The sequence below is a fragment of the Sphaerisporangium sp. B11E5 genome (assembly GCF_039871875.1).
Lineage (GTDB): Bacteria > Actinomycetota > Actinomycetes > Streptosporangiales > Streptosporangiaceae > Sphaerisporangium.
The window spans coordinates 1-57,671 of sequence record NZ_JBDPMD010000046.1 but is presented as its reverse complement, the minus strand read 5'-3'; the positions used below and the strand labels follow the sequence as shown (position 1 = coordinate 57,671).

The window sequence follows — 57,671 nt, the reverse complement described above, 5'->3', positions numbered from 1 at the left end:
GGCCGCTGCTCGCCGTGGCCTGTGCGCTGGCGGCGGGCGCGATCACCCTGCTGTACCGGGGCATCGACCCGGGGCGTGCGCTGCGCGCGCACGGCGTGCTGGTGCTGGAGCGCACGATCCTGGCCGGGGCGTTCGTCGCACTGGGCACCGGCCCGGCACTCGCGCTGCCGGTCACCTTCGTGTCCCTCGCGGTCACCTGGGCCGCCCAGCACGCCATGCGCGAGCGGTACGAATTCGGTTCCGGCGACCCCCGCGGTGACCACTCGCCTTCGCCGGGTTCCCGTCACGACGTGCTGAGCTACGTGGACGCGCGGCTGGTCGCGCTGGAGGGGCGGCGGCTCACCGCGCTGGACGGCTGGGAGCGGCGGATCGACGTCGAGGTCACCGACCTCGGCCTGCGGATGACCCTGCTCGCCGAGCACGGCGCCATCCGCCGCGTCCCATGCGACGGGGACGGCGCGGGCGCCATGCCCGCACCCGTGGTCACCGGCTCCATGCCCACGGTCACCATCTCCACGACGGCGGGGACGTTCCGCGACATTTTCCTCCTCGGCCGGACGAACCCGCGCCGGGCCTACCTCACCGGGGCGATCAAGATGAACGCCTCCGCCCGCGACATGCTCCACATCAACCAGCTGTTCAACGAGTTCCGGCGGACGGACGCCGGCGCCGTCACGCCGGTGGAGGTGCGCGAGCCCGAGCCGTTCTCCGAGCCGGGCCCTGACGCACTGCCGCCCACGGTGGTCATCAGCGACACCACGCTGCGAGACGGCGAGCAGATGCCGGGTGTGGCGTTCGCGCCGGAGGAGAAGGTCGAGCTGGCCCGTCGGCTGGCCGCCCTGGGCGTGCCGCTCATCGAGGCCGGATACCCGGCCGTCTCGGCCGAGGAGGCGCACGCCGTCCGGGCGATCGTGGACGCCGGGCTCGACGCGGCCGTCCAGGTGATCGCCCGGCCGCTCCCGGCCGACATCGAGGCGGCGGTCGAGTCCGGCGCGCACAGCATCGCGCTGTTCACCGGCACCTCCGAGGCGCACGTACGGGCCAAGCTCCGCACCACCCCCGAGCGGCTCGTGGCCGGGATCCGGGACGCGGTGACCCTGGCCAAGCAGTCCGGCCGCAACGTGGTCTTCGCCGCCGAGGACGCCACCCGCACCGACCCGGCCTTCCTCGTGCAGGTCTACCTCGCGGCGGCCGAGGCCGGGGCGGACGCGATCGGCCTGGCCGACACGGCCGGCGTGGCCACACCCTGGCGGATGGCCGCCCTGGTACGGCACGTCGCCGCGGCCTGCCCGCTGCCGATCGCCGTCCACTGCCACAACGACCTCGGCCTGGCCACCGCCAACTCCGTCGCCGGGCTGCTCGCCGGCGCCTCGGGGGTGCAGTGCTCGGTGCTCGGCGTCGGGGAGCGGGCAGGCAACGCCCCGCTGGAGGAGGTGGTGATGACCCTGGAGGTCGCGTTCGGGCACCGGACCGGCCTGGACCTCACCGCGCTCACCCCGCTCGCCCACCACGTGGCGACGCTCACCGGACACCTCGTGCCGGCCGGCAAGCCGGTGGTGGGCGGGCACGCGTTCGTCCACGAGAGCGGCCTGCACGTGGACGGGATCGTGCGCGACCCCGGCACCTACGAGCCGTACCCGCCGGAGCTGCTGGGACGCGAGCGCAGCTACGTCTTCGGCAAGCACTCCGGGCGCAGCGCGCTGCGCCAGGTGCTGGACTCCCACGCGGTCGGGCTGGAGGAGGGGCAGCTGGCGGCCCTGCTCGCGACCGTCAAGGAAAGGCGGGAAAGGCGTACCGCCGCGCCGCTGGACGAGCACGCGGTGATCGAGATGGCAAGGACACTCCTGACGACGGAGGGACAATCATGATCACCGTCCGCGGACTGGCGAAGCGCTACCGGCGCCGCCGGGTCCTGGAAGACGTCAGCTTCACCGTGCCCCGGGGCATGCTCGTCGGCATCCAGGGAGAGAACGGCGCGGGCAAGTCCACCCTGCTGAAGTGCCTGGTCGGGCTGCTCAAGCCGGACGCCGGCCAGATCACGCTGGACGGCCGCGTCGGCTACTGCCCGCAGGACCCCTCCCTTATCGAGAGCCTGACGCTGAAGGAGCAGTTCCAGCTGTTCGGCGCGGGGTACGGGCTGACGCCCGGCCGCGTCGCCGACCGGTCCCGCGAGCTGATGAACGAGTTCGGGTGCGCGAAGTACGAGACGACGCGGGTGGACCGGCTGTCCGGCGGGACCCGGCAGAAGGTCAACCTGATCGCGGCCCTCCTGCACCAGCCCGACCTGCTGGTCCTGGACGAGCCCTACCAGGGCTTCGACTACGAGACCTACCAGCACTTCTGGGCGTACACCGAGCGGTTCCGCACCGAGGGCGGGTCGGTGATCGTGGTCAGCCACATGCACACCGAGCTCGCCCGCTTCGACGCCATGCTCGACCTCGCCGCCGGTCTGGTCACCGCCAGTGGCCGCCGCGCCGGGGACGTCCTGATCTGACCGGGAGGAACGATGACCGTGCGGTTCGAACCCGCTGCTTCCGACACGGTGCGCGACACGGTGCGCGACACGGTGCGCGACACGCGCCCGTACCGGGCCACCAGGACCGCCACCCGCATGTCGGTGCTGGAACTGCTCCGCCGCTGGCCCTCCATGCTGTTCATGATCTTCATGCCCGCGTCCTACTTCCTGGTCAGCTACCTGACCAGCGACGCGGTCACCGTCGTGCCCGCCAAGGTGTACGACGGGGACGCGCAGACGGTCGCCCAGGTGCTGGACCGGGACTTCAAGGCGCTCTACCTGGCGGTGCTGGGCATCAGCGTGACCGCCTCGTTCGCCGCCATGACGGTCGTGCGGCCGGGCATGACCGCGCTGCGCAGGCTCCGGCTGGTCGGCTACCGGGCGCACCACCTGCTCAGCGCCCGCCTGTACGTCCTGCTCATCATCACGGCCGTGTCGACGGCCGTCTTCATGGTGATCTTCGTGCCGCTCGTCACCCTCAGGTCCGTGGCGCTCGCCGGGGCCGCCCTGCTGCTCGTCGGCCTGGTCGGCGTCGCGCTCGGCACGCTCGTCGGGCTGCTGGTCCCGCGCGAGTTCGAGGCGTCCATGCTGCTCGTCGCGGCGGCCGGGGTGCAGATGGCCCTCGGCCGGGCCGGCGCCGACGCCGAGCGCTTCCTGCCGTACTGGCCCGGCATCGAGGCGCTGAAGTCGGCCGCGTTCGTCCCCGGCGCCGACGTCACCCGGTTCCTCGGCCTCGGCGCGCTCTACGCCCTGGTCCTGTTCGGCCTGTCCCACATCGTCTGGAACCGCCGCACGCGCCTGTGGCGGCGGTAGCAAGGGAAGAGGCGCCATGCAAACCACGCAAACCGGTATGAGCTGGCTCAAGGACTATATGCAGACCGCCAAGTCGGGCGAGCTGGCCGCTCCGCCCTCCGCCTGGTGGATCGTGACCCGGGCCTGCAACCTGAAGTGCTACTACTGCTTCGCGGACGCCCGCAAGCGCGACCCTGACGAGCTGGACACCAACCAGGCCAAGGCCGTGCTCGACGACTTCGCCGACAGCGGCGTGATGTTCGTGACCTTCCTCGGCGGAGAGCCGCTGACCAGGAATGACATCTACCAGCTCGTCGACTACTCCACCGACCTCGGCATCTACACCGCCCTGCTCACCAACGGGCTCAACGTCCGGCCTGAGAAGGTCGACCGGCTGGTCGACGGCGGCCTGGAGATGATCGGCGTCTCCATCGACAGCAAGGACGAGGCCGTCCACGACGCCGTCCGCGGCGTCAAGGGCTCGCTGGCCGGCGCCCGGGGCACGATCAGGCACGCCATCAAGCGCGGCCTGCGCACCAGCATCCGCATCGTCGTCAGCGAGGACAGCTACCCCGCGATCCCCGACCTGTTCCGCTGGGCCATCGACGAGGGCGTCGAGGAACTGATCCTGCTGCCGATCTTCATGGTCGGCCGCGCCGCGGGCGGCGCCGAGGACCGGCGGGCCGACCTCATCGGCAAACAGCTCTTCATGAGCACACTGGAGCGCCTGCGCGACATCGGCGCGCCGCTCGGCATCAGCGTCCCCACCCAGACCCGGCTCGCCTGCCCCCAGGGCATCGAACTGCGCGCACCCGACGACGACCTGCACCACGCCGGGCACGCGGTGGGCTTCGAGCAGAGCGCCGGCTGCAAGGTCGGCCGGTTCATGGTCAGCGTGCAGCCCAACGGCGACGTGTTCTCCTGCCCCTTCGTCCACGCGAAGATCGGCAGCCTGCGCGAGCAGAGCATCACCGACATCTGGCAGGCCCCGCTCCTGCGCAAGGCGCGCGGCGAGGACATGGGCTGCCTGGCACGCTCGATCATCCACACCGGCCAGGCCGACGTGACCGACCCCACCTATGTGCGGCCCGCCGCCGAGATGCTCGCCGAGCTGCCCGACCTCCCGGCCGCGGCGGCGGCCCAACCCCTACCCGCCGCCGACCAGCCCTTCTTCCCCGTGGACGGGCTCTCCCTGGCGTCCTACAAGGCCCGCGCGGTCACCACGACACCGGCGAGGAGCTGACGATGCGAGACACCATGACCGTGCAAGAGGCCGTGGCCGAGCTGCGCGAGATGCTCGCTGCGAGCGGCAGCAACACCACGATCGCCGACCGGCTGGCCCGCGGGTCGCTCAGCGTGCTGTACGAGTTCCTGGGCCCGGACGGCGCGGTCGAGCCGTACGTCATGCGGGTGCGGCGCGACCTGCGCGAGGTCGCGGCCGGCGCGGTCCCGTACGACCAGGCGGACATCGTGATCAGGACCGAGCCGCTCACCCTGCACCGCCTCACCAGCGGCGAGCTGGGCGGGCGCGAGGCCATCGTCAGCGGCCGCCTGGACATCCGCAAGGCGCCCTCCATGCCGAAGCTGCTGTTCATGCGCTCGCTGTTCAACAGCTACAAGAAGACCCGCCTGCGCGCCGGCCCGCCGACGGAGTGCGCGGTCGAGGCGAGCACCGAGGCCGCGCAGGCCACCCAGCAGGGGACGTCCGGCTCGACGTGCGCGGTGGAGCCGGTCATGGAGAACGGCGCGGCGGCATCGTCCCCAGCCCTCGGCGGTGCGGCGCCGGAGTCCTCCCGCGCGGTGGAGACGAGCCAGGCGCGTGTCGCGGAGCCCGCGCCGTGACGACGACCCTGTCGGTCGACGCGGGCATCGCCAAGGCCGCCGAGGGCCTGTTCGCGCGGCAGCGTCCGGACGGGTCGTGGGAGGGGTTCCTCTCCTCCTCGGCCGTCTCCACCGGGTCGGTGATCATCGCCCTGCGAGTGGCCGACCCGGACACCTCCCGCGAACTCGTGGCGGCCGGCGCTTCCTGGCTGCGCCGGCATCAGCTCGACGACGGCGGCTGGGGCGACACCCCCGAGGCGCCCGCGAGCCTCAACGCCACCGCCATCGCCGTCGCCGCCCTCCGCCTCACCGACGCGGCGGCGAGCGAGGAGGCGGTGGCCGCCGGGCTGGCCCGGATCGAAGGGTTCGGCGGGTGGGACGCGGTCGCCGACCGGCGTCGGTGCACGCTCAAGGCCGTCTGCGAGCAGTACCTGGCACTGGCCGGCTTGTACCCGGCCGAGCGGGTGGGCCGCATGCCGTTCGAGCTGGCCCTGGCCTCGTCCTGGCTGCGGAAGAAACTGTCCTTCACCGTGCCCGGCCTGATGTCCTGGGGCGTCATGCAGTCGCGCACCCAGCGCTTCGGGCCGCTGCGCCGTGCCGTCAACCGGCTCGCCGAGCCTCGCGCGCTGGACTACCTGGAGGACCTGCACGACCAAGAGGGCCCGGACGGCGCCGTCGAGGAGTCCGCGCTGATGGCGTCGGTCGTCTGCCTGGGCCTCGCCCGGGCGGGCGCCGCCCCCGGCATCGTCGCCGACTACCTGCGCTACCTGCGCCGCACCGTCCGGCCCGACGGAGCCTGGCCCGTCGACCGCGACATCGAGTTCTCGGTCAGCATGTACCTCACCCACGGACTGGTCGACGCCGGCTTCGGCGACGACCCACGGCTTCGGCGCACCGGCGAGTGGATCAGGGCGAGCCAGCGCAGCCGCCCGTTCGCACCCACCGGTTGCCCGGCGGGCGGCTGGGGCTGGTCCCTGCCCTCGGGCTGGCCGGACACCGACGACACCTCCTGCGCGGTGGCGTCGCTGGCCGCGCTGGGCGCGGGTGTGGACGACTCCAGCCTGCGGCGCGGTACGGCCTGGCTGCTCACCATGCAGAACAGCGACGGCTCCTGGGGGTGCTTCGCCAGGAACGCCAAGGTCAGCATGGACGCGCCGTGCTCGGTCATGACCTCCCACGCCGTCCTCGCGCTGCACGCCGCCGCAAGCCCACCGCCGGCCCACGGCCTCGGTGACGACTTCGCGGCGCCGCTGGCGCGCGCCGTTCGCTGGTTCGACAAGGCGCAGCGGGCCGACGGGTCGTACCCCTGCATCTGGTTCCGCGACAGCACCGCCGGCACCGCCCGCGTCCTGGACGCGCTCGGCCGGCTGGGCCTCGGCGGCACGCCCACCGCCACCCGCGCCCTGACCTGGCTGCTCGGCCACCAGCGGAGCGACGGCGGCTGGGGCGACGGCGGATCGCAGCCGTCCTCGGCCGAGGAGACCGCGTGGGCCGTCCTCGGCCTGGTCAGCGCCGGGCACGCCGACCACCCCGCCACCGGCGCGGGCGTGGGGTGGCTCCTCGACCACCAGCGAGCCGACGGCCTGTGGGACGCCACCCGCCTCGGGGTGTACTTCCTCGGGCTCACCTACTGGTGCGACCACATCGCCGACGGCTACGCGCTGCAGGCACTGGGCCGCTACCGGGCGGCCACGAAGGAGTGAGCGACCGATGCCGGACTACGACGTCATCGTCTGCGGCGGGGGGATCGGCGGCCTGACCCTCGCCCGCGCCCTCGGGCGGCAGGGACGCCGCGTGCTGGTGCTGGAGAAACAACGGCATGTGCCGCAGGTGCACAAGGGCGAGCTCCTCCAGCCCCGGTCCCTGCACATCCTCGGCACCCTGGGCGCCCTCGACGGGCTGCGCGCTGCGGGCGCCCTGACCGCCGAGCGGCTGAGCTGCCGTACCGAGAAGGGCGAGGAGATCGGCGCGCTGGACTATCGAGGCCTCGACGACCCGTACCGGTACTGCCTGGTGCACACCTACGCCGCCATCAAGGGCACGGTGACCGCCGGACTCGACGCCGAGGTACGGTACGGCGCGCGCGCCGACGAACTGCTCCGCGACGGCTCCGGGCGGGTCCGCGGGGTCGCCGTCGTGGCGGGCCGGAAGCGCGAGGAGGTCACCGCCGCGCTCGTCGTGGCCTGCGACGGGTCGGGGTCCCGGCTGCGCACCCAGGCCGGCATCGAGGTGCGACGCACGCCGTACGGGCATCAGCTCGTCGGTTACGACCTCGCCGACCCCGGGCTCGGCCCGGACATCGCCGCGCACCTGACCCGGGACGGGCTGCGCCTGCTGTTCCCCATGCCCGCCGGCCGTGCCCGGCTGTACGCTCAGGTGCCCGCCGGAGGGGTACGCCGGCCCGAGCTGGCCGCCTGGACCGACGACATGCTCCGCCGGGTCCCCGCGCTCGCCGAGGTGGCGGAGCCGCTGCGTGCGAGCGCGCACGACGCCCAGGTGGTGGCGGCCTACCGGTACAACGCCGCCCGCTGGGTGACGCCGGGCTTCGCGCTGACCGGCGACGCCGCCCACTGCGTCCACCCCATGGCCGGGCAGGGCATGAACGCCGCCATCGCCGACGCCTGGACGCTCGCCGAGAACCTCACCGACGCCGGGGAACTCACGCAGGAGTCGGTGGACGCCGCGCTCGGCCGCTACGACGCGATCCGGCGGCCGGCCATCGACTACGTCTCCCGGCTCAGCCACAACCTGGCGATGCTCTTCACCGACACCTCCTGGCGCATACGCGTCGTCGGCCGGCACATGCTGCGCCGCAACCAGCACAACCACCGGCTCCAGACGATCATCACCTACAACATGTCCGGTCTCGGCGTGCGCCGCTTCACCGTACGGGACAGATTCGTCCAGTTCGGCCTGCTGCGCGACCGTGAGGAGGCCCCGACCTATGCCTGAACTCCTCGAAGAGGACGTCCGCACCGGGAGCGCCTCCGTCCGGTTCCGCTCGCCGCGCGTCTGTGAGGAGCTCCTGACCCATGTCTGAAGTGCTGCAACAAGAGCCCCGCGTGGCCGACCGGCGACCGACGGGTCCGCTGGTGATGGCCGGGCTGGTGTGCGGGCCCATCGCGTCCATGGTCGACTCCAACGCGGTCAACGTCGCGGTGTCGGAGATCGGCCAGGAGCTGAACGCGCCGCTCGCCACCGTCGGCTGGATCGTCAGCGCGTACCTGCTGGGCATCGGCGTCTGCCTTCCCGCCACCGCGTGGCTCGCCCGCCGGATCGGCAACCGGCGGCTGTACATGATCGCGCTCGCCGCCTTCGCGCTGTCCTCGGCCGCCTGCGGGCTCGCGCCCGGGATCGAGGCGTTGATAGCCCTGCGTGCGGTGCAGGGGTCCGCCAGCGCCCCGCTCATCCCCCTCGCGCTGACCCTGCTGTTCGGCGGCGAGCGTGAACGGGGGGCGCGTCCCCCGATGGTGGCCGGCCTGCTGTTCTTCCTCGCCCCCGCGCTCGGCCCCACCATCGGCGGGCTGCTCGTCGCAGCGGGCGGATGGCGGCTCATCTTCCTGATCAACGTGCCGCTCGTGGCGTTCGGCCTGCTCGGCGTGAGCCGGCTCCCCGCCGACCCACCCCGCACCGACGCCGACCGCGGACCGCTCGACCTGGTCGGGCTGGTGCTGCTGGCCCTCGGCGCCACGGCGGCCATCTACGGCGCCTCGCTCATCACCAGCGGCACCCGCTGGGGCTGGGCGCCCGCGGTGGCCGGTCTCGCGCTGCTCGGAGGGTACGTCCTGCACGCCCGCCGTACCAGCCACCCCGCCCTCGCCCTCGGCCTGCTGTCGACACTCGGGAGCCGCGTCGCCGTGCTGGTCTCGGTGGTGGCCTCAATCGTGCTCTTCGCCGTGATGTTCCTGATCCCGGTCTTCCTGCTGCAGGAGCAGGGCCTGTCCCCGGTGACCGCCGGGCTGGTCCTGCTGCCCCAGGGCATCGCCATGGGTGTGTGCACGGGCCTCGGGGAGAACCTCGCCGCCGCCCGTGGCCTGCGCACCACCGTCGCCTGCGGGATGCTGCTGATCGCCGCGGTCACCGGGCTGCTGCTTCTGGTCACCGCCACCACCCCGCCCTGGCTGCTTGCCGCGCTGCTGGCCGGACGCGGCGTGGCGCTCGGGCTCACCCTGCAGCCCATCATCATGGGCATGATGAACGGCCTGACCAAGGAGGACATGGCCGACGGCACCACGGTGTTCAACGTCGCCCAGCGCGTCGGAGGCTCTCTCGGCATCGCCGGGATCGCCGCCTTCTACGAGGCCAGAGCCCCGCACGGCGACGCGTTCCACGAAACCGTCCTGCTCCTCGTAGTCCTCTCCCTCGCCGGCCTGGCCCTCACCCCCATCCTCAGCCGCCCCACCGCCTCCTCCGGGTGAACCCCATCCGCAGTGGCATCCCGATCCGCCGCGTCGGTTCCGCACAGCGCCGCCGGAAAGATGGTGTGATGGGGACGCCCTCGCGCAGCTTCATGTGGATCGCGTCGATGAAAATCACCGGGTGAACCGCATCCAGCGGCCGGTTCTGCCACCCGGCCATCTGCTCCAGCACCTTGTCGGTGATGGTGGAGATGGCCTGCCTGGACACCTGCGCGCCGTACACCTCGGCCAGATGCGCCGAGATGTCGCCGGTCGTCAGCCCCTTACCGGCCAGCGAGATGACCATCTCATCGGCCCCCGGCAGCCGCCGCTGCCGCTTGCGCACGATCTTCGGCTCGAAACTGCCGTCCCGGTCACGCGGCACGGTGATCTCCACCGGCCCCGACATCGGTCACAACGGTCGTGGACCGGCCGCCGTCGCGGGTGTCACCCCTCGCGTTGCCGGAGCGTTCGTGCTTGTCGTGCTTCGCGCGGCACGTAGGCGAAGGTGGGACCGGCGTCGCCGGGCAGCGCCATCAGGGCCTGCGCGTGGGCCCTGAGCGGGAACATGGTGCGGGTGGCGTCCGTGAGCCGCTTCGGGTCGCCGTTGAATGCCTGTTCCAGCAGGTTCAGCAGGGTGCTGTAGGTGGTGTCGAACAGATCCTGCGCGGCCCGTACGGCGGTGCCCGGCTCGGCGGGCCGCGGGTTGGGTGTCATCGGGAGCACACCGGCCGGGTCGAGCACGAGCTCCTCCCCCGTGGGCCCGGATTTCGGGGTGTCGCCCCGCTGGTAGCGGCGGCCGAGCTTGAGCTCCTGGAAGCGGTAGTAGTGGGCGACCTCGTCCCGCTCGGGGTGGAAGACATCCTGGTCACCGTCCCAGACCTCGCCGCCGGCGTTGCCTTCCCCCTGCTCGACGATCTCCTTGAGCGCGCCGAGCGCGGACTCCAGGTCCTCGACGGCGAACAGTGATCCGGCAGTGTGACGGAAGCGGGCGCCGCTCACCTGCCGGGCCGGGTCGCCGCGGAAGACCTCCTTCTCGCCGAGCGTGTCGCACAGGTAGCGCAACCCCTGCTCGATCGCCGCGTAGAACTGCCCGATCGTCTCGTAACCGTCGTCCTCCGGCGGCGCGCCCGGCGCCGCCGGATGCTCCAGGCGCAGGAACATCTCCAGCGCCTCCGGCCCGAACGGCACCAGCGACACCTCCAGATCGCTGTGCGGCAGCTTGCGCGGGTGCGGCGGCAGCATCTGCGGCATGTCCAGGCGCGGCGTGCCGCCGACGGCGTTGAGCAGGTTCGCCGCCAGCGCCAGATGCAGCATCTCCTCCACGAAGACGCCGCTCACCACCTCCACCGCCGCCGGGTTACGCTCCGGATCCAGCGAGTACAGCGCCGTCAGGTACGGCGGCAGCGTCGCGTGCTCCAACTCGATCGCCCACTGCAGGTGCTCGCGGAGGCTGTCGAGCGTGTCGATCCGAACCGGTCGTTCGTGGTTCATTCGTGTCATACCCCGAGTTGTCGGCATGGCGGATCGGACCGCCGGCCGGTGGGCCGGCGGCCTGGTTCGATCCTGGGATCAGGCAGCGATGACGGCAGCCGGTGCCGTCACGCTGTCGGTACTTCGCGGGTTCAGGACGGGCGCGGCGCGCGGCGGTCCTTGCGCTGGGCCAGCTCGGTCTCTTCCACCAGCGTGAACATGGGCGTGCCCGGCTCGCACAGCATGGTGACCGTGAACCGGAGGGGGACGTCGTCGCGGTTGTTGCCGTCCTGGTAGTGGATGACGTCGCCACCCGGCTCCCAGAACGCCTCGCCGGCCCGGATCACCCGCTCGGGCTCCCCTTCCAGCTCCATCAGCATCTCGCCCTCGAGCACGACGCCGAAGGCGGGACCGGAGTGGCGGTGCGGAGGCGCGCCCGGGTCTCCGGGCGGGTACTCGATCACCACCGTCATCCCGTGCGCGCCCTCGGGGATGAACGGCGGCTGCGCCTCCTGCAGCACGGTCAGCGCCGTCTGCCACGCGGTCGATCGCGGCTTGTCCATGGCCCGGCCCTACTTCGCGGTGGACTGGTCGAGCCAGTCTTTGTAGGTGATGGTGCCGAGCTGCGCGCCGTCACCGGGCACCAGCGACCGCTCGCCGAGCACGCCGCCGAAGTAGCGCGCCTGCGGGTCGGTGACGACCTCGCGGGTGTCGCCCCAGGCGGCCAGCGCCTCGCGGAAGAACTCGTCCATCGTGTACTGGGTCGGTCCGGCGATCTCGATCCGGCCGTTCAGCGGCGTCCCCACCGCGGTCCTGCCGACCGCCTGGGCCACGTCGTCGCCCGCGATCGGCTGGAACAGCACCGGAGCGATGTGCACCTTGCCGTCGACTGTGGCCTCGTCGGCGATGCCGCGGGCGAACTCGAAGAACTGGGTGGAGTGCACCAGCGAGAACGGGACGCCCGACTTCTCGATCAGCTTCTCCTGGGCGATCTTCGCCGCGAAGTAGCCGTTGTCCGGCATCCGCTCGGTACCCACGATCGACACCGCGACGTGGTGGCCCACGCCCGCCGCCGCCTCCGCCGCCAGCAGGTTGCCCGTGGATGTCTGGAAGAACTTCATGACGGCCTCGCGCTCGAACGAGGGCGAGTTCGACACGTCGATCACCACCTGAGCGCCCTTCAGCACCTCGGCCAGGCCCTCGCCGGTCAGCGTGTTGACGCCGGTGTTCGGCGAGGCGGCCACGGCCTCGTGGCCGTGCTCGCCGAGCCTCTTCACCAGCTTCGACCCGATGAGCCCCGTGCCGCCTATGACCACGATCTTCATTACCAGCCCCCTTCTGTCTTCCGGGCCGCTCGTGTGCGCCCCGGTCACCAGCTAAGACAAGGCAGCCCCCTCAGTTGTGACAGGCGGCTCGTGTTCGAGGACGACCTGCCTGGTGGAGTAGAGCGGCTTGGACTCCGCCCCGATGTAGTCGTGGTCCGGGGAAAGGGTCCGGTCGTTCACCGGCATGCCCTTCAGTGCCAACGCTGGAGTTTGTCGGGGTTGAGGACGATCCACACCGCCGTGACCTCGGCTCCGGCCACGCTCACGCTGACCACCGCCACGGCCTTGCCCGCCCGCCGCAGCACGAGCCCTGCCCTGCCGTTCACCGATCCGATCGCCAGATCGGTTCCGGGCTGGTCGATCAGCAGCGCCGTGACAACCTGTGCGACCGCGTCCACGCCGTAGGACGGCCGTACCGCGACGCGCACCTTGCCGCCGCCATCGCTGACGACGATCGCGTCGGCGGCCAGGACCTCCCGCAGCACCTCGGTGTCGCCCGCCTGGCAGGCTGCGGCGAACCTGCGAGCCACCCGGTCGTGCCTGGCGAGCATCGCCTGGCCATACCGGACCTGGTACGAGGCCGGAACCGGCACGGGTCGGGACGGGGTCACCGGGCCGCCGGGCATGTGGTCAGGGTCGGTTTCGGGGCGGGCGAGGAGCTCCAGGCAGATGCTTCCCGCTGTCCGCGTCAGCCAGGCGCGCGGCGCCGCGATGGCGGCGCGTTCCTCCTGGTCGAGGGCGTACCAGCGGCGATAGGTCTCCTGGACGATGTGGTCGGCCGTGGTGTCCGAGCCGAACATCCACAGGGCGATCTCGAGCAGGCGCTGCCGTTCGTCGAGCATCTCCGCCAGCGACTCGGCGCCCGCCTCGGTCATGGGCTGCCGCCTCCTTCGGGGGTTGGCAAGTAAGACCGGATAGCCCGTTACGTTGTGACAAAGCGGCTACGAGACCGCTCGAAGGCCTCGATCTTGATCGGGTTGAGTATCCACAGCAGGTGGTGGATTCCCTCCCTGGAGGCCTCGACGGCGAGCAGGGCGACGCCGGTGCCGTCCCGGTTGACGAGCACACCCGGCAGGCCGTTCATCTCGACCCACGTGATGGCGGCGCCCGGCCAGAACCGCGGCGAGAACGCGGCCACGAACCTGGCCACCCGCTCGCTGCCCAGCACGGGGAACTTCGCCGATCCCCTGATGCCGTCGCCGTCGGAGGAACTGACGACGTCGGCGGCGAAGAGCTTCTCCAGGGCGCCGACGTTTCCCGTCTGGGCGGCGTCGAGGAAGGTCTCCAGCAGGCGTCGGTGCTCACCCCTGTCGATGGGCTCGTGCCGTACAGCGGTCATGCGCTTGCGGGCGCGGCTCACGATCTGCCTGACGTTGACCGGGGTGAGCCGGAGGATCTCCGCGATCTGCGGGTAGGGGTAGTCGAAGGCCTCGCGCAGGACGTACGCGGCGCGCTCGATGGGATTGAGCCTTTCCATCAGCAGCAGGACGGCCAGCTCCAGCGCTTCGCCCCGTTCCGCGCCGACGGTGGGGTCAAGGCTGGTGTCGACGGGTTCCGGCAGCCAGGGGCCGATGTAGGATTCGCGCCGCACGCGCGCCGACTGGGCCAGATTGATGGCCAGCCGGGTGGTGACCAGCGCCAGGAAGGCCGGCGGGTTCTCGATGGTCTCGCGGTCGGTGTCCTGCCAGCGCAGCCACACCTCCTGGACGATGTCCTCGGCCTCGGCCGCGCTGCCGAGCATCCGGTACGCGATGCCGAACAGCCGCGGGCGCAGCTCGATGAAGGCGGATGCCACTCGATCGAGAGCGTTCGCCTGTTCCGGGGATTCCGCGTTCATGTGCCCCACATCGATTCCCCGCTGGCCTGGGCAAAGGTTCGTCAGCCTCGCGCGTGGTCGGCACCTTCGAGGATAGTCCCTGTCACGGCGTCGGGCAGGGAGGCCCCGAGCGCGTGCGAGCGCCGCGGCTCCAGAAGGTGGCGTGGATGCACAGCTCGCCCACCTGCTGCGCGGAGATGCCGACGGCGTCAGGAGGGACACCCCGGTGAGATCCACCGAGAGCTTCTCACCGGTGGGCCCGGACTCAGGGGCCCGCGCCGGTAGCGGCGGCCGAGCTTCAGCTCCATGAAGCGAGGGAGTACAGCGCGGTACGGCGGCGTCGCGTGCTCCCGCTCGGTCGCGCACTGCAGGTGCTCGCGAAGGCCGGCGAGCGTGTCGATCCGCGGCTCAGGCAACGTCGTCACCCGGCCGCGAGCCGTCCTCCAGCACCTCGACCGCGTCGCGCAGCCCCCGCAGAGCGATCTTCTCGCGCTCGACGTCCGTCGGGTCGTACAGCCACTCGGTGACCGGCTGCCCCATCTCTTCCTCCAGGTGGCTGGCCTCGGCGATGGTCAGCTCCTCCTCGATCTCGGCGTGGAGCTCGTACAGGAACTCGGCCTCACCGTTCGGGGTGCTCATGTCTCCTCCATGGGTTGTACGGCCGGCCTGCTGACCGCGTGGATCAGCCGGACGGCGATCCGGCCGGCGCGCCGCGACCACGACAGAGGCGCCCGGCCGGGCTGGTCGAGCTGCTCGAACCGGGCGACCATCGCCGACGCGGTCACGACGACCTCCCCCGTTCAGTGACGTGGCCCGATCGCCAGCTAAGACAGGACAGCCCCGGCACCTGTGACAAGATCCGGCTACTCGACGAGATCTCCCACGGTCGAGTCCTCGCGCATGAGCGCCGCGATCTCGGCGGGATTCGATGGCCGCCCGCGGCCCGGCCTCTCCGGTCCCGATGACCAGGACGGACGTGGCTGTTCTGTTCTCTGATGCGTGCGTGATGCTCCTTCAGCCACGTGCCGCCCAGATGGCGACGGCGACCAGCGCGACGCAGGCGGTCGCGATCAGCGCGACCACGGCGGCCACCCCGATCCACGGCGCCGCGAGCGGCGACAACACGACGGCGCCGACGCACCCCGCCACGGCAGTGCGGGGGATGACGGAGTCCGCGTCGACCAGCCCGTGCACCGCCCGGAGCAGGATGAGATACACCCCGACCGGGATGGCGACCGCGTAGCTGATCGTCATCGGCGATGCCGCCACCTGGTGCCCGCTCTGCTCCACCGCCACCTCGAGCCCGGCGCCAAGAGCCGCCAGCGCGGCGAAGATGCCGAAGTGGCCGTACCCCCACCAGTACGACCGATGACGCCGGTCGCTGAGCCCCTCCCCTGCCTCGACCAGGAAGTAGAGCCACCACAGAGCGAACAGCAGGACGAGACCGGATCCGGCGATGACGACGAGGGGACCCGCTTCGAGCGCCCCTTCCACCCCTCTGCTCGCGGCCAGGACACTCTCGCCCAGCAGGATGATCGTGAACAGGCCGTAGCGCTCGGCGATGTGGTGCGGGTGCCAGGTGGTTGCCGTGACCCGCTCCGCCCACCACGGCACCGCCAGTTCCAGGACGACCAGGCAGGCGAAGAACGGCAGTTGGAGTGACGCCGGCAGGAGGCCCGCCTCCACGAGAGCGAGCCGGAGCAACCAGCCGAACTCGACCAGACCTATGCCCGTGGCGTAGCGGAGCCCCGTACGGCGGCTCGCCGGGTCGTCGAACGCGGCCCTCAGCCATTGGGCCACAAGCCCGATCCTCATGATGAGGTAGCCCAGGGTGATGATCCCGTAGTCGGAGTGGCCGACCGCGGCGGGCACGCCTGCGGCGAGGACCAGCACCCCCGCCATCTGCACCATGGTCAGCAGCCGGTAGGGAACGTCGTCGGTGTCGTAGGACGAGGCGAACCAGGTGAAGTTCATCCACGCCCACCAGATCGCGAAGAACACCTGGAGGAACGGGACCAGCCCGGCCAGGCCATGACCTTCAGCGATGGCGTGCGCGAACTGCGCCGTGATGGCCGCGACCGCGACCACGAAGGTGAGATCGAAGAGGAGCTCGAGCTGGCTCGACGCGCGATGCGGCTCGTCGACGGGCCGCGAGCTCATCCTGACCCGGATCCGGATGGTGGTCCTGGTTGAGGGCACGCTCACGCTCCTGTCGCTCTTGCGGCGTCCGGTTCGCAAGAAAAGACAGGACGGCGTCGCGATCTGTGACAGCTCGTCGCGGTGGCCGTCACAAGCCGGGAGGCCACTCCTCGACCCCGGGCCGGATCGCGTCGGCCAAACGCCGGTGTCTACGCTGCGACGATGCTCGGCATCAGATCACAACGAGCACGGCGCTGGGCCGCCGACGGCATCGCCGCGAACGCGCTCGAGCCCGGCTACATCCACACCAACCTGCAGCGGCATGTCGATCAGGCCACCATGCGGGCGATGGGCGCGATGGACGATGAGGGGAATCTGCTGACCCCGGACTTCTTCACGAGTCCGGAGCAGGGCGCGGCCACGTCGGCGCTGCTCGCCGGGTCCCCGCTGCTGGACGGCGTGACCGGCCGGGACTTCTCCTCAGACAATCAGGAGGCTGAGCTGGTGCCGGGTGGTCCGGACGCGACCGTAGGCGTCGCGGCCTGGTCGATGGACCCGGCCGCCGCGAACCGGCTCTGGGACTACGCGTTCGCGGCGACAGCGGCTCGCTGATCGCTGCCAAGGCGGCGTGCCAGCCCTTCCTCCGAGGCCAGGGCCTGCGGAAGCGTTCGGCGTCGACCGTGATCTCGGTTCCCCGGTGCCACTGCCGCGCGCCTTGACTTGAAGCGCTTCAAGTTTCGGAGACTGGACCCATGGCGGCGACGGGCAAGATCGGCGACACCTCCCATATGACGATCCAGGAGGTGTCCAGGCTGAGTGGGCTGTCGGAACCGACACTGCGGTACTACGAGAAAATCGGGCTGATCAGCGCGGTCGAGCGGGACGAAAGCAGTGGTCACCGGCGCTACGGTCCGGCCGTCGTGGAGACGATCGAGGCGCTCGGTTGCCTGCGGTCGAGCGGGATGAGCCTGCAGGACATGCGCGCGTACCTCCAGCACCTGGAGACAACAGATGCGGCGCGGCTACGTGAGGTGTTTCAGCGCAACGCCGAGCGCCTCGCTGAGGAGATCGAGCGCATGCGAGTGCGGATGCGGTACCTGCAGCTCAAGGCCGACCTCTGGAGCGCGCGAGAGCGCGGGGACGCCGAGGCGGAGTACCGCGCTGTCACGGCCATCATGCCGGTCATCTCGGACATGCAATGACGATGGGAAACGACATGACACAGCAATCAACCATGGACAACGGTCTTGTGCTGGTGACGGGCGGCAGCGGTTACGTGGGCTCGCATGTGATCCGTCGCCTGCTCGAAGAGAGGCACCGGGTGCGTACCACCGTCCGATCGCTCAGCCGGGGAGCCGACGTGCGGGCGATGGTGGCCGATGCCGGCGACCGGTTGGAGATCGTCAGCGCCGATCTGTCCGCCGACCGTGGCTGGGCTGACGCCGTGGCGGGGTGCACCTACGTCCTGCACGTCGCGTCGCCGTTTCCGGCGGCCCAGCCGGACGACCCTGACGAGGTGATCGTTCCCGCGCGCGACGGCGCGCTGCGCGTGATGCGGGCGGCACGCGACGCCGGGGTGAAGCGTGTGGTGCTCACCTCGTCGTTCGCCGCGGTGGGCTACAGCCGCAAACCCGGCAGCGACTACGACGAGAGGGACTGGACCGATCCCACCGACGACAACACCCCGTACATCAAGTCGAAGACCATAGCCGAACGGGCGGCGTGGGACTTCGTCGACGCGGAAGGCGGCGGTCTCGAACTGGCGGTGATCAACCCCAGCGGGATCTTCGGCCCGTTGCTCGGACCACATCTGTCCACCTCGACGGGCCTCGTCAAGGCGATGCTCGAGGGCAGCATGCCGGTCGTCCCCCCGATGTACTTCGGCGTGGTGGACGTACGCGACGTCGCCGATATCCACGTGCGGGCCATGAGGCATCCGGCCGCCGCCGGCCAGCGGTTCCTGGCCGGCAGCGGCGAGGCGATCAGCTTCCTCCAGTTGGCCCGGATACTGGCCGAGCACCTGGGCACGGCCGCGGCGAAGGTGCCGGCGCGGGAGCTCACGCCCGACCAGGTACGCGAGGCAGCCAGAACCAACCCAGCGCTGCGGGAGACACTCAGCCAACTGGGCAGGATTCCCGTCCTGCGTACCGACAAGGCCCGCGAGGTCCTCGGGTGGGCGGGCCGCGACCCGGAGACCACGATCGTCGAGACCGCGGAAAGCCTCATCCGCCTGAAGCTCCTGACAACCTGAACCGGCAGGCGAACCGCCCGGAGCACGGCCCACCCGACTTGACCCCCTGTCGCCGCGCAGCGGACGGCGAACACATCGATGGAATGCTGTTGACGTGTGCGGCGGTCTGGCCGGGGTCGGGTCCTCGGAGAAAGACGATCGCCCAGCCCTGGAGAACGGGCTGGACGATCGGTGTCGCTCAATCAGAGGGCCATGAGCTGGAATCCCGGAGCAGGGCCAAGGTCACGCGCGGACCAGAACGTGCCGTCACCCTTGTTCGGATACCAATGCAACGTCCCATCCGTATACCGAGCCAAAATGTCGGCCGAACCATCACCGTCGATATCACCCATCGCCATCAACTGAAAACCCGGAGCAGGACCGAGATCACGCGCCGACCAGAACGTGCCGTCACCCTTGTTCGGATACCAATGCAACGTCCCATCCGTATACCGAGCCAAAATATCGGCCGAACCATCACCGTCGATATCACCCATCGCCATCAACTGAAAACCCGGAGCAGGACCGAGATCACGCGCCGACCAGAACGTACCGTCACCCTTGTTCGGATACCAATGCAACGTCCCATCCGTATACCGAGCCAAAATATCGGCCGAACCATCACCGTCGATATCACCCATCGCCATCAACTGAAAACCCGGAGCAGGACCGAGATCACGCGCCGACCAGAACGTACCGTCACCCTTGTTCGGATACCAATGCAACGTCCCATCCGTATACCGAGCCAAAATGTCGGCCGAACCATCACCGTCGATGCTGGGGCTTCCGTCACCACCTCCATCGACGATGTTCTTGTATCGGATCGGGCGGTAGTTCTGCATGCTCGACCATGACTCGCTACCCACCTGGCCGTGGGAGTTCGCGGCCGGGCCCTTGGCCCAGTCGTTCTGCCAGCCGTCGCCGTCAGGGTCGTCGCCGCCGTTGAGTGAGTACGTCCACGCGCCCTGGCTGTGGTCGGAGTCGTTCTTCCACCGGGCGAACAGCTCCATGTGCCCGTCCTTGAGAATGGCGTCCCCCGGCTTGAGGTCGTGCAGGCTGGACAGGTAGATCTTGCCGGTCCAACTGGCGAAGTCCGATGTGCTGTTTCCACCCTTGCCGGAGTTCGCGCTGATGTGCCAGGCCATGGAGACCAGCCCGGAACAGTCGGGGCCGTACCTGTGCGCCCCGTCCACGTCGGTGATGAGCGTGCTGGAGGCACGCGTCAAGTTGTAGCGGACACCGCGGTCCACCCAGTTCTGCGCGCGTGCGAGAACCTCGGAACGGGTGATAGGGCCGTCGAGTGAGCTCGCCGCATGGGCGTGGTTCGTTCTGGCGGCCCCGTCCGCGGCGACGAGGGCCACCATGGCGGTCGACACCGCCGCGCACACGGCGACAGTTCGAGATAATGCGCGGCGGATGGCTGATCGGTTCATTTCTGTATCCTTTTTCGTGCTGGTCGATCAGAGAGCCATGAGCTGGAAGCCCGGGGCAGGGCCGAGATCGCGCGCGGACCAGAACGTACCGTCACCCTTGTTCGGATACCAATGCAACGTCCCATCCGTATACCGAGCCAATATGTCGGCCGAACCATTACCGTCGATGTCACCCATCGCCATGAGCTGGAAGCCCGGGGCAGGGCCGAGATCGCGCGCGGACCAGAACGTGCCGTCACCCTTGTTCGGATACCAATGCAACGTCCCATCCGTATACCGAGCCAATATGTCGGCCGAACCATTACCGTCGATGTCACCCATCGCCATGAGCTGGAAGCCCGGGGCAGGGCCGAGGTCACGCGCCGACCAGAACGTGCCGTCACCCTTGTTCGGATACCAATGCAACGTCCCATCCGTATACCGAGCCAGCATGTCGGCGTAACCATTACCGTCGATGTCACCCATCGCCATGAGCTGGAAGCCCGGGGCAGGGCCGAGGTCACGCGCCGACCAGAACGTACCGTCATCCTTGTTCGGATACCAATGCAACGTCCCATCCGTATACCGAGCCAAAATGTCGGCCGAACCATTACCGTCGATGCTTCCCGAATTCGGCCCTTTGTTGGCGAGTGCGTCGAGCTGCCGCTGCGTCCCGTTGAAGACGTTCAGAGTCACGTTGGTGGTGGGGATCCCGGCGACGGAGCCTTTGTTCGCGTACTGCCACATCGTCCAGGTGGTCCACCCGGGTGGCAGTGCGGGGGTGGTGTGCCCGCTCACGTAGTCGGCGATCTGCAGTGGGTACGAGCTGAGTGCGGTGCTGCTGCCCATGCAGCTCGTCATGAACCCGCGGGAGGTATAGATGATCGGCCTGACGCCGAACGCCGCCTGAACGCGGTCCAGGAACGCCTTGGCGTCGGCCACGCTTCCGTATGCCGGGCAGGCTCCCGTCTTCCAGTCCCATTCGAAATCGAAGACGGGGGGGAGATCGCCCGGCCGCTTTCCGGTATAACCGGTGGCGCGCACGACCGAGATGAAATGGTCGGCTTGCGCGGCGCCGGTGTTGGCGCTCCGCGCGACATAGAAGTGGTACGGCGCCACCGGCACCCCGGCCGCCCGCGCCGCAGCGATGTCCCTGGTGAACCACGGGTCGGTGTACGTGGTCGATTCGGTCGCCTTGAGTGTCGCGAAACGTATTCCGGCGCCGGCGACCTGCGACCAGTTCACGTTCGCGTTATCGGGATGCTGGTAGTGGGTGACGTCCACGCCCTTGATCGGATACTGACTCGGGGACGGACTCGCTGAATCCGCGGCAGCGGGTAAGGCCTGCGTGGCCATCGCGGCAAGCGCCGCCATGACCGCTGTCGCAGCGGTCAGGAATCTGGATCTTCGTCGCATCTGCCATCCGTCTCCTGTCTCGCGTTCACGGGCGCCGGCCCATCCTGGGGTTGATGGCGTCGAGACGGCTCGACCACCTGTTCCTGTTCGGCGGCAGGTGCTTGGAGCAGCGTCATCACGAGACTTCCTGCCCGACCGGAATCCCATTAACGTTAGTTTGCCGTATCGCGGTGAGCATAAGCTGAGGTGGATCGCGCCGTCAACTGAGATGTACAACACTATGCGGATCCGTACACGCTAGTTGCTCGTCAACTGAGGTGGGCGGGACTGACGGCAAGGCAGCCATTTGAGCTGTTCCGTCTGCTAGCGTGGTTGCCGTGTACGGGGGCGAGGAGGTGTGGATGCCCAACGATTCGACCGAAGCCGGCCGCACACTCGCGGCCAAGCTCGACCACCTGTTTCACACTGTGCGTCCGCGCCACGGCGGCGAATACACCCACGAGGAGGTCGCCGCAGCGCTGCGCGACACTGGCGGTCCGACGATCTCGGCCACCTACGTCTGGCAGCTCCGCAAAGGCTTGCGCGACAACCCGACCAAGCGTCACCTTGAGGCGCTCGCAGGCTTTTTCGGGGTACCACCGGCCTACTTCTTCGACGAAGCAGCCGCCGAGCGCATAGACGCGGAACTCAAACTTCTCAGCGCCTTGCGGGACGCATCGGTCAGACAGATCGCGCTACGTGCCTCGGGCCTTTCCCCCAAGAGCCTCAACGCCATCACCGAGATGGTCGAGCGGGTACGCGAGTTGGAAGGACTGCCTGACGCGACCAAAGGGGCATGATGTCCGCAGTTCCGTTCAGACGCCTGCGCCGCAGATGCGAGGCCAGGCTGGCCACACTGCCACTGCCTGCGTCTTTCACCGCCGAGGCGCTGTGCACCCAGGTGGCCGCCCAGCGCGGGCGGCCCATCCGGCTCGTGCCGATGACGCGCAGCTCCGATGTGCGCGGCATGTGGGTGTCCGCCGCGGACAGCGACATCATCTTCTACGATCAAGCCACGACTTTTCCCCATCAGCAGCACATCATTCTGCACGAGCTCAGCCATCTGCTCTGCGACCACTACCCCTCCGGTCTCACCGGCCCTGACCAGTGGCGGCACCTGCTCCCGGACCTCGACCCCCAGATGGTGCACCGCGTCCTGGGCCGCACCACCTACACCGAAGTTGAGGAGCAGGAAGCCGAGCTGCTGGCCTCGCTCATCCAAGCCCGTGCCGGCAGACTCGCCGCACTCGAGGTCGCCGCCGAGACCAACGCGCTGACCGGACGGATCAAGGCCCTGCTCGATTGGTCCGGCTCCAGCCGCCCCGAGCCACCCTCCTGACCATGGCGGAGGCATTGCGCCACTACGGCCCCGCCGCAATCGCCTGGGTCCTGCTCGCCTACCGCGTGAGCAAAGGCCGACGCGGGCCGCCCGATCCGGCCCAGGACACCGTCTGGCTCGTCCTGCTGGGATTGTCATTGTCGCTGACGCTGCTCACTCCCGCCGTGTACGCCTTCGTCGGCCGCGTCACCGGGATCCCGAACCTGGCCCGGCTGCTCGGCCACGGCGGCATGCTCATCGTCGCCTGGTCCGCCAAGACCTTTCTGTGGCACCTGAACCACCCGGTTCCCGCCGGACGCCCACGCACCGGCTTCCACCTCACCGTCGTGATCCTCACGTTCGCGGTGATGTGCGCGCTGTTCATGGCGGCGGACACACCGGTCAACGACGTACGCTTCGCCGCGCGCTACGCCGCCGCGCCGTGGGTCCTGGAGTACTGGCTCGTCTACAGCGCCTACCTGATCCCGGCCTTCGCCATCATGGCCGCGCTCGGCTGGCGCTACGCGCGCATGAGCACCGCACCCCTGCTCCGCGTCGGCCTCCGATTGGTCACCCTGGGGGCCTACCTCGCCATCGGCTACCAGGTGCACAAGACCCTGACCTTCGCCGCCGAGCGACTCTCCTTCTCCTACCCGCCCGCCGGCAACCTTCTCGCCGACGGCATCCTGCCGCTGCTGGCCCACTTGCTCGTCCTCAGCGGCGCCACGCTGCCGGCCTGGGGCAGGCTGGTGAACGCATCCGCCTCCCTCGTCTGGCTCGACCGCTACCGCACGTACCAGACGCTGCGCCCCCTATGGCGTGCCCTGTACGCGGCCAACCCGCACATCGCCCTCACCCCGGCGACACCAGCCCTGCTCGACCTGCTCACGGTACGAGACCTCAACCTGCGCCTCTACCGCCGCGTCATCGAGATCAGGGACGGCCGCCTGGCCCTGACGCCCTACCTGGAGCCAGACATCGCCACGACCGCCCACACCGACGCCGCCCGTACCGGCCCGTACGGCCAGGCACTGGACGCAGCCGCCGAAGCCGCCGCCCTTCACACCGCCCTGCGGGCGAAAGCCCGCGGCCTGAACGCTCTTCCCGACACCGTCGCCCACACCCCCGGCGGGAAGGACTTGAACAGCGACACCGCCTTCCTGTGCGAGGTCGCCCGCGCCTTCCGCACGATGACCTCAGCCACCGGCCCGCACCGCGCCGGGTGACCTTTCCCCCGGTTGGCCGTACCGCGCCTGCCACCACCGCGAGATCGCCACGCTGGGGTTCGTGATCGTAGGGGCGCGCCACAGGCCATACCTGATCAAAGCGAGAGCGTCGGTCAGTCCTGGTCTTTCAAGATCTGTAGCAGTCGGGTTGCGGCGTGGGTGAGAGGGATGGCTTCCTGTTCGATCCGGCGGAACGGGGTGGGGCCTGCGGTTGCGATGGTGTTGTACGCGGTGGTCTCGGCTTCGGTGAGGTGGGGGAGGCTCGCCGGGGACGGCTTGAGGGGGCGGCCTGCCTTGTCGTGGTTGACGCCGTGCTCGGAGTAGCGGTGCAGGTCGGTGGCGTCCATGAGGATGGAGGTGACGGGCTTCGCCGGTGCGCCGCCCGGGGTGGGCTCGGCCAGCGTGGCGCGGAAATGGTCGAGAATCGTGTACCCGTCCGCGTCGATGTCGCCCCAGTACACGACATGGTCCGCCGCGCGGATCCACGGCACGTTCGCGAGCAGGGAGGCTGCGGCCTTTCCGCCGCCTTCGACCACGATCGTGTCCCTGACCGGAGGGAACCAGAGGCGGGAGTCGCGGTTCTCGACCACGAGGACCAGGCGCGGGCGGTAGGCGATGTCGTGGACGTCGCCGGTGGTCCAGGCGTCGTGTCTGCGGCGGCCTGACGTGGCGTGGGCAGGGTCGACGTAGGTCAGGTGCGTGACGGTCAGGCGGGGGCGGACTTCCTCTCGTACGTCGCGTCCGGCTACGTCGCGCAGCAATGCGCCGTGGGTGTCGAGCCATTTGGTGTGCATTCCGGGGACCGGGAGTTGGCGCAGGGTCCAAGTGCCGGCGTGGGGGTGCTGGTGTAACCAGGTCACGGCGCTGACCAGTACCTCCACGTCGACGGCGTGGAGACGGCAGACGGCCCGGAGTGTGGCGGGGGTGAGGATCGCTCCGGCGGACAGCAGCGTCGACGCGAGCGCGCGGGCGCGGGCGATGTCTGCGGTCGGAGGTTCGGCGCCGGTGCGGGGGTCGGATAGGAGGGAGACGGCGCCGTTCAGGTCGGCGGTGAGTGTGGCGGGGAAATCGCCGGGGACTCCTCGGACGGTCATCGCCTTGCGGACGAGTTTCACACCGGTGGGGAGCCGGGTGGCGAACTCGCGCCACTGCATGCGCCACTCGTGCCAGGCGGTGTATCCGAGTTGCTCGACGGCCTTGCCTGTCGACACGCCGGGGCGGAGCGGGATGGAGAACATGACCTGGTCGCCGGCACCGAAATCCGCGCACACGGCTTCCGGCCATCTCTGGTCGATCTTGTGGCGGACGGCCATGACGGCGTCCTTCGGGAGGACGAGTGCGCTCATGCGTCCGGGACACCGACCAGGGGCTTCGCCCAGGATCGGCCCTCGGGGGTCTTGAGGATCAGGTACTCCGCGTCCACATGCGGCTCGATCGCGCTGTGCTTGTCGTTGGGGGCGCCGATGACGAGCTGGAAACCGAGGCCGCGCCACGCGCCGATGGCCCGGCCGGTGAAGTGGGCGTCCGCCTTGATCAGCGCCTCGTCGAGGAAGACGGGGGCGTAGCGGGGGCGGTCGGCGCCCGCGTCGCCCAACTGGTACCGCAATGCGGCTCCGACGATGAACGCGACCAGTTCCTGCGACTCGCCGCCGGACTTCTCGCCGATGTGGTCGTAGACGGCGACGTGGCCACCTTCGAGATCGCGTTTCTCGGCGCTGATCCGAACGTGGTTGCGCACGTCGACGAGGTCGGCGAAATCGGGTGCGTTGCGTCGGATGCGGTCGATCACCTTGGCCATGCGGTGATAGGCGCTTTCCCGGTCGTCGTCCGTTGCCGCCTGGTCGATGAAGGCGCGTACTTCGCGCAGTTCCTTGCGGAACCGGGCACGCACCGCGGAGTGGCTTTCCTGCGGGTCGATGCGCAGCCGGTGCTTGTCGTCGGCGAACGGCAGTTCGGCGAGGATGCGGTTGACCGGGTCGATGCGGTCGCGGATCTCCCGGACAGCGGCGGCGAGCTCGCTGTCCAGGCCGGTCAGGTCGTTGCCGGACAGTTTGAGCAGACTGTCCCGCCACTCGCTCTCCAGTTCGTGCAGCCCGCTGGTCTCCAGGTCGGTGAGCAAACGATCGAAGTCGCGGTATGAGGCGTCCGCGTCGATGCCGAGGTTCGGGTTCGGCCAGCGCTCGACGAACGTCGAGAACGTGTCGAGCAGCGCCTTCTTCGACCTGCTGATCGTCTCCGCCGCGGACTGCCGGTCGGCGCGGAGCCGCTCGGTGGCCCGTTTCACCGCCGCGTCGAACTCCGCGAGCGCTCCCGCCGGGGCGGTGCTGTCCGGGTCGAACAGCGCCTCCAGGTAAGCCCGGTGTTCCTGACTGACATCGGCGCCTGTCGCCGCGGCCGTGTCGAGTGCCACCTGGGCGCGGTCCACCTCGTCGACGGTCGACTCCCAGGACTCACCGAGGGTCTTCACGTTGTCCTTCTGCCGGCCGACGCGCTCGGTCAGTTCCCTGACCCGCTCCTTGAGCTCGTCCACTTGGGTCTGCAGTTGGTCGATCCTCGGATTGCCGGCGCGGACCTCGTCGACGACGCGGTTCCAGCGGTCCCGTTCCGCCTTGACGGACTCGACGTCCACCTGGTCCCAGGACAACTCGGTCAGGGTCTGGTAAGCCGTGCGTCTGGTTTCGAAAGAGTTGAGGCTTTCCTCCGCCCTCAATACCCAGGCGGCAGCATCGTCAAGGCGTTTCCGTGCAAGGCCGATCCGGTGCTCGAGGTCGGCAAGCAACCTGCTGTTGGTGAAACCGAGCAGGTTGGCGCGGCCGTGGCCGCCGTGCGCGCCCCGGCCGCCTTCCGACGTCTGGCCGGTGATCGTGAGTGCCTTGGGGTACTGCGCCAGCAGCCTGGGCGTCTCGACGCAGACGAAGTCGAACCGACGGGCAAGCTCGCTCTTGAGCCAGGGGGTGAACGGCGACGGCCGGTAGTCGAGCCGGCCGGGGAGCGTCTTGTCGTCCAGCCGGACCTCGTCCCGCAGGCCGGTACGTACGCCCTCGAACTGGATACGCCGGGCGGTCGGCACCGCGTTGATCGCCTCGCGGAACGAGTTCAACCGGCCGATGTCGATCAGCATCCGCGTGGCGAATCCGCCGAGCGCCAGGTTGAACGCCTCGCGCCATGGCTCGTACTCCGTCCGCACCTCGATGAGCTCGCCGACGAACGGCAAGTCGTCCGGGCTGAGCCCGGCGGCCTCGGCCAACGCCGCGCGAGCCGCGTGCAGCTCGGTCGGGATGTTGCCCCGCCGGTCCTTGACCGCCTTGTGCTCGGCGCGCAACCCGGCCAGCTCGCGGCCGGCTTCCTTGTGCTCCGCCATCGCCTCGGCGAACTGGTTCTGGGCGGTCCTCCTGGCGTCGGTGTCGGCCAGGGACCGATGCGCCGTCTCGACCAGTGCGGCGAAGTCCTCCCCGGTCGACACGCCGGCGCCGACGGTGGCGAGCGCCCGGTCCAGCCGCTCCCGCGAGCGTTCGACGTCGCCCAGTCGCTGCGCCACGCCGCGGATCTCCCGCAGTGCGGTGTCCAGGCGATCACCGCCGGACGCACGAAGCGTGTCAGCCACCCCGTCGCGCTGTACTTCGGTCGTCTTAACCAGGGCGGTGGTCTCCGACAGTTCCTCCTTGGCTCGGCGGTGCCGCTCCGCCAGGTCCTTCTCGGTGGCGCGCAGCAGGTCGAGCCGGCGTTCATGACGCCACAACGCGGCGGGGGACGACGTGTCGGTGAACGATCCGACCTCGTCGATCAGGCGCAACCGGTCCGCTGCTTCGTCGATGGTGCGCCGGTGTTCGCGGATCGGGGTCAACGCCTTCACCTGCCGGCGGGCGGTGATCATCCTGGTCCGGGTGCCGGACAGCTCGTCGAACTGCTGGACCACCGCGTCCGCCGTGGCCAGTGTGGACGGCTCCTCGAGGACCATCGTCTTGTACAGGGCGTCGACGGTGGTGATCTGCTGACCGGCCTGGATCCGGCCCAGCAGCGCGACCGCCTTGTGCCCGTCGCCCGCGGCGCCGATGCCGAGCGTGGTGTGGAGACGCGCGGTGAAATCACGGTCGGTGTCGAAGCATTTCACGCCGGTCGCCTCGACCTCGGCACGGGCGAGCTTCTTGTTCGCCGGGCCTTCCAGCGTGCGCAGCCGGTATGAGTGGTCACAGGTGGCGCGCACCGCCACGACTTCGTCGAGGCTGCGGGCGGACGACGGGACATACCAGGCCCGGAGCGCGGTGAACTCGGCGCCGGTGCGGTCGGCCCATGTCATCGCGATGGCGGACCAGGTGTCGCGGCCGTCCCCGCGCAGCACCCGCGACTTCGTCTCGCCGTCGGCCCGGGACTCGTCGAGCTTGCCGCGCGCGTAGGAGAGGATGTTGCGCTGGTCCTTGCCCCGGGGCCTGCCGACCACTCCGCCGTTGGACGCCCCGTTGAAGGGAGTCGTGTGCGGCATGAGCAACGCGATGTAGGCATCCATCAGCGTCGACTTGCCGGATCCGGACCCTCCGCTGAACAGGGTGGCGCCGGGGGCGAGCCGTAGGTGGTGGTACCCGTCGTAGCCGCCCCAGTTGACCAGTTGCAGGTCCCGCGCCACCCACTGCTGGCCCCGTGACGCCGCCGGGATCAACCCGAACAGCGTGTCGATCATGCTCACGCCGTGGCCTCGTTCTGCTCGCGCAACCACTGCTCCAGTTCGGCGAGCTTCGCGGTACTCAGCACGACCTCCACCATCGGGGTGATCCGGTACCGGCCCGCGGACTCCTCCGTGAGCAGACCTTCGGTGACCAGCCGCTGCACCGCGTTGCGGACCTCCTGTTGGCCGCGGGCCAGGTTGTGGTCGTTCGGATCGAAGTAGGTCAGCACGGTCTGCTCCAGCTCCTCGATGTCCACCCTCGCGGACGCCTCGCCCGTGCCGCGTTCCCGTTGGAAGACGGTCCGCAGGTGCACCAGCACCAAGGTCTCGGCCCGGCTGTAGGGGTCGTCCTTGAGCAGGATCGGCACGTCCAGCTCCACCGAGCGCACCTGCTGCTTGTAGGCGACACCCCGGTCGTGGTCGACCATGAGCCGGACGAACAGGTCGTGCATCCGCGATTCGATGATTTGCTGGTTCTCCAGCAACGTGCGCCACTGCGCGGGGTTCTTCTCGGCCAGCAGGAACTTGCGCCGCAACAACTGGACCAGCACCCGCCGCACGTCCGCGTCCAAGGTGCCCGCGTCGCCGGCGAACAACTCGGCGGGATCGTCCTCCATCGAGATCGGGTCGATGAACCCGGCCTCCGTGCCTGCCGACCAGGCGTCGCCGGCACCGTCCGGCTCACTCATCGCCACCGCTCCTGTCCGCGCTCGCCGGGTTCGCCGCCACCACACCGCCGAGGGCGAACCGTCGCCGGGTCCGGTCGGGCCGGACCGTGTCGACCACCGCGACGTCGGCCGTCTCGGTCATCCCGGCGTCATGGGCGATTTCCAGCAGGCCGAGCAGGTCGACCGGCCGCTGGATGTCCTCGGCCGCCGCGCGGAACGCGGCCGTGACGTCCACGCTCTCCGCGTCGCCCGCGAACGCCGCCAAGTGCGCGCGCAACTCGGCGTACCGGGGGCCACCCCATGCCCGGGTGTCCGCGGTCGGCAGGTCCTCGGCCTCGTCCCATTCCCGCAACGGCGCGGGCGGCTGCGGTGGCCGCAGGTCGCTCATCCGCTGCCGCAGGTGTCCGACGTCGGCGACCGGCAAGCGTCGGAGCGGCTCGACGGCCTCGCCGCGGCGCGAACCGGGAACCCACTTGTGGAGACCGGACATCACGTCCCTCAGGAGTTCATCCACCTGGCGATCCCGCATCGGATCGTGGTTGCGGACCTGGGTGGTGATCACATGGGATGCCTGCCGCTGCGCGGTCAGCACCTCCTTGACGCCCTGCTCGATCCGGCGCGAGATCTCGGTGAGCTCCCGCCGCTGCTGCTCCGGCAGCAGATCGGTGAACCGGTGCCGCAGCACCGTGCGCAGCTGGCTCCACAGGTGATCGATCTGCGCCGGGTCGCCGATCAGACGCAACGCCCCCGCGAACGCACGGCCTTCCGGTGTCGCGTCCAGGATCCGCCGGCCGCGGGCCAGGTACTCGCGGAGCACCTCACCGGTCGGCCGCACATCGTGCCGCAACTCCGCGACGACGTCACGCTGGATGGCTTTGATCGACTCCGCCACGCGGGCGAAGTCCGCGGGCAGCTCCCGCGCCAGGTGCAGCACGTTCTCTGCCGCCTCAAGCAGCTGCTCGTCCTCGACGGTCTCGACGACGCCACCCTGTTCAAGCCGGGTGAGCTCCTTCTGACGATGCTGGATCTCCTCGTGGAGGCGCGATATCCGCGCCATCACGTCCGGATCGGCGTCCTGCGCAAGTCGCTCGATCGCCTCCAGCAGCGTCCTGACCCGGGACTCCGACACCCTGGTCCGCACTCCGCCGACCCGCCCGGCGACCTCGAGCGCACCGACGCCGTACGCGGACAGCCGGTACACCTCGACATCGTCGTCGGACACCTGCCGCACCAACCACCCGGCCTGCACCCACTGCCGGCACAGGTCCCGCGCGTTCCCGGTGGGCAGCGGCTGGTTGTCCTCGTCGCCGTAGCCCGCGGCCCGCAACTGGTCAAGGGCGTCGTTGATCTCCGCGTGCGAGTCCGCCACCGCCACCTTCGGCCGCTCCGCGGTGAAGACCATCGACAAGACCGTCACCACGAACGGCGCGTGCGTCTGGTGGAGCAGGGCGAGCATCGGATTCTGGAACGCCCGGAGCGCGCCCTGGTAAGCGCCTTCTACACCTCGTGTACCCATCGCCATGTAGCGTACGGCCGGGGTACGACACAGTCAGCTTCCGCGCGTCGGGCCGGCACGGACCGGCCTCGCCGGTCCGTGCCGTAGTGCCGGTCAGGTGCCGATGGCGCAGGCGTCTCCGTTGAGGGTGAATCGGGCTGGGAGGGACGCGTCACCGGTGTGGCTGGCCAGGTAGCCCATGGTGACGCTGCGGCCAGGGGCGATGGAGCCGTTGTGGGCGGCGTTCACCGCGGTGACGACGTTGCTGCCCTGGGTGAGGTCGGTGTTCCAGTCCGAGATGACGGTCTGGCCGAGTGCCAGGTGGAAGTTCAGTGTCCAGCCGTCGATCGGGGTGGTGCCGGTGTTGGTGATGGTGAGGTCGACGGTCATTCCGGTGCCCCAGGTCCGGTTGGTCATCTTGATGCGGCAGGTCGGCGCGGCCCGTTCGAACGACACTCGGTGCAGTCCGCCGGGGAGGTCGTTGACGACGTAGAACTCGCCTTCGGGGGTGGTGCCGAACGAGGTGACCTGCGTGGGCATCTCGCCGATCTCGGCTTGGAGGTACCCGCCCCGGCCGTCTTCGCGTAGTGCCCACACGGTGGAGGAGCAGTAGTCGGTGGCGATGTAGGTGCCTCCGACCAGGTTGGCGAACTGCTGACCGCGGTAGACGAGTCCGCCGATGACCGAGCAGCCGCCGGTGTACGGCGAGTAGGTGAAGACCGGCTTGGTGTACTGGACGTCGGACCGGCACTGGGCCTGGTCGAACACTTCCAGTCCTTCGTAGCAGGACCAGCCGAGATTCACGCCGGCCTGCCGTCCGGCCTTGATGTGGCTGATCTCCTCCCACCTGCCCTGGCCGACGTCGCCGATCCACATCGAGCCGTCGGCGTGGTCGATGGAGAAGCGCCAGGGGTTGCGCAGGCCGTACATCCAGATCTCTCCGCGCGCGCCCGCGCGGCCGACGAACGGGTTGTCCGCGGGAATGCAGTAGGCCAGGGAACCGCATGTCCGGTTCACGTCGACGCGCAGCATCTTGCCGAGCAGGGTGTCCAGGCGCTGCCCGGAGTCGAAGGGGTCTCCGGCGCCGCCGCCGTCGCCGATGCTCCAGTACAGGTAGCCGTCGGTGCCGAAGAAGAGGTGGCCGCCGTTGTGGTTGTCGTACTCGGCGTGCTCCTGGGAGAGCAACGGCTCGAGGCGCGCGTCGTCCAGCCTGTATCGGGCCAGGGTCACCGCGCCGTCCGGCAACGCGGTGTACACCAGGTACAGGTCCTGGCTCTGGTTGAAGTCGGGTGCGAGGGCGATGCTGAGCAGCCCTCGCTCGTTGCCGGACACGTCCACCGACGCGGTGATGTCGATGATCGGGGTCTGCGCGAGACCGGTGTCCGGGTGGTAGACACGCACGGTGCCGCGCTTCTCGACGATGAACAGCCTTTTCGTCCCGTCGTCGGGTGCGACGATGGCCATGGGTCGGCGCAACCCGGAGGCGACCTGGGTGGTGGTCGCGTTGATCTCTTCCAGGGGCACGCCGGCGGCCTGCGATCCCGACGCGCCACTGTTCGCGAGGGACGATGCCGGGACGGATGGGGATGTCGTCGCGGCAGCCGGTGGGGTGAGTGCGGCCACGGGGGCGAGCAGTGGCAGGGACATGGCGAGCAACACACGGGCTGCCCAGCGATTTCCTGACAAGTCGGGCTCCAGAGACGGGTTTCGTCGGGTCCGGAGCGCGTCCAAGCTCGCAACACGCCCGACCCGGCCGCATTCCGCCCCAAACGAGTGGAGTACGACGCCGACCGCGCAGGTTCCATGCTCTGACACGCCCGATCGGACGGTATCGGCTCGGCCGCCGTCACAACCAGGCCCGTAACCCCCGACCACCGTTCCGAGAAGCGACGACTGGCCGCCATGGCCACTGTCTTCCGTCCTGACCATGGACGATAAGAAAGCCCTTCGGCGAGAACCGCTCCCGGTCTTATGAAACGTACATCGCCACGGGGATCCGACCCGGCCGCAGTCCGGGCAGGGGACTGTACGAACTACGGCTCTGTCTCTCCTACGCCGAGGCGATTCACCGGATGCGGCGGTCCCCGTGCCGGGTGGCATGGCGGGCACTTCGCCCGGTGTGTTAGCGCTAACACTTCTGGTGGACATCACGACAGAGCGCCGGCGAATCAGTCTGGCCGCGGGGCGTGCAGTTCGCCGCCATGCTTCTGGCGCGTTCCGCAGGACGTCGGCCTTGACTGCGGGCCGGTCAAGACCCGTGCGGGTCATCGCTCCGGTCGCACCCTCGCCATCCTCGGCGAGCCAGGGGTTTCCGCGCCGAGCCGCCGAGGCCGGGCGCCCGGTTTCGGGTATTGACCGCACAGTTGTGACCGCTCACACTGTTGTAACGCCGATGTGACCTCAGTTCCACCGTGGATACCAGATGCACGTTCGGCGCTCCGGCGATACGAACCCAGTGCCCACCAACGAGGTAATCCCGTTGCACAAATATTAGCGCTAACATCCGGTGGAGCTCTGAGCCGACATCGGCGTGGCGGCGTACGCGTCCGACCTCGGCCAGGTGTGACCGACCGCCGGCAGCAATGAAGCGGTCGACCCACGTCACCAACGCCGTCGCTATGGAGCCATTTCCCATAGCCGCCGGTCCTGCTGTCGGAGCAGCACGATACGGCCCGGACGTACATCAGCTCCACGATGTTCACGAATGAGGGTTTGACCCGGCAATTCAGTTCTAGTGATTGGACATCTCATGGCACTGATCATGGCCTCTGATGGTGACTCATCAGGACCATCGCGGAGCATCCGGTCGTTGCGCGGGTTACTGGTCGCCTTTGTGGTGACCGCGCTCATCGCAGTGGCAGGCCTCGTCTCCTCGCCGTCGGCCAATGCCGCCACCAGCCAATTCCGGGGCATGAACTGGGCCGTGCTGGGTGACAACTTCAGCACCGGCACGCTCGTCGTGCAGGGCCTGAGCCAGTCCGACAGCAACGCGACGGTACGGGCCAAGGCCAACGCACTCTACGACCGCATGGCCTCCACCATGGGGGTCAACACCGTCCGGCTGCCCATCAACACGCATACTGTGGCCAACACGACCTGGTGGAACGCCTACCGCGGCGCCATCGACGCCGCCACCGACCGTGGATTCAAGGTCATCCTGGCCTACTGGGAGGACGGCGCCGCCTCCGGCGGCAGGATCACGAACCTCGCCGCGTGGAACACGATGTGGTCCACCGTGACCAACACGTACGGCTCGAACAGCAACGTCTACTTCGAGCCGATGAACGAGCCGCACGGCTACACATCGGCGGACTGGCGCAACGTCGCAGCGAACTGGCTCAGCTATCACACCTCGGCGGTGCCCGGCCGGGTGCTCATCGGCGGCACCGGCTTCAGCCAGGACCTGCGGGACATCTGCAACGACAGCCGCTTCAACTCGACGCTGCTGTCCTTCCACTACTACGCCTTCTTCTACAGCGCGATGACCTACGACGCCTTCCGGAGCCACATTCAGACGCGTCTCGGCAACTGCGCCTCCCGCGCGGTCGCGACCGAGTTCGGCGCGCCGATGTCCACCGGCCTCAACTACGCCGACCCGAACAGCACCGACAACTTCGTGCGCTACATCCGCGCCATGGCCCAGGTCATGCGTGACAACCAGATGGGTGGCACCTACTGGCCCGCCCTCGGCGGCAAGCCGGGGACCATCGGGTACGACTGGTACTCGATGTACGCTCTGAGCGGCAGCGGCACCAATCTCGACTTGACCGTCCGCAACACCTCCGGCGCCGACCGGATCCGGTACGCCTGGGGCGACACCATCGGCGGCTCCACCCCGACGCCGGAGCCGGAAACGTTCTACCGGATCAACGTGCGCCACAGCGGCAAGGCCATGGACGTCCAGCAACCGAACACCGACAACGGTGCCCGCGTCGGCCAGTACACCTACGGCGGCAACGCGTGGCAGCAGTGGCGGTTCCAGGACGCCGGCAGCGGCTACTGGCGCATCATCAGCCGCCACAGCGGGAAGTGTCTTGACGTGGTGGGCGCTTCGACCGCCGACGGTGCCGAGCTCATCCAGTACACCTGTGGCACCGGCAACAACCAGCAGTTCCAGATGGTCGCCAACGGCAGCTACTTCCAGCTCCGGGCACGGCACAGCGGCAAATGCGTGGACGTACCGGCCGCATCGACCGCGGATGGCGTGATCCTCAAGCAGTATCCGTGCAACACCGGCACCAACCAGCAGTGGTCGCGCACGGCCGTCTGAAGGTCGTCCCGACGTAACCGCGGATCCGCGGTAGAGCCCGTCTCACGCCCCCGGTGCCGATCTCGTGCTGTGTGCTCGGTGCCGGGGGGGATCCGGAACTCGCCGGGCTGCGGCGCCGTAAAAAGCCGAGTGGCCCGGCCGGCCCGAGCCGCCGCGTGAACCTCGCGACAAAGAACGCATCACCGCCTGCTCTTGTCAGTGCCGTGAATCGACGGGCAGCGGTAGTTCGGTCCAGATGCATTTGCCGGTGGCGGTGTAGCGGGTGCCCCAGCGGCTGGAGAGGGCGGCCACCAGTTGCAGTCCGCGTCCTCCCTCGTCGGTCTCCGACGATCGGCGGATGCGGGGCGTGCTGAGACCGCCGTCGGAGACCTCGCAGGTGAGCACGTCGCCGCGGAGCAGGCGTAGCCCGATGGGTCCCTTGGCGTGCCGTACGACGTTGCTCACGAGCTCGCTGGCCAGCAGCTCCGTGGTCATCGACAGCTCGTCCAGCCCCCACGAGGCGAGCTGGTCCCGGATGTGTTCGCGCGCCTGCCCGGCGGCTATGGCGTCCTCGGGCAGCGGCCAGGAGGCGATGTCGTCGGCCCGCAACACGTGCGTGCGCGCGATCAGCAGGGCCGTGTCGTCGGTGGTGGACCGCTGGACGGGCAGCAGGGTGGTGGTGAGGGCGTCGCACAAGGATTCCAGGTGGTCCTGCTCCTCCTCGACGGCCGCGCGCCCTGCCCGCGGGAAGGCGTTCTGTGCCGCCGGATCGTGCGGCTCCTCTGCCAGGGCGGCGGTGAGGGTCCGGGCGAGGTCCGCCATGCCCGTGTCGATGTCCAAGGTGGCCGATTCGACCAGGCCGTCGGTGTACAGCACCAGCAGGCTGCCCTCGCGCAGGTTCATCCGGAAGGTGTCGAAAGGCGGGGTCGCGGCACCCAAGGGCGGATCGGGGTCACCTTCGGGGAAGAAGACGGCGCCGCCGGGGTGGACGACGGCAGGCGGGGGATGGCCTGCACGGGAGAACACGCAGTCACCGGTGGTCGGGTCGTAAATCATGTACAGGCACGTGGCGTAGGAGTCGTCGCCGAACCTGGCGACCAGATCGTTGAGGTGGGTGAGCAGTTCGTCGGGGGGCAGTTCGAGGTCGGCCAGGGCGTGCACCGCCGTGCTCAAGCGGCCCATGGTCGCGGCCTGACACACACCGTGGCCCATCACGTCGCCGATCACGAGGGCGACGCGCTCGCCGGACAGCCGCATCACGTCGTACCAGTCGCCGCCGACCTCCATGTCCTTGTTCGCGGGCAGGTAGCGGGCCGCGGCGCGGATGGCCGGCGGTGAGGGGAGGGCCCCGGGCAGGAGGCCGCGCTGCAGTTCCTGGGCGCGGTTGTGCTCGGCGTCGTAGAGACGAGCCCGTTCCAGGGCCTGCGCGACCAGGCCGCTGATCGCGGTGAACAGGCTGCGCTCCTCGGCGGTGAAGAAATGCGACCGGTCGAAGGCGATGACGCAGCCACCCATGGCGCATCCCGAGGCGATCAGCGGCAGGGCGGCCCAGGCGTTCTTGCCCCCGACCGCCGGAACGTGGGCCAGGCTCGGGTGGCTCTCGATGAATTCGTCGGCCGAGGAGATGAATATCGGGGCGCGGTCCCGGATGGCGTGCGCGATCGGCCAGTCGTCCTTCAGAGGCATGTTGAGGATCTCTGCGATGAACTCCTGCGAGTATCCGACGGCGCCGACCGGTTGCAGGCGGTCGTTCTCCTGGTAGAAAAGGCTCAGCCCGGTGGCGCCGAACGGCCGGAGGACATGGTCGGCGACGGCGTCCACGACGTCCTGCACGGTGAGCGCATCCCCGAGTGCCTCGGTGAGCTGCTGAATCGTGACGACGCGCCGCGCGGCGACCTGCTCGATGGTGGCCCGTTCGGCCTTGCGCCTCCGCCGAGCGGTGACGTCGCTGAGATGGATCGTCACGCCACCGGGAAAGGGGGCCTGGCGGATGCGGTACCAGAACTGGCCCGTGGGCCACTGGACGTCCAGTTCGACCGGCGTACCCTCGGCGGCCCGCCGGCAGTGGGCTTCGAGGTGGGGAACGCCGATGTCGCGGAAGACATCCCAAAGGAGTCGTCCGGCCGGATCCACGGCGGAGTCGAGGATGCGTTCGGCTTCGAGGTTGGCGAAGGTGATCCGCCACGCGGTGTCGACCACGAGGAACCCGTCGCTCATGTGGCGCAGGGCATCGCTCAGCGGCCCCTGGGTGACAAGGTAACTCCCCAACCCCCCTCCCCTGGGTCAACCGCCGGGCATGGCGCATCGTGCGAATGCCGGGCGGCAAAGAGAGATATCTGTAACAGTATGTGAAGAAATGGAGAGGATAGGGCAGTGTTATGTAATGCGCTGATTGTCTTCCCATCAAGATAAGACCGGTTGTGTCTATATTTGCTCACGCGCCCGCCCGGCGGCCTGGGCCTCCTCCAGTTCTCAGGGGCCGGCCGGTGGACGGCGTGGCGGGTGTCGGCGGCATCGGCCCGCGCGGCACCTCGCGCACCATCCGCTCAGCACTTTGCCATCGCGACGGCCGCCGTTACCCGGGGCAGCTGCGGGGGCCGACGGTCTGACCTGCCGCGGCGACGGTGACCTTGGCCGGGTTTTCCGGGAGCGTGGCGGTGGCTGTGCACACGATCTGGTCGATGGCCAGTTCGGACAGGTCGCGGGGCGGGGCGGAGAGGGTCACCACCACGTTGCCGGCCGAACCGGCGGTCACCGAGAACGGGGCGGCTTCGGGGGGGACGTCGGTGGTGAAGCCGTTGGCCTGTTCGCTCACGGTGGGGCCGGCGGCCAGCAGTGTGAGGAGGTCCGCCTTGAACAGTGGACGACCGCGGGGGCTGGGGCGCTTCACCGGGCTGAGCCGGCCGCTTTTCACCAGGTAGAGGGTGATCGTCGTGGTGGGGGCGACGGGCCCGCTCGGTGGGTCGCCGGCGGGGATGACGTCGCTGGGGCGCACGCCGCAGCCGGCCACGGCGGCCAGCGATACGAGGGCCGCGGCGAGTACACGGTGGGCCGGCCCGGGCCTCATTCGGGGGCTCCGGCGGGATCGTGTGGGTGGCGTGGCAGGCGAAGGGTGAAGACGGCGCCGCCGTCGGGGGCGTTGTGGACGGTGAGGTCGCCCTGGTGCAGGCGCGCGTTCTCCCGTGCGATGGCGAGGCCGAGGCCGCTGCCCTCTGATCTGGCCCTGGCCGCGCTGGCCTTGTAGAACCGGTCGAACACGTGCGGCAGCACCGCTTCGTCCAGCCCGGGTCCGTGGTCGCGGACCTCGACGGTGATCCAGTGCGGGTCGGCGGTCAGCCGTACCGACACCGGTGGCTCGCCGTGCCGCAGGGCGTTGCCGACCAGGTTCGCGAGGATGACGTCCACCCGGCGCGGGTCCAGCCGTGCCGTCACCGCGGGGGGAAGCTCGGTGTGCACCTGCTCCGGCCAGCCCCGGGCACGCAGGGTCGCGCGCACCAGCTCGGTCATGTCTATCTCGTTCAGCGCGAGGGCCGCGACGCCGGAGTCGAACCTGCTGATCTCGATGAGGTCGTTCACCAGCCCGGTGAGGTTGATCGTCTCCTGGCTGACCAGCCTGGCGGCCCTGCCCGCGGGCTCGGGCAGCCGGGCCGCCTCCTCGTCGAGGACGTCGGCGACCGCGGCGAGCGCGGCCAGCGGGGTGCGCAGCTCGTGGGACACGTCGGCCACGAACCGGCGGGCGTCGGCCTCCATCTCGCGGAGCTGTTCGACGTGCCGTTCCAGCTCCGCGGCGGTGTTGTTGAACGTGTGCGCCACGTCGGCCAGTTCGTCGGAGCCGCGGACCGCGATCCTGGTCCGCATCTCGCCCTTGCCCAGCAGGCGTGCCGCCCGGCCGAGTTCACGCACAGGAACCAGCACGCCACGGGTGGCCAGCAACGCGAGGACCACCGCGAACGCCAGAGCCGCCCCGCCGGTGAGCCAGGCCCCTGCGGCGAGCTCGTCGATGTTGCGCTGCTCGGGGAGCAGGCTGCGCGCGGTGTAGACCTCGATGCCGGACGCCCGCGTCGTCCGGTCCCGCTCGGCGATCATCAACGGCGCGCCGATGATCAGGACAGGTTCGCCCTGCCACACCACGCGTTGCCACGCGATGTCGCCGCCGGCCACCGTCCGCCGCAGCTCCGGTGAGATCATCTTGGGATCCAGGATCGGCATGTCCCCTCCCGGCCTCCAGTGCACCGGCGGCGGGCCGGGCACCTCGGGATCCGCGTCCGGCGTGTCCCCTCCGGGTCTCGATCGCCTCAGCGGCGGGCCGGCCGACGAGTGCGCCTCGTGGTAGACGGCGATCGCGGAGCTGTTCCGGTCGGACGCGGCGCGGGCGATCTCGGCGAGCTCCTCCGGGCCCGGTGCCGGACTCCGCAACGGGAAGAGCGCCTCCAGGCGGCTTGTCATCGCCTGCACCGCGGCGTCCTGGGTCCGCTGCAGGATGGCGTTGCGGGCCTGGACGTACATCCCGCCGGCCACCGCCGCCGCGGTGACCACGCACAGCAGTGCGAACGCGGACAACAGGCGGGCACGCAGCCCCAGGTTCGGCCGAGGTGCCATCGGGGGTCACACCGGCCCGAACCGGTACCCGAACCCACGCACCGTCTGCACGTAGACGGGTGCCGCCGAGTTGTCCTCGATCTTCGCGCGCAGCCGCTGCACGCACGCGTCCACCAGACGCGAGTCACCGAAGTACCCGTGCTCCCACACCGACTCCAGAAGCTGCTGGCGGCTGTGCACCCGGCCCGGTGTGCCGGAGAGTTCGAGCAGCAGGCGCAGCTCGGTCGGGGCGAGGCTGACCGGCACGCCGCGGTGGGCGACCACCAGCGCGGCCCGATCGATGGTCAGGTCCCCGTGCTGCTCCAGCTCCGCGTGGTCCCGGCCGATGCGCCGGAGCACCGCGCGGATGCGTGCGTCGAGCACCCTGGGCTGCACCGGCTTGACCACGTAGTCGTCGGCGCCCGCCTCCAACCCGGCCACCACGTCCATGTCGTCCCCGCGCGCGGTCAGCATGATGATCGGGATCTCACCGGCGGCCCTGATGCGGCGGCAGACCTCGAACCCGTCCATGCCCGGCAACATCAGGTCGAGCACGACGACGTCGGGGGGGTCCGCACGCAGCCGGTCCAGTCCCTGCTCACCGGACTCCACCGCGCGCACCCGGTGCCCATGCTGGGTCAGGGCCAGCTCGAGGCCCTCCCGCACGGCCGGGTCGTCCTCGATGAACAACACCCGCGACACGCCGCCGAGTTTCATGACACGCTCCGTAACTCGCCCGCCGGTCGACCCCGTCCACTGTGGACCGGCCGTGTCCCCTCCTCGTCCGCGCCGTGTCATGGTTGTGTCACGGTGGCGCCGACGGTGGCCGCCGTCGATGAACGGTGACATGCGGCGGACGACGCACGCATATTCGGCGCCAATCGTAGTTCGTCATGAACGAACCACGTATCATCCCGGCCCGGCCCCGTGACCGGCTGTTCGCCGCGGTCACGCTGGTCCTCGCCGTGCTGCTGCTGCCCGTGGCGTTCGTCCGCCGTCCCGGCCGCGGCCGGGAACTGGCCTGCCGCTGGGCGTTGCGGATGCGATTCCCCGCCGAGGACCTCACCGGGCTCACCGACGGCGCCATGGCGGCGTTCACCGCGGCGCGCACCACGGCGCTCTGGCGTCACGGCCAGCTCATCGGCCTCACCTCGGGATACCGCGATCCCGTCGTCCAGCAACGGATGTTCGACGAGGAGGTGCGCCGCTCCGGCTCCCCGGCCTCGGCACGGATGCTCGTGTTGCCACCGGCGGAGTCCCCCCACGTCAAGGGCGTCGCGCTGGACGTGCGCCCCTACGAAGGCGCGCGCTGGCTGGAGGAACACGGCGCCCGCTACCACCTCTACCGCATGTACGACAACGAGTGGTGGCACTTCGAGTACCGCCCGGACACCGGCGGCACGCCACCACGACGACGACCCCACCCCGGCGTGGGCCACGTGATCGAGAACGGGCACCAGGCGTAGCCAGGTCCGGTCCACCCATGGTGCGTTCGGAGAGGGGTCAGGGGTATGTCATCGGAGAACAACGACGGGTCCGGATCGCTGGGGCGGCGCCTGCGAGCGGCGCGCGAGACGGCGTTCGTGGGGCGGGAGGACGAGCTCGCGGTCTTCGACGCGGCGTTGCGCGGCGGCGGCTGCGGCGTTCTGTACGTGCACGGTCCCGGTGGCGTCGGGAAGTCCGCCTTGCTGCGGCGGTTCGCTCACGAGGCCGCGGTGGCGGGACGGCCGGTGTCCATGGTGGACGGGCGCACGTTGGAGCCGTCGGCGGCGTCCGGGGCCGAGGCGGAGCTGGTGCTCCGCGGTGCGGACGCGGTGCTGCTCATCGACGACTTCGAACGGATCCAGGGCTTGGAGGGATGGCTGCGCGAGCGGTTCCTGCCGCGGGTGCCCGTGGGGGCGCTGGTGGTGATCGCGGGGCGGAACCCGCCGGACATGCGGTGGCAGGCGGATCCGGGATGGGCGGGGACGCTGGAGGTGCTGCCGCTGCGCGACCTGCGGGCCGAGGACGCGCGGGCCCTGCTGGACTCCACCGGGGTGCCGGCCGAGTCGCGCGAGCCGCTGCTGGCCTTCGCCGGTGGCCATCCGCTGGCGCTGCTGCTGGGGGCGGCCGTGGCGGTGAAGGACGGCGGGGCCGGCAGGCGGTGGACGCCGGATCAGGACGTGGTGGCCACGTTGCTCGATCATTTGGTGGGCGAGTCGCCGTCGGCGGCGCATCGGCATGCACTGGAGATCTGCGCGCACGCGTACATGACGACGGAGGACCTGCTGCGGGCGGCCCTGCCGGAGGACGCCGGGACGTTGTTCCGGTGGTTGAGGCGGTTGCCGTTCGTGGAGTCGAGCAGCCTCGGGCTGTTCCCGCACGGCGTGGTGCGGGAGCTGCTGGAGGCGGATCTACGTTGGCGGGATCCGGAGAGGTACGCGGTGATGCACGACCGCGTCCGTGCGCATCTGGCGGAGAGGCTGCGCACGGCGAGCGACGTGGACGTGCCCGGCGCGGTGGCGGCCCTGCTCTATCTGCGTCGCGGCGACGGGGCGCCGGCCGATCTCCACGGCCGCCACGGCGAGGGCGAGTTCCAGGAAGAGGTGCTGCGGGAGGAGGACGTCGGCGCGCTGCTCCGCGTGGCGACGGCGGCGGAGGGTGCCGCGTCCGCGGGCCGCGCCGCCTTCTGGGCGGGACGCCGGCCGGAGGCGTTCCGGCTGTACCGGAGGACCGCGACCGGCGAGCCCGTGGCCTTCTCCGCGTGGCTGCGGCTGGCGGAACTCGACGAGGAGGAGCTGACGGCCGATCCCGTCGTGGCCATGGCGTGGGCGCACGCGCGTGCCACCACGCCGTTGCGCGCCGGTGAGCACCTGGCGGTCAGCCGGTTGTGGGCACTGCCGCCGTACCGCGGGAACTCGCCGGTGATGGATCTGATCCAGTGGCGGGCGATCGGCAACTGCCTGCGGTCCGAAGGGATGGCATGGTCATGTATCCAGATCCCCCATCCGAACCAAGCGTGGGTGGAGCGTCTACGGCGGCACCACGGGATGCGTGACATCCCCGGACAGCCACGGCTGGGCGATGACGCGTACACCCTGTTGGTTCATGACTGGCGCGCGGTGCCGGCGCAGGCGTGGCTGGAACGGATGAACCGACCGCTCGTCGCGGGGCCTGCCGGCGGCCCGAGTGCCACGACGGCGAAACTGGCGGTGTTGTCCCAGGCGGAGTTCGCCGAGGCGGTTCGCAAGGCGTTGCGCCGGCTGTCGCGGCTGGACGCGCTGGCCGCCTCCCCGCTGACGCGCACCAGGCTGGTCGCCGAGCGGGCCGGGCAGAACCCGGCCACGGCACTGGCCGACCTGCTACGCCGGGCGGTCGACGACCTGCGTGAGGATCCGCGCTCGGTCAAGTTCCACCGGGCGTTGTCCGTCACGTTCGTCCAGGGCACGCCCACCCAGGAGCTGGCCGCGGAACGACTCGGCCTCCCTTTCACCACCTACCGCCGCCATCTGACGGCCGGCGTCGAACGTGTCTGCGCCGACCTGTGGCACCGGGAGCTGTACGGCACCGACGCGCCGGCGTACCGGTCCCCGCCGTGAACGGACACGGCCAAGGCCGTGTCAGCCGGCGAGCACGAAGCCCGCCGCCGCCTCCGCGTGCAGGCGAGCGCTCGGCAGCACCGGGACGGCGCTGTCCTTCTCGCTGATCAGCAGCTCGATCTCCGTGCAGCCGAGGATGACGCCCTCAGCGCCGTCGTCCGCGAGATCATCGATGATCCGGGCGAACGCCTCCCTGGACGACTCCCGGAGCACCCCGCGCACCAGTTCGTCGAAGATCACGTGATGGACCAGTTCCCGCTGCTCACGCCGCGGGACGACCACGTCGAAGCCGTGGGCGGCCAGCCGATCCCGGTAGAAGGGCTCCTCCATGGTGAAGCGGGTGCCCAGCAGGCCGACCTTGCGCATGCCCCTGGCGCGGATCTCGGCACCCAGGACGTCGGCGACGTGCAGCACGGGCACGCTCACGGCCCGCTCCACGTCGTCGCTCACCTTGCTGAAGGTGTTGCTGCAGATGAGCAGGAGGTCGGCGCCGAGATCCTGCAGTTTCCTGCCCGCACCGCTCAGCAACGTACTCACCTCGTCCCAGCGGCCGGCGAAGATGAGGTCCTCGACGGTCGTGTAGTCGACCGACCAGACGAGGCTGTTGGCGGAGTGGCTGCCGCCGAGTCGCTCGCGTACCCGCTGGTTGACGACCTGGTAGTAGATCACCGTCGATTCCCAGCTCAACCCGCCGATGAGACCGATGGTGCGCATGGAGCTCCGTTTCGCCAGCATGCGCCGGCACGTTAGACGGAGTTCCTGCTCATCCAGCAGACCAAAAACTGTTCAGCCGTCCGTGCTCCGGTCAACTGGGCAACAAATGGCCTGGGAACCGGTCAGGCGCAGAGCCGACACTCCGCAGGCTGTTCCCGCGCCGGCGGACACCGTGCCGCCGAGCTGTCTCCGTACCACTGAGGAAGGCTGATCGATCGTGACCGAACGCGTACGCGTGGCCGTGCTGGCGGGTGGACCGTCCGCCGAGCATGAGGTGTCGCTGCAGTCGGCACAGGCTGTCCTCGATGCTCTGCCGAGGGATCTGTACGAGCCGGTCGCCGTCATCATCGACCGGCAGGGCCGGTGGCCGGTGGAGTTGCGGCGTGATCTGGCGGACGTGGTCTTCCCCGCGTTGCACGGGCCCTTCGGCGAGGACGGCGTCGTCCAGGGCCATCTGGAGACGCTGGGCATCCCGTACGTGGGCTGCGGTGTCCTGGCCTCTGCCGTGGCCATGAACAAGGTCGCGATGCGGCGCACGTTCCTGGCGGAGGACATTCCGGTGACCCCCTATGTGTGGTTCACCGAGCACGAATGGCGCACCACCACCGACTGCTGGGGTCTGGTGAAGTCGCTCGACTGGCCGATGTATGTCAAACCGGCCAACATGGGCTCCTCCATCGGCATCTCCCGTGTCACCTCCATGGAGGAGCTGCGCGCGGGTGTCGATCTGGCGCTGGCCTATGACCGGGTGGTGGTCGTCGAGCAGGGCGTGACCGCGCGCGAGGTCATCTGCGGCGTGCTCGGCGACCATGACACTCCGGGTGCTTCGGTGCCCGGCGAGCTCGTCGTGCCCGGCGACTGGCTCGATTACGAGGCCAAGTACCTCAGCCAGGCCGAGATCGCCGTCATTCCCGCCGTGCTGCCGGAACGGGTGGCCGAGGACGTGCGCGAGCTGTCCCTGCGCGCTTTCCGGGCGATCGGTGCCTACGGCCTGTCCCGTGTCGACCTCCTCTACGAGGAGGACACGGGACGCCTGTACGTGCTGGAGATCAACACCATGCCCGGCTTCACCTCCCGTTCCGTCTACGCCAGGGCCTGGGCCGCGAGCGGCGTCCCGTACCCGGACCTGCTGCGCCGCCTCATCGACCTCGCGTTCGCCAGGAGCGGCTCGTGATCCCCATGACGCTGGACAAGATCGCGCAGGTCGTCGGCGCACGCCTGTACGACGTGCGCGACCCACGGGCGTTGGTGACGGCGCCCTCGGCGGTCGACTCCCGTGAAGTGGTGCCTGGCGGCCTGTTCGCCGCGACGGCCGGCGCCCGCGCCGACGGTCACGACTACGCGGCCGGCGCCGTCGCGGGCGGCGCCGTCGCCGTGCTGGCCTCAAGGCCCGTCGGCGTGCCCGCCCTCGTGGTCGAGGACGTCCAGCTCGCGCTCGGCCTGCTGGCCAGGCACCTGCTCGAGAACATCAGCCCTACCGTGATCGGCCTGACCGGCTCCGTGGGCAAGACCACGACCAAGGACCTGCTCGCCCAGGTGCTCGAACGGCACGCCGCGACGGTGGCCACCGACAGATCGTTCAACAACGAGCTCGGGCTGCCGCTCACCGTGCTGCGTGCCGATGCCACCACCCGATACCTGGTGCTGGAAATGGGTGCGGGCCGGAAGGGCGACCTGACGTACCTGACCGGGCTCGCACCGCCCCACGTCGGGCTGGTGCTCAATGTCGGCACCGCACACGTGGAGCGCATGGGAGCCGGGCCGGCCGACGTGGCCGAGGCCAAGGGCGAGCTGGTCGAGGCACTTGCGGCGGACGGGTTCGCGCTGCTCAACGCCGACGACCCGTACGTCATGGGCATGGCAGGCCGCACCAGGGCCCAGGTCCTGTTGTACGGCGGGTCGGCGCAGGCGCAGGTGCGGGCCGAAGACGTGCGGACGGCCGACCGCGCGCGCACCGCGTTCGAGCTGGTGACGCCCTCCGGCCGCGCCCCGGTCGAGCTCGGCCTCATCGGCGAGCACCAGGTGAGCAACGCCCTGGCCGCCGCCGCCGTCGCCACCGTGCTCGGCCTGGGCGTCGCCGAGATCGCCGATGGGCTGAGCGCCGCACGGCGGCGCTCCGCCGGCCGGCTGGAGATCGTCGAACGACCCGACGGCATCACCGTCGTCGACGACGCCTACAACGCCAGCCCCGAATCCATGCGGGCCGGGCTGCGGGCGGCGAAGGCCCTGGCCGGCAACCGTCGTACCGTGGCCGTGCTCGGCGCGATGGGGCAGCAGGCGGACGCCTCCCGCGCCCGGCACGCGGAGATGGGCCGGCTCCTCGCCGACCTCGGCTTCGACGTGCTGATCGCGGTCGGAGCGGGGGACCCGCTCGCGATGGCGGAGGCAGCGGAAGCCTCGGACCGGGGGGTGGCCGTCCACACCGCCGAGGACGTGGCCGGGGCCGTCAGGCTGGCCACGGCCCTTCTCGAGCCGGGGGACGTGGTGTTCGTCAAGGCCTCCAGCGAGATCGGGCTCGGAGCCTGCGCCCGTGCGCTGGCCGGCGCCTGACCGCGAGGGTGTTGTACGGCAAGCTGATGATGTGAGTGTCCATGTGCCTTCGGATGATGTCGGAGTCCCGCGGGCGCAGGCCGGCCCCAACCCGCAACATCTGCTGACGACCTTGCTGGGGGAGTATCTCGACTCCTCCGATGCCGACCTTCCGTCGATGGCGGTGGTGGCGATGCTCGGGGAGTTCGGCATCAGTGAGGCCAGTGCGCGGGCCGCGTTGTCCCGGCTGACCAAGCGTGGCCTGATCGCCGTGCGGGGGCCCGGGCGGCCGCCGGTGTACCACCTCACGCCGCAGGCGATCGCCAAGCACCGGTCCCGGATGGATCAGTTCCTGAGCTTCGGCGCGCGTCCGCCGCGGTGGACCGGCGACTGGGTGACCGTGTCCTTCTCGATCCCCCAGTCCGGGCAGGCCCCCCGGCACGCGATTCGCAAGGCTCTGGGGGCGCTGCGGTTCGCGCGACTGTACGACAGCGTGTGGATCCGGCCCGGAACCGACTCCGGTCCGGTCACCAAGGCGCTGCACGACATCCTGGACGACGTCGACGGTGCCCGGTGGTCGGTGATGCACACCCGGTTCGAGCAGGAGGCCGGTCCGCACGGTCCGGCCGCCGCCTACGACCTGGCCGGCCTGGCCTCGGCTTACCAGGCTTTCATCGCGCGGTATGCGGACCTGCGGGTGGCCGTCCGCGAGCGGAAGGTCGACGCGACCCTGGCACTGGTGGCCCGGACCTCCGTCATGGATTCCTGGCGCAAGTTCCCCGACATCGACCCCGACCTTCCCGAGCACCTGCTGCCGGCCCCCTGGCCCCGCCAGACAGCCAGGGATCTCATGCTGGAGATCCATTCCGCGCTCGGCTCGCTCGCCCAGGCCCGGCTCATCCAGGTCGCGACACCGTACTGGCCGGACGCCGCGTCCTGGATCACCCACTTCCAGGCATCGGAGAACTCCCTCTCGGTCCCGGCCGGCGGGCACAGAAGGTAGAAACTTTCACCCTCCTGACGACGGCGCTGCCCTCGGAGGCGCGTTTCGTCAGGGGTGTTCCAGGTCGGCGCGCGCACCGCACCGCGCACCGAGTTGACACTTTTCATGACCGCATTGATGGTAACTGCACGCTGCTCTCATCGGCGCGTCCCCGCCTGACAGCCGCATCCCGGCACCCAGCGCCGTCGTGACACCATCGGAGGGCGAATTGAGAAAACGCTCCATCATCACCGCGGCACTGACGGCCGCGGTCGCGTCGGTCTGCGCCGCGGCAGTGGCGCTCACCTCGACACCCAGCGCCGCGGCGGTCGGCGGCTCAGGCCCCTACCCCGCCGACTACGAAACCGCCACCACCCTGCCCAACCACACCATCTACCGCCCCGGCACCCTCCCGGCCGAGAAACTCCCCATCTACGCCTGGGGCAACGGAGGCTGCTCGGCCAACGGGCTCTCCCAGCACAACTTCCTGCGCGAGATCGCCTCACACGGCTTCCTGGCCATCGCCAGCGGCGGCCCCAACGCCTCCGGCTCCACCACCTCCCAGATGCTCACCCAGTCCATCGACTGGGCCATCGCCGAGAACAACCGCCAGGGCAGCAAGTACTACGGCAAACTCGACACCACCAAAATCGCCGTCGGCGGCTTCTCCTGCGGCGGCCTGGAAGCCTACGCCGTCTCCAACGACCCACGCATCACCACCACCACCATCTTCAGCAGCGGCCTGCTCAACGACGCCGACGACTACCAGCTGCGCCGGCTCACCAAACCCATCGCCTACTTCATCGGCGGAACCAGCGACATCGCCTACCCCAACGCCATCGACGACTGGGGCAAACTCCCCGCAGGACTCCCCGCGTTCATGGGCAACCTCAACGTCGGCCACGGCGGCACCTACGGCCAGACCAACGGCGGCGAATTCGGCCGCGTAGCGGTGCTGTATCTGAAGTGGCGGCTCAAGGGCGACAGAACAGCCGGCACCACCTTCGTCGGCCCCAACTGCGGCCTGTGCAACACCCAGTGGCAGGTCCAGCAGAAGAACCTCACACTCGACGGCGACCCCTCCCCCACCCCGACCCCGAGCCCCAGTCCCTCGCCCTCACCCAGCCCCAGTCCGTCCCCTTCCCCCACACCCAGCGGTGGGACCGGGGGCTGCTCGGCGACCTACTCGGTGGCGAACCAATGGGGCGGCGGGTTCGTCGCCGCCATCAACGTCACGGCGGGCGGCAACGCGATCAACGGCTGGAGGCTCACCCTCACCCTGCCCGCCGGAGCCGCGATCACCTCCATGTGGAACGGCGTCAACTCCGGCACCAGCGGCACCGTGACCGTCACCAACCAGAGCTACAACGGGCGGCTGTCCGCCGGACAGAGCACCAGCCTCGGGTTCCAGGGCAACGGAACCGGCGCCGGCGCCACCGTGACCTGCACCGCCACCTGATCCGGGCCCGCCCGGGGCAGGGCGCGCCGCAGCCGTGACGGCGGGCCAGGGACCTCGGTCCCGGCCCGCCGTCACGGCTTCACCCCTGCGCCGCCGGGTGTACGAAAGGGCTCAGGGAATGGCGGGACACGCGGGGATATCCGCAGGAGTCTTCCGGTGGAATTTTCAGCGCAGGTACCTCGTCGTCAAGGTACGCCCACCCAGATATGCCAGATAGGCGTCTCCCGGCCCCTGACACCGTCGATCCAGGCATCCAGCGGCTGTTGACAGCGACTTTCTCCTCGTATTTGCTCCCCTTCACGCCGCCTCCAGTGAGTCAAGGAGAGAGGTAGTTCAGCCGAAGACGGGTTGTTAGCGCTAACAACGTCGGGTGCGGTGTCTGGCGGCAACCACGTCGCGTGACCGAGCGCTCCAGCAACCGGCTCTGCCTGCCCCAGGCATTTCCGCGCATGACCCGACAAGGAGGGACGTAACAGTGCGACGACGTGTGAGTGGGTCACCGGCACCTGATGCTGCCGGCGGGCCGCGACCGAAGCCGGGCCCTCAAGGGTGGTTGACCAAGCGCGTCATGGCCGCGGTGATGGCCGTAGTCGGACTGCTCGCGGTGACCGTCGCGACTCGACCGGCGTCGGCCGACGACAATCCCTACCAGCGGGGCCCCAACCCGACCTTGTCCAGCGTGGCGGCCAACAGGGGGACCTTCGCCACCGCGCAACTGAGCGTGCCGGGGGACGGCTTCGGCAGTGGGTCGATCTACTATCCGATGGACTCCAGCCAGACTTACGGCGGGGTCGCGATCGTGCCCGGCTACTCCGCCCTGTTTTCGGTCGAAGAGGAGTGGATGGGTCACTGGCTGGCATCCTTCGGATTCGTCGTGATCGGCATCGAGACGCTCAGCCGCACCGACAGCGCGGACTCCCGGGCCACTCAGCTCCTCGCCGCGCTTGACTACCTCACGCAGCGCAGTGCGGTGCGCACTTGGGTCGACCCCAACCGGTTGTCGGTGATCGGCCACTCCGCGGGCGGCGCCGGCGTCATCACCGCGTTGCTCCGGCGGCCCACGCTGAAAGCCGCGGTCGGACTCGCGCCCGGCTCCCCAGTGGGGAACTACAACATGTCCAACGCCCGGGTACCGACCATGTTCATCTCAGGACAGCGGGACACGACCGTCACGCAGTCCTATCTGAACGGGATATACACCACTATTCCCGCTACTACCCCCAGCGCCTGGGTGGAGTTGACCGGTGCGGACCACCTGTTCGCGACACGGCCGAACACCAATGAAATGCGGATGCTGATCCCCTGGTTGAAGATCTTCGTCGACAACGACACCCGGTACACCCAGTTCCTGTGCCCACTGCTGGACCCCAACGGCATCTCCATGTATCGCAACAAGTGCCCGTACAGGCCGTCGCCGTCGCCGAGTTCGTCGCCCAGCCCGTCGCCCTCGCCGTCCGTCAGCCCGTCGCCCTCACCGTCCGCCAGCCCCTCCCCCTCGCCGTCCGTCAGCCCCTCGCCCCAGCCTCCAGGCGCCTGCACCGCGAGCTACCGCACGGTGAACTCATGGTCCGGCGGCTACCAGGGCGAGGTCACCGTGAAGGCAGGCAACGCGGCGGTCAACGGGTGGACCGTCAGATGGACGCTGAGCAGCGGCCAGTCGATCTCCCAAGTGTGGAACGGCACCCTGAGCGCCAACGGTTCCGCCGTGACGGTGACGAACGCCTCGTACAACGCCTCGATCCCGGCCACCGGCACGACCACGTTCGGCTTTCTCGGCAACGGCGCCCCCTCGGCCCCGTCCCTGACGTGCACCAGCCCCTGACCACAACGTGATGACCGCATGCGATGGCGCATGCGGTCATCACGCATTCCCCTCGTGCGCTGATTTCGTCGGGATATGCGACCAATTGGTGACGATCGGAGTGTCCCAGCCGGGAAGGGGTAGCTGGGGAACATGGCCGAATTGAAGGCGGATGCGGCGGCGTGCGAGCGGGTGGTGGCGGGGCGTTACCGGCTGGTGGAGCAGCTCGGGTGCGGGGGGATGGGGGTCGTGTGGCGGGCCCTGGACCTGGTGCTGGGACGGGAGGTGGCCGTCAAGGAGTTGCGCGGGGTGGAGAGGCTGACGCCGCAGGAGCGTGAGGTGTTCTGCGTGCGGACGTTTCGCGAGGCCAGGGCCGCGGGGCGGATCGGGCACCCGGGAGTCGCGGCGGTTTATGACGTTTTCGCGGAGGACGGGTATCCGTGGATCGTCATGCAACTGGTGTCGTCACGGACGTTGCGGGCCGTCGCTTGGGAGAGTGGGGGGTTGACTCCACGTCGGGTGGCGGAGATCGGGTCTCAGGTGTTGGAGGCGTTGACGGCGGCGCACGAGGCCGGGGTGCTGCATCGTGATGTCAAGCCGGAGAATGTGCTGATCGGGGTGGACGGGCGGGCGGTGCTCACTGATTTCGGAGTGGCGGCGCTGGAGGACGACGGGCCGATGACCCGTACGGGGGTGCTAGTCGGCACTCCGGCTTATGTCGCGCCTGAGCGGGCCGTCGGCGGCGCGGCCACGCGTGCTTCGGATCTTTGGTCCTTGGGGGTCACGCTCTATCAAGTGGTGGAGGGGCATTCGCCGTTCCAGCGGGCGAACGTGCTGGCTACGCTCGCCGCGATCATGAATCAGGAACCGCCGCCGATGCGGAACGCCGGGCCTCTGGCACCGGTCATCGAAGGACTGCTGGCCAAGGAACCCGAGGATCGGATGGGCGCGGCCGAGGCCGCGCAGCTGCTGGCCGCCGTCGCCGCGGGGCAGGAACTGGATACCCCGGGCCGCGTCCACGTCGGCGGTGGACGTGCGGCCCGCGGCACGGCGCCGATGCCGGCGGTGGCCCGGCGCCCGCGCGTGGGGGTCGTGGTCGCGGTGGGGGCCTCGACGTTGATGGCCGGCGTGGTGGTGGGGGGAGCCGCTTACCTGACCGGACGGCCGGACCGCGGTGTGACGGGTGCCGCGGTGCCTACGGTGACGGTGATCCAGACCTGGACCGTCTCTCCCGCGCCTCCCTCGTCAGGGGCGACGCCGCAAGCGCCGGTGACCGGACCCGGGCCCGGGGAGCGAGGGACCACGCCAGGCGGCCGTGCGCCGGAGGACGGGCCCGAGGCGGTGAAGCCGGTCGCGGTGGCACCTCCGCCGCCTGACACCAAGCCCGGCCCGCGGGACAAGCCCGCCCCGAAGGACAGGAATTCCTCGGGCGGCGGAGGCGGGTTGCCCAAGGACGTGGCCAAGAACGTGAGGAAGAACCTCGAGGCCGCCGAGAAGAAACTGGACGGCGTCATCGGCCGTGGCAGCGGCAAGGACAAGTAGTGCGACGGCCCGGATCGCCGGGCCGCCGCTCCACGGTCAGGATGGGGTGCCGGTGACCGAGCTTCCCGGCCTGGTGACGTGGTAGGTGAGGGTCGCGCCGCTCCAGAAGTGGAGGCCCACCGCCGCCATGCGACGGTGGGCGGGCGTGGCCCAGGTCACGCTCCCCGGTGGGAGGGCCGCGGCCTCAAGGATGAACAGAAAATTGCAATCGTTGCCTTGGCGCCGGGGTCACGCCTTGGTCTGGCTCAGCAGCCAACGCAGGATGGCGCCGTTCTCGTACTCATAGGTGGGGCCGTACGCCGCGTGGTGGTCCGGGAGTGAGAACGCCGCGTCCTCCCACTCGGTGTACCGCAGCAGGGTGTCGATCTGCTCGGGGGTCTTGCCCCGCGCGGTGTACGCGTTCCGCAGCAGCGTCCGTGTGTTGCGGGCCAAGTTGATGTTCAGCAGGTGGTCGTGCACGCCGTGGGTGACCCACAGCGGGATCTCCGCGGCGGCGATGGCCGCCGCCTGCTCGGCGTTGACCGCGAAGCCGCCGGTCACCAGGCCGCCGGCGAACAGCTCCGGACGTTTGGCGAACGCGTTCCACAGCAGTTGCGAGCCGTACGAGACGGTGGTGGCGTAGACCCGCCGCTTGTCGACCGCGAAGTCCTTGAGGAACTGGTCGAGCATCTTGACCAGCAGGTCGGCCTCGGCCGGGCCGCCCACGCGCTGGTGTTGCGGCGCGAGCACGATGACGTCCTCGGTGCCGCCGGTCCACTCCGGCCGCAGCCACGCGGTCGCGGGGATGTCCGCCGCCACCTGGACCAGCGGATTGTCGCCGTCCCAGCCCATGCCGTGCCCGGGCAGCACGACCATCAACGGGTACTTCTTCGCCGGGTCGTAGTTCGCGGGCAGGTGGTAGTGGTACGGCAGCACCATGCCGCCGGACAGGTACGAGCCGTACCGGAACTCGTCGGCCAGCAGGTTGACCGCCTTCTCGGTCACCTTCCGCGAGGTGCCCGGCGCCGCCTTGGCCAGCACCGGCCCCTTGCCGATCCCGAGACCGGGGCGGCCGTGCACGTTCTTGCGCTGCACCACCCGGGTGGGCAGGTCCTGGTTCACCTTCACCGTGCACAGGAAGGTCGGGCACTTGGAGACGACCACCGTCCAGCCGGCGTTCTGCTCCGGGTCCAGTTCGACGATGACGTACCGTCCCGGCACCGAACGGTGGTCGGCCCGGGTGGTGGCGGCGTCGTTCGTGTACGTGCTGGTGACCTTCCGGTCGGTCAGCTTGGGCAGGTCCTCGACGGGGTTGAACCGGAAGTTGTAGATCGTGTCCTGCACCGAGAACGTGGAGTTGTCCAGTTCCCGCGGGTTGACGGTCTCGCCGTACTCGACCGCCACCGCGGAGACCTTCTGGCCGTAGGTGGAGATCGTCGTGATGGGGGTGATGCTCTTGATCCCTGCGCCGTCGTCTCCGCCGGGGTGCCCGCCGTATGTCAGGCCCGACGCCGTGAGGGCCAGGGCTGTGGCGACCGCCGCGGCCCATCTGCCGATGTTCATCTGGTTCTCTCTTTTGTTACGGGGATGCTAAATCGAATTAGCTCACTCATATGATCGTCTGTGAGCCGTGTCAAGGTGCTAATACGATTTAGCTTCCCCGATCACCCCCTGCACCGTCGTCCCGCGGACGTCGGTGCAGGAGGGACCGGGCCCGGTCAGACCGTCGTACCCGCCACGCCGGAGTCCCGCACGGCCGGGGTGTCCGTGGTCAGGTCCTGGCGGCTGGTCTCGCGGAGCGCGAGCACGCAGACCACGGTCAGCAGGCAGCACGCGGCGATGACCAGCGAGATCGTCGTCGTCGCGGTGCCGCCGGCCGACGCGTCGAGCTGGGCGAACAGCAGCGGGGCCAGGCCGGCGCCGAGCCCGGCGAGCTGGTAGCCGAGCGAAGCTCCGGTGTAGCGGCTCCTGGTGGCGAACAGCTCGGTGTACAACGCGCCGAGCGGGCCGTACATCATGGGGTGCAGGACCGCCTGGCCGAGCACGAGCGCCACGGCGAGCAGGACCGTGTCGCCGGTGTTCACCATCGGGAACAGGACGAAGCCGAACGCGGCCATGAGCACCGCGCCCGCCACCACGATCGGGCGGCGTCCGACCCGGTCCGACAGGGCCGACCAGCCGATGATGCCGATGACGGCCAGCGCTGAGGAGAGCGTGAGGCAGTTCAGCACGGTCTGCCGGGTGAAGCCGGTCCGCACGCCGTAGGCGATGAGGTAGGTGGTGAGCGTGCCCTGGGCCACGAAGGCGGACAGGCCGACACCCACCCCGAGCAGCAGGACCTTCGGGTGGGTGCGCAGCACGTCGAGCAGCGGCGCCCGGGTGGTGCGGTCCCTGACCGCCTCGAACACCGGGGTCTCCTCGACCCGCAGCCGGACGAACAGGCCGATCGCCAGCAGCACGACGCTGAGCAGGAACGGGATCCGCCAGCCCCAGCTCAGGAACGCCTCGTCGGAAAGGACGGAGGCCGTGACGGTGAGGGCGCCGGTGGACAGGACCATGCCGAAGGGGGCGCCGGCGTTGGTGAAACTCGTCCACAGGCCGCGCCTGCTGGTGGCGTGCTCGGCGGACATCAGCACGGCGCCGCCCCACTCGCCGCCGACGGCGATGCCCTGCAGGATCCGGAGCGTCACGAGCGCGACGGGGGCGAGGACGCCGATCTGCGCGTAGGTGGGGAGCAGGCCGATGAGGACGCTGGCGACCCCCATCAGCACCATGGTCAGCACCAGCATGCGCTTGCGGCCCAGCCGGTCGCCGAAGTGGCCGAAGATCACGCCGCCGAGCGGCCTGGCCAGGTACCCCGTGGCGAACGTGCCGAAGCTGGCGACCGTGGCCGTCAGCGGGTCGAGGGCGGAGAAGAACACCTTGTTGAAGACCACGGCCGCAGCGGTGGCGTACAGCAGGAAGTCGTAGTACTCGACGACGCTGCCCAGGAAGCTGGACGTGACCGCGCGCCGTAACTGGAGCCGGCTGGGGGGTGTGTCGGACAGGTTCGGCATGACCGCTCCTTGTCTGGGGACGCGAGACGGAGCATGGCTGTCTCGCCCCGGAGGTTAGGCACCTTCCTGACGGCCGTCAACACTCTGCCGAATATGAGCCGTTCGTCTCATGTCCCCTCCTGGCCGAGGCCGAGCAGGCGTACGGCGTTGTCCTTGAGGATCAGGGGACGGACGTCGGGCTTGATGTCCAGCGTGGCGAAGTCCGACAACCAGCGGTCCGGGGTGATCATCGGGTAGTCGGAGCCGAAGAGCACCTTGTCCTTCAGCAGCGTGTTGGCGTACCGCACGAGTTGCGGCGGGAAGTACTTCGGCGACCACCCCGACAGGTCGATGTAGACGTACGGCTTGTGCGTGGCGACCGCCAGCGCCTCGTCCTGCCAGGGGAACGACGGATGGGCCAGGACGATCCGCAGCTCGGGGAAGTCCACGGCCACGTCGTCCACCAGCATCGGGTTGGAATACTTCAACCGGACCCCGCCCCCGCCCGGCACGCCGGCGCCGATGCCGGTCTGGCCGGTGTGGAACAACGCCGGCACACCCAGCTCCTCGATGGCCTCGTACAGCGGGTAGGCCGCCCGGTCGTTGGGCGCCATGCCCTGGATGCTCGGGTGGAACTTGAAGCCGCGCACGCCGTACTTCTCGACGAGCCGCCGGGCCTCGCGGACGCCCGCCCGGCCCTTCCACGGGTCCACGCTGCCGAAGGGGATGAGCACGTCCGCGTGCTCGGCGCAGCTCTCGGCGATCTCCTCGTTGGAGATGCGCGGATGCCCCGTGGCGTGCTCGGCGTCGACGGTGAACACCACCGCCGCCATCTTGCGCTCGCGGTAGTAGGCGGCCATCTCGGGGACGGCCGGTCTCTTGTGTTCCTTGAAGTACTTCTCGGAGGCGCGGAGCAGCTCCGGGTTCAGCGAGGCGTGCCCGGCGGCGGAGACCTCCGCGTGTGTGTGCACGTCGATCGCGACCAGTTCGGCGACGTTCATGGCCGCCACCTCTCCCGGCAGATCCATGGGACGTCACCTCTCGGCCGGCAAGCGCGACAACGCCGAATCTATGGCGCCAATGTGACGCCCGTCAAAGATGTGCATCACATAGGAGGACCGTACCCTTTTGCTGTGACTTCCGGCGGCGACGAGGACCAGACGGTGCCATCCGTGCGCCCGCAGTCCCTCATGTTCAGTTTCCTCGGCATCTACGTGCTGGGCCGGGCCACTGCCGTCTACTCCGGAAGCGTCATCGATGTGTTCGCCCGCCTCGGCGTCTCCGAGGAGGCCGTGCGGTCGACGCTGGCCCGCATGGTGAAGCGGAACCTGCTGGCACGGCACCGGCGGGGACGCAAGGTGTACTTCGGGCTCACCCCGCACGCCGCGGAGATCCTCGCGGACGGGCGCAGGCGGGTGTGGGAGACCGGCGCGGTGAACCGCGACTGGGACGGCACGTGGACGCTCGTCGGGTTCTCCCTGCCGGACAGCCGGCGCAGCACGCGGCACGACCTGCGCTCCCGGCTCATCTGGGCAGGGTTCGGGCTGCTGCAGAGCGGGTTGTGGATCGCTCCGGGGGTGAGGGACGTCACCGGCGTGCTCGCCTCGCTGGAGCTGGGCGACCACGTGACCGTGCTGACCGCCAGGGCGTCCACGCCGACCGAGGCCGCCGACCTCGTGAGGAAGGCGTTCGACATCGAGCAGATCGCCCGGCGTTACCAGGCGTTCCTCGCGCAATGGGACACCTCCCGGCCGTTTCCCTCCGCGCCGGACGACCTGGCGCGGCAACTGCTGCTGCACACCGACTGGCTGCACCTCGTCCGCCAGGATCCCCACCTGCCGACCGAGCACCTGCCCGGCGACTGGCCGGCGATCCGCGCCGAGCAGGTCTTCCAGGCGCTCGCCCACGAGTACGACCCGCGTGCCAGGAAGCTCGCGGACGTCGTGCTGGACGAGCTCACTCTCTGACACCGCGGGGGGTGCGGGCCCGGTACCGTGCGGGCTCGCACCCCGGTCCGCGATCACGCGCAGATCGTGCCGTTCAGGGCGAAGCGGTCGGGTGAGGTGTTGGTGCCGCTGTAGGTGCCCTGGAAGCCGAAGCTCAGTTGCGCGCCGGGCGCGACGGTGGCGTTGTAGGAGACGTTACGCGCCGTGGCCTGCGTGCCGGACTGGGTGACGGTGGCGTTCCAGGCGTTGGTGACCTGCTGGTTGCCCGGCCACGACCAGGTGACGGTCCAGCCGTTGAGCGCGGCGGTGCCGTTGTTGGTGACGGTGACGTTGGCGGTGAAGCCGTTGTTCCAGGTGTTGGGCACGTAGGTGACGCGGCAGGCACCGCCGAAGGTCGGGGTGGGAGTCGGTGTCACCGTGGGGGTCACCGTCGGGGTCGGGGTGACGGTGGGGGTCACGCTAGGGGTGGGGGTGGGGGTGGGGTTGGCGCCGGTGAGGCCGAAGAATTCGATGGCGCGCAGGCCCATGCCGCTGGAGGGGAGGGAGTGGCCGGCGCCTTGGATGCTGTAGGCCTCGACGCGGACGGTTCCGGTGGTG

The 57,671-nt window shown here is 69.7% G+C and carries 49 protein-coding genes and 1 pseudogene (1 of these 50 running past the window's edge); 24 read left to right on the top strand and 26 right to left on the bottom strand.

The features are described from left to right. From ABGB17_RS30945 to ABGB17_RS30910, 8 genes are all read left to right on the top strand, one after another. A protein-coding gene (locus ABGB17_RS30945) for a UbiA family prenyltransferase (RefSeq protein ID WP_347636042.1) crosses the window boundary here: on the top strand, positions 1-1,868 show its 3' portion. It extends 688 nt beyond the left edge of the window; only the last 1,868 of its 2,556 coding nucleotides appear in the window; the start codon falls outside the window, past its left edge; it ends in the stop codon at positions 1,866-1,868. Next, the gene (locus ABGB17_RS30940; RefSeq protein WP_347636038.1) at positions 1,865-2,494 is read left to right on the top strand and encodes an ABC transporter ATP-binding protein; all 630 of its coding nucleotides are present in this window, start codon (positions 1,865-1,867) and stop codon (positions 2,492-2,494) included. The genes ABGB17_RS30945 and ABGB17_RS30940 overlap by 4 nt, the downstream gene beginning before the upstream one ends. A gap of 12 nt (positions 2,495-2,506) precedes the next feature. Beyond that, positions 2,507-3,328 (top strand): hypothetical protein, encoded by an 822-nt coding sequence (locus ABGB17_RS30935; RefSeq protein WP_347636035.1) that lies wholly within the window; start codon positions 2,507-2,509, stop codon positions 3,326-3,328. A 37-nt stretch (positions 3,329-3,365) separates the two neighbouring features. Then, positions 3,366-4,550, top strand: a complete 1,185-nt coding sequence (locus tag ABGB17_RS30930; RefSeq protein WP_347636032.1) for a radical SAM protein — start codon at positions 3,366-3,368, stop codon at positions 4,548-4,550. A 2-nt stretch (positions 4,551-4,552) separates the two neighbouring features. Further along, the gene (locus tag ABGB17_RS30925; protein ID WP_347636030.1) at positions 4,553-5,149 is read left to right on the top strand and encodes a hypothetical protein; all 597 of its coding nucleotides are present in this window, start codon (positions 4,553-4,555) and stop codon (positions 5,147-5,149) included. Then, a complete protein-coding gene (locus ABGB17_RS30920) occupies positions 5,146-6,831 on the top strand; it encodes a prenyltransferase/squalene oxidase repeat-containing protein (RefSeq protein WP_347636029.1) in 1,686 nt (561 codons plus the stop codon). The genes ABGB17_RS30925 and ABGB17_RS30920 overlap by 4 nt, the downstream gene beginning before the upstream one ends. 7 nt (positions 6,832-6,838) lie before the next feature. Continuing rightward, a complete protein-coding gene (locus tag ABGB17_RS30915) occupies positions 6,839-8,080 on the top strand; it encodes an NAD(P)/FAD-dependent oxidoreductase (RefSeq protein ID WP_347636026.1) in 1,242 nt (413 codons plus the stop codon). A gap of 80 nt (positions 8,081-8,160) precedes the next feature. After that, on the top strand, positions 8,161-9,546 hold the full coding sequence (locus ABGB17_RS30910; RefSeq protein ID WP_347636023.1) for an MFS transporter: 1,386 nt from the start codon (positions 8,161-8,163) through the stop codon (positions 9,544-9,546). Positions 9,547-9,622: 76 nt separating this feature from the next. On the opposite strand, the pseudogene ABGB17_RS30905 reads toward ABGB17_RS30910, so the two are convergent. From ABGB17_RS30905 to ABGB17_RS30865, 9 genes and pseudogenes are all read right to left on the bottom strand, one after another. Then, a pseudogene (locus ABGB17_RS30905) lies at positions 9,623-10,010 on the bottom strand (transposase); the annotation flags it as partial. Then, entirely contained in the window at positions 9,973-11,019 is a 1,047-nt protein-coding gene (locus tag ABGB17_RS30900; protein ID WP_347636021.1) for a ferritin-like protein, read from the bottom strand. The pseudogene ABGB17_RS30905 and the gene ABGB17_RS30900, both read right to left, overlap by 38 nt. Positions 11,020-11,150: 131 nt before the next feature. Then, complete coding sequence (locus tag ABGB17_RS30895; protein ID WP_347636017.1) at positions 11,151-11,561, bottom strand: cupin domain-containing protein; 411 nt, start codon at positions 11,559-11,561, stop codon at positions 11,151-11,153. Positions 11,562-11,570: 9 nt separating this feature from the next. Beyond that, positions 11,571-12,323, bottom strand: a complete 753-nt coding sequence (locus ABGB17_RS30890) for an SDR family oxidoreductase (protein WP_347636014.1) — start codon at positions 12,321-12,323, stop codon at positions 11,571-11,573. Positions 12,324-12,514: 191 nt separating this feature from the next. Next, complete coding sequence (locus tag ABGB17_RS30885) at positions 12,515-13,198, bottom strand: hypothetical protein (RefSeq protein ID WP_347636010.1); 684 nt, start codon at positions 13,196-13,198, stop codon at positions 12,515-12,517. A gap of 47 nt (positions 13,199-13,245) precedes the next feature. Then, the gene (locus tag ABGB17_RS30880; protein WP_347636007.1) at positions 13,246-14,118 is read right to left on the bottom strand and encodes an RNA polymerase sigma-70 factor; all 873 of its coding nucleotides are present in this window, start codon (positions 14,116-14,118) and stop codon (positions 13,246-13,248) included. 429 nt (positions 14,119-14,547) lie between these two features. Then, complete coding sequence (locus ABGB17_RS30875) at positions 14,548-14,778, bottom strand: hypothetical protein (RefSeq protein WP_347636004.1); 231 nt, start codon at positions 14,776-14,778, stop codon at positions 14,548-14,550. Next, positions 14,775-14,924 carry a hypothetical protein gene (locus ABGB17_RS30870; RefSeq protein WP_347636002.1) on the bottom strand — a complete coding sequence of 50 codons (150 nt, stop codon included), beginning with the start codon at positions 14,922-14,924 and terminating at the stop codon, positions 14,775-14,777. Before ABGB17_RS30870 ends, ABGB17_RS30875 begins: the two co-directional genes overlap by 4 nt. Before the next feature lie 229 nt (positions 14,925-15,153). Then, the gene (locus ABGB17_RS30865) at positions 15,154-16,338 is read right to left on the bottom strand and encodes a low temperature requirement protein A (RefSeq protein ID WP_347635998.1); all 1,185 of its coding nucleotides are present in this window, start codon (positions 16,336-16,338) and stop codon (positions 15,154-15,156) included. A 162-nt stretch (positions 16,339-16,500) separates the two neighbouring features. Between ABGB17_RS30865 and ABGB17_RS30860 the strand changes: the two genes are divergently transcribed. From ABGB17_RS30860 to ABGB17_RS30850, 3 genes are all read left to right on the top strand, one after another. Continuing rightward, a complete protein-coding gene (locus ABGB17_RS30860; protein ID WP_347635995.1) occupies positions 16,501-16,890 on the top strand; it encodes a hypothetical protein in 390 nt (129 codons plus the stop codon). 140 nt (positions 16,891-17,030) lie between these two features. Further along, on the top strand, positions 17,031-17,480 hold the full coding sequence (locus tag ABGB17_RS30855; protein WP_347635991.1) for a MerR family transcriptional regulator: 450 nt from the start codon (positions 17,031-17,033) through the stop codon (positions 17,478-17,480). Between the two features lie 2 nt (positions 17,481-17,482). Continuing rightward, the gene (locus ABGB17_RS30850) at positions 17,483-18,529 is read left to right on the top strand and encodes an aldehyde reductase (protein ID WP_347635988.1); all 1,047 of its coding nucleotides are present in this window, start codon (positions 17,483-17,485) and stop codon (positions 18,527-18,529) included. A 182-nt stretch (positions 18,530-18,711) separates the two neighbouring features. Here the strand turns inward: ABGB17_RS30850 and ABGB17_RS30845 are convergent, their stop codons facing one another. Together ABGB17_RS30845 and ABGB17_RS30840 are read right to left on the bottom strand one after the other, a co-directional pair. Beyond that, positions 18,712-19,941: a VCBS repeat-containing protein gene (locus ABGB17_RS30845; RefSeq protein ID WP_347635984.1), complete on the bottom strand. Its 1,230-nt coding sequence runs from the start codon at positions 19,939-19,941 to the stop codon at positions 18,712-18,714. A 27-nt stretch (positions 19,942-19,968) separates the two neighbouring features. Further along, positions 19,969-21,204, bottom strand: coding sequence for a GH25 family lysozyme (locus ABGB17_RS30840; RefSeq protein WP_347635981.1), 1,236 nt, complete (start codon positions 21,202-21,204; stop codon positions 19,969-19,971). Positions 21,205-21,677: 473 nt separating this feature from the next. Between ABGB17_RS30840 and ABGB17_RS30835 the strand changes: the two genes are divergently transcribed. From ABGB17_RS30835 to ABGB17_RS30825, 3 genes are read left to right on the top strand one after another with little or no spacing between them, the layout of a single operon-like run. After that, a complete protein-coding gene (locus ABGB17_RS30835) occupies positions 21,678-22,115 on the top strand; it encodes a helix-turn-helix domain-containing protein (RefSeq protein WP_347635977.1) in 438 nt (145 codons plus the stop codon). Beyond that, positions 22,112-22,654: a hypothetical protein gene (locus ABGB17_RS30830; protein ID WP_347635974.1), complete on the top strand. Its 543-nt coding sequence runs from the start codon at positions 22,112-22,114 to the stop codon at positions 22,652-22,654. The genes ABGB17_RS30835 and ABGB17_RS30830 overlap by 4 nt, the downstream gene beginning before the upstream one ends. Positions 22,655-22,656: 2 nt before the next feature. Then, complete coding sequence (locus ABGB17_RS30825; protein ID WP_347635971.1) at positions 22,657-23,859, top strand: MAB_1171c family putative transporter; 1,203 nt, start codon at positions 22,657-22,659, stop codon at positions 23,857-23,859. Positions 23,860-23,972: 113 nt separating this feature from the next. Here ABGB17_RS30825 and ABGB17_RS30820 read toward each other — a convergent pair whose 3' ends face one another. The 5 genes from ABGB17_RS30820 to ABGB17_RS30800 form a co-directional block, all read right to left on the bottom strand. After that, complete coding sequence (locus tag ABGB17_RS30820; RefSeq protein WP_347635968.1) at positions 23,973-25,205, bottom strand: Wadjet anti-phage system protein JetD domain-containing protein; 1,233 nt, start codon at positions 25,203-25,205, stop codon at positions 23,973-23,975. Beyond that, positions 25,202-28,534: an SbcC/MukB-like Walker B domain-containing protein gene (locus tag ABGB17_RS30815; RefSeq protein WP_347636108.1), complete on the bottom strand. Its 3,333-nt coding sequence runs from the start codon at positions 28,532-28,534 to the stop codon at positions 25,202-25,204. The genes ABGB17_RS30820 and ABGB17_RS30815 overlap by 4 nt, the downstream gene beginning before the upstream one ends. A 2-nt stretch (positions 28,535-28,536) precedes the next feature. Then, positions 28,537-29,208 carry a DUF4194 domain-containing protein gene (locus tag ABGB17_RS30810; protein WP_347635966.1) on the bottom strand — a complete coding sequence of 224 codons (672 nt, stop codon included), beginning with the start codon at positions 29,206-29,208 and terminating at the stop codon, positions 28,537-28,539. Continuing rightward, positions 29,201-30,703 carry a DUF3375 domain-containing protein gene (locus ABGB17_RS30805; RefSeq protein WP_347635963.1) on the bottom strand — a complete coding sequence of 501 codons (1,503 nt, stop codon included), beginning with the start codon at positions 30,701-30,703 and terminating at the stop codon, positions 29,201-29,203. The genes ABGB17_RS30810 and ABGB17_RS30805 overlap by 8 nt, the downstream gene beginning before the upstream one ends. Positions 30,704-30,796: 93 nt before the next feature. Further along, on the bottom strand, positions 30,797-32,206 hold the full coding sequence (locus ABGB17_RS30800) for a PQQ-dependent sugar dehydrogenase (RefSeq protein ID WP_347635960.1): 1,410 nt from the start codon (positions 32,204-32,206) through the stop codon (positions 30,797-30,799). Between the two features lie 1,285 nt (positions 32,207-33,491). On the opposite strand from ABGB17_RS30800, the gene ABGB17_RS30795 reads away from it, so the two are divergent. Continuing rightward, positions 33,492-34,952 (top strand): RICIN domain-containing protein, encoded by a 1,461-nt coding sequence (locus tag ABGB17_RS30795; protein WP_347635956.1) that lies wholly within the window; start codon positions 33,492-33,494, stop codon positions 34,950-34,952. Between the two features lie 195 nt (positions 34,953-35,147). Here ABGB17_RS30795 and ABGB17_RS30790 read toward each other — a convergent pair whose 3' ends face one another. The 4 genes from ABGB17_RS30790 to ABGB17_RS30775 all read right to left on the bottom strand — a co-directional run bounded on the left by ABGB17_RS30790 (position 35,148) and on the right by ABGB17_RS30775 (position 40,211). Further along, positions 35,148-37,199 carry a SpoIIE family protein phosphatase gene (locus ABGB17_RS30790; protein WP_347635954.1) on the bottom strand — a complete coding sequence of 684 codons (2,052 nt, stop codon included), beginning with the start codon at positions 37,197-37,199 and terminating at the stop codon, positions 35,148-35,150. 307 nt (positions 37,200-37,506) lie between these two features. Further along, positions 37,507-37,998 carry a GerMN domain-containing protein gene (locus ABGB17_RS30785; RefSeq protein WP_347635950.1) on the bottom strand — a complete coding sequence of 164 codons (492 nt, stop codon included), beginning with the start codon at positions 37,996-37,998 and terminating at the stop codon, positions 37,507-37,509. After that, entirely contained in the window at positions 37,995-39,530 is a 1,536-nt protein-coding gene (locus ABGB17_RS30780; RefSeq protein ID WP_347635946.1) for a HAMP domain-containing sensor histidine kinase, read from the bottom strand. The genes ABGB17_RS30785 and ABGB17_RS30780 overlap by 4 nt, the downstream gene beginning before the upstream one ends. A 6-nt stretch (positions 39,531-39,536) precedes the next feature. Continuing rightward, positions 39,537-40,211 carry a response regulator transcription factor gene (locus ABGB17_RS30775; RefSeq protein ID WP_347636096.1) on the bottom strand — a complete coding sequence of 225 codons (675 nt, stop codon included), beginning with the start codon at positions 40,209-40,211 and terminating at the stop codon, positions 39,537-39,539. A gap of 191 nt (positions 40,212-40,402) precedes the next feature. Between ABGB17_RS30775 and vanY-N the strand changes: the two genes are divergently transcribed. Both vanY-N and ABGB17_RS30765 read left to right on the top strand, forming a co-directional pair. Continuing rightward, positions 40,403-40,975, top strand: coding sequence for a D,D-peptidase/D,D-carboxypeptidase VanY-N (vanY-N, locus tag ABGB17_RS30770; RefSeq protein WP_347635942.1), 573 nt, complete (start codon positions 40,403-40,405; stop codon positions 40,973-40,975). A gap of 45 nt (positions 40,976-41,020) precedes the next feature. After that, positions 41,021-43,087, top strand: a complete 2,067-nt coding sequence (locus tag ABGB17_RS30765; RefSeq protein ID WP_347635938.1) for an ATP-binding protein — start codon at positions 41,021-41,023, stop codon at positions 43,085-43,087. A 21-nt stretch (positions 43,088-43,108) separates the two neighbouring features. On the opposite strand, the gene ABGB17_RS30760 is transcribed toward ABGB17_RS30765, so the two are convergent. After that, on the bottom strand, positions 43,109-43,822 hold the full coding sequence (locus tag ABGB17_RS30760) for an aspartate/glutamate racemase family protein (RefSeq protein WP_347635934.1): 714 nt from the start codon (positions 43,820-43,822) through the stop codon (positions 43,109-43,111). 196 nt (positions 43,823-44,018) lie between these two features. On the opposite strand from ABGB17_RS30760, the gene ABGB17_RS30755 reads away from it, so the two are divergent. The 6 genes from ABGB17_RS30755 to ABGB17_RS30730 all read left to right on the top strand — a co-directional run bounded on the left by ABGB17_RS30755 (position 44,019) and on the right by ABGB17_RS30730 (position 52,114). Beyond that, a complete protein-coding gene (locus ABGB17_RS30755) occupies positions 44,019-44,975 on the top strand; it encodes a D-alanine--D-alanine ligase family protein (protein WP_347635930.1) in 957 nt (318 codons plus the stop codon). Between the two features lie 5 nt (positions 44,976-44,980). After that, entirely contained in the window at positions 44,981-46,351 is a 1,371-nt protein-coding gene (gene murF, locus ABGB17_RS30750; RefSeq protein ID WP_347636092.1) for a UDP-N-acetylmuramoyl-tripeptide--D-alanyl-D-alanine ligase, read from the top strand. Between the two features lie 43 nt (positions 46,352-46,394). Continuing rightward, entirely contained in the window at positions 46,395-47,333 is a 939-nt protein-coding gene (locus tag ABGB17_RS30745; RefSeq protein ID WP_347635925.1) for a PaaX family transcriptional regulator C-terminal domain-containing protein, read from the top strand. A 208-nt stretch (positions 47,334-47,541) separates the two neighbouring features. Then, on the top strand, positions 47,542-48,771 hold the full coding sequence (locus ABGB17_RS30740) for a cellulose binding domain-containing protein (protein ID WP_347635922.1): 1,230 nt from the start codon (positions 47,542-47,544) through the stop codon (positions 48,769-48,771). 553 nt (positions 48,772-49,324) lie between these two features. After that, positions 49,325-50,593 (top strand): cellulose binding domain-containing protein, encoded by a 1,269-nt coding sequence (locus ABGB17_RS30735; RefSeq protein ID WP_347635918.1) that lies wholly within the window; start codon positions 49,325-49,327, stop codon positions 50,591-50,593. A gap of 132 nt (positions 50,594-50,725) precedes the next feature. Beyond that, positions 50,726-52,114, top strand: a complete 1,389-nt coding sequence (locus ABGB17_RS30730; protein ID WP_347635914.1) for a serine/threonine-protein kinase — start codon at positions 50,726-50,728, stop codon at positions 52,112-52,114. 36 nt (positions 52,115-52,150) lie between these two features. Here ABGB17_RS30730 and ABGB17_RS30725 read toward each other — a convergent pair whose 3' ends face one another. The 4 genes from ABGB17_RS30725 to ABGB17_RS30710 all read right to left on the bottom strand — a co-directional run bounded on the left by ABGB17_RS30725 (position 52,151) and on the right by ABGB17_RS30710 (position 56,156). Continuing rightward, a complete protein-coding gene (locus ABGB17_RS30725; RefSeq protein ID WP_347635910.1) occupies positions 52,151-52,273 on the bottom strand; it encodes a hypothetical protein in 123 nt (40 codons plus the stop codon). A 69-nt stretch (positions 52,274-52,342) separates the two neighbouring features. Then, positions 52,343-53,656 carry a hypothetical protein gene (locus ABGB17_RS30720; RefSeq protein WP_347635906.1) on the bottom strand — a complete coding sequence of 438 codons (1,314 nt, stop codon included), beginning with the start codon at positions 53,654-53,656 and terminating at the stop codon, positions 52,343-52,345. 155 nt (positions 53,657-53,811) lie between these two features. Then, entirely contained in the window at positions 53,812-55,149 is a 1,338-nt protein-coding gene (locus ABGB17_RS30715; RefSeq protein ID WP_347635902.1) for an MFS transporter, read from the bottom strand. A 107-nt stretch (positions 55,150-55,256) separates the two neighbouring features. Continuing rightward, a complete protein-coding gene (locus ABGB17_RS30710; RefSeq protein ID WP_347635898.1) occupies positions 55,257-56,156 on the bottom strand; it encodes an amidohydrolase family protein in 900 nt (299 codons plus the stop codon). A 105-nt stretch (positions 56,157-56,261) separates the two neighbouring features. Between ABGB17_RS30710 and ABGB17_RS30705 the strand changes: the two genes are divergently transcribed. After that, positions 56,262-57,095 (top strand): PaaX family transcriptional regulator C-terminal domain-containing protein, encoded by an 834-nt coding sequence (locus ABGB17_RS30705; protein WP_347635894.1) that lies wholly within the window; start codon positions 56,262-56,264, stop codon positions 57,093-57,095. A gap of 53 nt (positions 57,096-57,148) precedes the next feature. On the opposite strand, the gene ABGB17_RS30700 is transcribed toward ABGB17_RS30705, so the two are convergent. Then, on the bottom strand, positions 57,149-57,671 hold a 523-nt coding region (locus tag ABGB17_RS30700), incomplete at its 5' end, for a cellulose-binding domain-containing protein (RefSeq protein WP_347635890.1).

Excerpts from the sequence above, each read along its gene's own strand:
- ABGB17_RS30900 (WP_347636021.1), bottom strand. The coding sequence starts at position 11,019 with ATGAACCACGAACGACCGGTTCGGATCGACACGCTCGACAGCCTCCGC.
- ABGB17_RS30885 (WP_347636010.1), bottom strand. The coding sequence starts at position 13,198 with ATGACCGAGGCGGGCGCCGAGTCGCTGGCGGAGATGCTCGACGAACGG.
- ABGB17_RS30785 (WP_347635950.1), bottom strand. The coding sequence starts at position 37,998 with ATGAGGCCCGGGCCGGCCCACCGTGTACTCGCCGCGGCCCTCGTATCG.
- ABGB17_RS30935 (WP_347636035.1), top strand. The coding sequence starts at position 2,507 with ATGACCGTGCGGTTCGAACCCGCTGCTTCCGACACGGTGCGCGACACG.
- ABGB17_RS30910 (WP_347636023.1), top strand. The coding sequence starts at position 8,161 with ATGTCTGAAGTGCTGCAACAAGAGCCCCGCGTGGCCGACCGGCGACCG.
- ABGB17_RS30815 (WP_347636108.1), bottom strand. The coding sequence starts at position 28,534 with ATGATCGACACGCTGTTCGGGTTGATCCCGGCGGCGTCACGGGGCCAG.
- ABGB17_RS30845 (WP_347635984.1), bottom strand. The coding sequence starts at position 19,941 with ATGAACCGATCAGCCATCCGCCGCGCATTATCTCGAACTGTCGCCGTG.
- ABGB17_RS30820 (WP_347635968.1), bottom strand. The coding sequence starts at position 25,205 with ATGAGCGCACTCGTCCTCCCGAAGGACGCCGTCATGGCCGTCCGCCAC.
- ABGB17_RS30765 (WP_347635938.1), top strand. The coding sequence starts at position 41,021 with ATGTCATCGGAGAACAACGACGGGTCCGGATCGCTGGGGCGGCGCCTG.
- ABGB17_RS30930 (WP_347636032.1), top strand. The coding sequence starts at position 3,366 with ATGAGCTGGCTCAAGGACTATATGCAGACCGCCAAGTCGGGCGAGCTG.
- ABGB17_RS30850 (WP_347635988.1), top strand. The coding sequence starts at position 17,483 with ATGGGAAACGACATGACACAGCAATCAACCATGGACAACGGTCTTGTG.
- ABGB17_RS30940 (WP_347636038.1), top strand. The coding sequence starts at position 1,865 with ATGATCACCGTCCGCGGACTGGCGAAGCGCTACCGGCGCCGCCGGGTC.
- ABGB17_RS30895 (WP_347636017.1), bottom strand. The coding sequence starts at position 11,561 with ATGGACAAGCCGCGATCGACCGCGTGGCAGACGGCGCTGACCGTGCTG.
- ABGB17_RS30825 (WP_347635971.1), top strand. The coding sequence starts at position 22,657 with ATGGCGGAGGCATTGCGCCACTACGGCCCCGCCGCAATCGCCTGGGTC.
- ABGB17_RS30875 (WP_347636004.1), bottom strand. The coding sequence starts at position 14,778 with ATGAGCACCCCGAACGGTGAGGCCGAGTTCCTGTACGAGCTCCACGCC.
- ABGB17_RS30830 (WP_347635974.1), top strand. The coding sequence starts at position 22,112 with ATGATGTCCGCAGTTCCGTTCAGACGCCTGCGCCGCAGATGCGAGGCC.
- murF (WP_347636092.1), top strand. The coding sequence starts at position 44,981 with ATGACGCTGGACAAGATCGCGCAGGTCGTCGGCGCACGCCTGTACGAC.
- ABGB17_RS30925 (WP_347636030.1), top strand. The coding sequence starts at position 4,553 with ATGCGAGACACCATGACCGTGCAAGAGGCCGTGGCCGAGCTGCGCGAG.
- ABGB17_RS30780 (WP_347635946.1), bottom strand. The coding sequence starts at position 39,530 with ATGGCACCTCGGCCGAACCTGGGGCTGCGTGCCCGCCTGTTGTCCGCG.
- vanY-N (WP_347635942.1), top strand. The coding sequence starts at position 40,403 with ATGAACGAACCACGTATCATCCCGGCCCGGCCCCGTGACCGGCTGTTC.
- ABGB17_RS30710 (WP_347635898.1), bottom strand. The coding sequence starts at position 56,156 with ATGGATCTGCCGGGAGAGGTGGCGGCCATGAACGTCGCCGAACTGGTC.
- ABGB17_RS30810 (WP_347635966.1), bottom strand. The coding sequence starts at position 29,208 with ATGAGTGAGCCGGACGGTGCCGGCGACGCCTGGTCGGCAGGCACGGAG.
- ABGB17_RS30855 (WP_347635991.1), top strand. The coding sequence starts at position 17,031 with ATGGCGGCGACGGGCAAGATCGGCGACACCTCCCATATGACGATCCAG.
- ABGB17_RS30720 (WP_347635906.1), bottom strand. The coding sequence starts at position 53,656 with ATGAACATCGGCAGATGGGCCGCGGCGGTCGCCACAGCCCTGGCCCTC.
- ABGB17_RS30835 (WP_347635977.1), top strand. The coding sequence starts at position 21,678 with ATGCCCAACGATTCGACCGAAGCCGGCCGCACACTCGCGGCCAAGCTC.
- ABGB17_RS30915 (WP_347636026.1), top strand. The coding sequence starts at position 6,839 with ATGCCGGACTACGACGTCATCGTCTGCGGCGGGGGGATCGGCGGCCTG.
- ABGB17_RS30760 (WP_347635934.1), bottom strand. The coding sequence starts at position 43,822 with ATGCTGGCGAAACGGAGCTCCATGCGCACCATCGGTCTCATCGGCGGG.
- ABGB17_RS30715 (WP_347635902.1), bottom strand. The coding sequence starts at position 55,149 with ATGCCGAACCTGTCCGACACACCCCCCAGCCGGCTCCAGTTACGGCGC.
- ABGB17_RS30730 (WP_347635914.1), top strand. The coding sequence starts at position 50,726 with ATGGCCGAATTGAAGGCGGATGCGGCGGCGTGCGAGCGGGTGGTGGCG.
- ABGB17_RS30860 (WP_347635995.1), top strand. The coding sequence starts at position 16,501 with ATGCTCGGCATCAGATCACAACGAGCACGGCGCTGGGCCGCCGACGGC.
- ABGB17_RS30890 (WP_347636014.1), bottom strand. The coding sequence starts at position 12,323 with ATGAAGATCGTGGTCATAGGCGGCACGGGGCTCATCGGGTCGAAGCTG.
- ABGB17_RS30805 (WP_347635963.1), bottom strand. The coding sequence starts at position 30,703 with ATGGGTACACGAGGTGTAGAAGGCGCTTACCAGGGCGCGCTCCGGGCG.